The following is a 56,395-nucleotide window of genomic DNA, read 5'->3' as shown; positions in this document are numbered from 1 at the left end:
CTCATGAGACTATAGCTTGAAAAGCCCGCATCTGTCTTGGCTCGAATCACTTTTTCATTGACATCCTAAGCGAGTAGATTGTGGAAGTATTTGGTTGGTTGCTTTTGGCCGCAATTTTGGTTTTATCTCCTTTGAGTTGGATTAAACCTTCTCCTGGGCAAAAAAAGTTGGCTGTGCTGAGGGAGGAAGCTCGTAAGCTGGGCATCAAGGTAACTTTGACACCCTTAAAGCTGAAAGATGGAAGTAAACTTCAGGGAGCTGCTTATCGCTGGTTACGTCCACCTGAGGCGCCAGTAATGCCGGGTTATCTTTGTTTGCTGCGCAAGGATACTGAAGTCGCCCAGCCGCCTGGGGAGCCTTGGGACGAAGACTGGAAGCTGATCCAGGGGCAGAGGTCTTTTTTAACGGAGGCACAGCAGCAGGCGCTCAATGCTTGGTTGGCTGAGTTACCGCATAATGTTTTTGCGCTAGAGTGGGGGTCTGCAACCCTGGCACTTTGGTGGGATGAAAGAAAGGCTGCCGATATTTTGCCTAGCTGGCATCAAACAGCTCAGGCACTCTTGGCCTTACCTTGTAAGAAACCCGGTGAATCGAATTGGAGGTAGTGATGGCTGCTGATGACTTTCCTCTTCCTGAGGTAACTGAACCTGAAGGTCAGGTTGATGAGCAGGGGTATAAATCTCTGGTACTGGCCGGTGGCTGTTTCTGGTGTGTGGAAGCCGTTTTTCAAGCGGTTGAAGGTGTTGAAGAAGTCGTATCCGGCTATGCTGGTGGAAGTGCGGCAACGGCAACTTATGAGCAGGTTTGTTCGGGTGCCACTGGTCATGCTGAGGTGGTTAAGGTGTGTTATAACCCGGCTGTGGTTTCTCGTGGCTTTTTGCTGAAGGTCTTTTTTTCAGTGGCCCATGATCCAACGCAGCTTAACCGTCAAGGTAATGATGTGGGCACTCAATATCGTTCAGCTGTTTTTTATCAGGAAACTGCAGAAAAGAATCAGGTAGAAGGCTATATTAAACAACTGGATACTATAAAAGTGTGGCCGCATCCTTTGGTCACTCAGGTTGAGTTTCTGGATGCCTTTTATCCAGCAGAGGCTTATCACCAGAACTTTGCGCGCCAGAACCCTGCTCAGCCTTATATTCAGGCTGTTTCTCAGCCCAAGGTTGAGAAGTTAAAAAAAGAATTTACCAGTTATTTGAAGCCGTAAACTTGTTTAAGCTCTTTGTTGCAGGTGCTCCTCAATCTAAAGTTGCACCTGATAAGGGTTGGCTCTTATAGCCGTTCAGCCTAAACTCTTGGGTTGAACAATAATAAAGATAATAAAAACTTTAGGGGTAGTTGGATGAAGAATACACTCAAGTTGCTTGGGTGGCTGCTAGTGATGGTTGCCCTGGGGCTCTTTTGGTGGAGTGGGAGTGCGGGCTTATTTGCTGGACTTGCCAGTGCTAGTTTGCTGGTTGCTGCTCTGCTCTTCACCTTGCCTACTACTGGGCAAACGCTTACCAAGCCAACCACTAGTCAGCTACAAAAAATCTATCAGGCTGATGGTCAGGAATTAGCCAGCCTTTCTGCAGAACAAATGCAAGCGGCCGAAGCAGACTATCTGTCCTTGAAAAAAATGGCGAGCCGTTTGGCCAAAAGCGCCAGTCTCACGGCAATTTCTACTGCCGAGGTGTCCTATCATTCCGACACTATGGATAGGCGGTTAAATATACAGGAAGAAAAAGTCTCGGGTATTTCCAGTACCATGGAATCCATCTCTGTAGCTATCGAACAGGTTTCGGTTAATGCCAGTAATGTTTCCGAAATGGCTGCCAGTGCTCGGGACGATAGCTTTCAGAGCCGCGATGCCCTGACCAGTTTGATGACGGATATGCGCGATCTTTCCAGTCGCTCTGAACAGGCGCTGGATTTGATCGAGCTGTTGAATGAGAAAAGCTCAAGTATTCAGCAGGTCACTCAGGTGATTGAAGGAATAGCAGAACAAACCAATCTGCTGGCCTTGAATGCGGCTATAGAAGCAGCCAGGGCAGGTGAACACGGGCGGGGTTTCGCCGTGGTTGCCGATGAGGTAAGAAGTCTGGCTAGCCGGACTTCCGAGTCAACCCGCCAGGTTGAAGAAATTGTTCATGAGATACAGAAAAGCACCCATGAGGTTGTCGATAATATAGGCCACCTGATGAAGCAGGTATCAGGTGGTGCGGCGGCAGTTGAGCAGGTGGGTGGTCGCATGGAATCCATGACCAGCCAGTTTGATGAAGTGGGGCATCAGATTAATTCCATAGCAACCGCAGTTGGCGAAAGTCATGATCATGTTCAACTAATCGCTGATGCCTTGGCAGAGCTGACTGAACAGATTTCGGATGGTAATTCCGATATGCATGATCTGGCCAAACAGGCCCAAAAGCTGATGGATAATGCAGAAACCATCAATGCTGATATTGCCAGCCAGCGGGTTGATTCACGTCACCAGCAAGCCTATGGCTTGGCCCGCAAAGCGGCAGATGAAGTAGAGCGGCTGCTGGAAGAGGCGTTGCAGCAAGGTAAGTTTTCTGAACAAGGGCTCTTTGAGCCTGACTATAAGCCAATACCGAATACTGAGCCTACTAAATATAATACTGCTTTTGATCGTTTTACAGATCAGGTATTGCCCCCTTTGCAAGAGCCTTTGCGTACCTCTTTTCCAGGCGGCTTGTCCTATGCTATAGCCTATGATCGGCATGGCTATGTGCCCACGCATAACGATGCCTATGCACATGACCAAACGGGTGATCCTGAAGTGGATCTGGTTAAAAGTCGAAGTAAACGGATTTTTAAAGATCCAACAGGTAGTCGCTGCGCTAGCAATACCAATAAGTTGCTTGTGCAAACTTATAAAAGGGATACGGGAGAGGTGGTGCATGACCTTTCTGTTCCTATTTATGTGCGCGGTAAGCATTGGGGTGGCTTTCGGGTTGGCTATACGCCGGAATAAATGCTTGAAAGGAACAAAAAAAACCGCCTAATTTTGGGCGGTTTTTTTATGGGTCAGCTTTAGTGATCAATCACGATTGGCTTAGACAGCGCCCTGCTGAATCATGGCATCGGCAACCCTGCGGAAGCCCGCAATATTAGCACCAAGGACTAGGTTGCTGGGTTGATCAAATTCACGAGCTGTTTCATAGCTTTGCTCGAAAATGCCTTTCATGATGCCTTGCAGGCGAGTATCGACATCTTCAAAGCTCCACTGGGTCATGCTGGCATTTTGAGCCATTTCCAGTTGGCTAGTGGCAACACCGCCAGCATTGGCCGCCTTTCCAGGACCATAGGCAATACGGGCATCCAGGAAGAGATCCACGGCATCTGCTGTTGAAGGCATGTTGGCGCCTTCGCTAATGCAGGTCACGCCATTTTTCAGCAGAGCTTTGGCATCGGCTGCAGTCAGTTCATTCTGAGTTGCTGAAGGGAAGGCAGCCTGGGCTTTAAAGCGCCAAACGGCATGACCATCCTTGGGGTAATCCTTGGCAGGGATATACTGAGCTTGCTTGTGGACCTTCAGGTAATCTTCCAGAGATGCACGACGGATTTCTTTCAGGTCTTTGAGTAGTTCCAGATCGATACCCTCAGAATGGTAAAGAGTACCCTGGGAGTCAGAGCAGGTAACCGGTAGGGCACCTAGCTGGTAAAGTTTTTCAATAGTGTAGATGGCAACGTTGCCTGCACCTGAAACTAGGCAGGTTTTACCATCCAGGCTTTCGCTACGGTTATTGAGCATGTTCTCGGCAAAATATACGGCACCATAGCCGGTGGCTTCTTTACGAACCAGGGAGCCACCCCAATTCAAGCTCTTGCCTGTTAAAACACCTTCGTAGCTTCCGGTTAAGCGTTTGTATTGGCCATACATATAGCCTATTTCACGGGCACCGACACCTATGTCACCGGCTGGAACATCAGTGGTGGCGCCAATATGACGATAGAGTTCAGTCATGAATGACTGGCAGAAACGCATAATTTCCGCGTCGGAACGGCCTTTGGGGTTAAAGTCTGAGCCACCTTTACCACCGCCGATAGAAAGACCTGTGAGGGCATTTTTGAAAATTTGCTCGAAACCCAGGAATTTTATAATCCCTGCATTCACGCTGGGGTGAAAGCGAAGACCACCCTTGTAGGGCCCTAAAGCTGAATTGAATTGGACCCGAAAGCCTTTGTTAACCTGAATCTTGCCCTGGTCATCAAGCCAGGTAACACGAAATAAAATTTGTCGTTCAGGTTCAACCAAGCGTTCAATAATGCTTTCTTCGCGGTAGTGTTTGCAGTTGTCCAGCAGAGGGCGAATGGACTCTAATACCTCTTCAGCAGCCTGGTAAAATTCGGTTTGACCAGGACTGCTTTTTTGCAATTTGGCCAGGGTGTCTTGAACGTAGGGCATGGAGCTTCCTTGTGTAAATATCGATCGTTAGATAAATCTTATTCTTGTATTTTTAGGGTGCGTTAATATAGCGCACTGCAAAGCTATGCGTCCAGCGTATGCACTATGCCGGTGCGTAATGAGGCGGGTTTTTCCCTTCCTTGGGTGGGGCTTTATCTTTATTAATTAAAGACTTAGAGTTTCTTTGAGGACGGCTATCAGTTTTTTGTTTTGTTCGGGTGTGCCCAGAGTTATGCGCAAATATTGATCAATTTTGGGCTTTTTGAAGTGGCGTACCAGTAGGGCTTTCTCTCTAAGTGACGAGGCAAGCTGGCCTGCATCCACAGCTTCAGGGGTGCGTGCAAAGACAAAATTGGCTTTGGATTCGGGGACTTTAAAGCCCAGCTTTTCTAGTTGTTCACTCAGCCAGGTGCGCGAATCAATAATTTTCTGACTCAGCTGCTGGTAATAGTCCAGGTCTTCCAGTGCAGCTTGGGCGCCCGCTAGGGCCAGACGGTCCAGAGGGTAGGAGTTGAAGCTGTCTTTAACGCGAGTCAAACCTTCGATCAGTTCCGGGCTGCCCAGCGCAAAGCCAACTCTCAGGCCAGCTAAAGCCCAGGATTTGGAGAAGGTTTGGGTCACCAGTAGGTTAGGGAATTCTTTGACCAAGGGGGCTGCTGATTCAGTGCCAAAGTCCACATAGGCTTCATCAACCAGAACGACAGAGTCGGGGTTTTTGGTTAGCAGCTGGCGTATTGCTTCCAGAGGCAGGGCCTTGCCTGTTGGTGCATTAGGGTTAGGGAAGATGATGCCGCCATTGGGCTGCTGATAATCCTCAAGGTTAAGGTTGAGTTCGGCATCCAGTGGTGGCTGCTGGTAGTCAACTTCATAGAGCTGGCAGTAAACCGGGTAGAAGCTATAGGTGATATCAGGAAATAGCAGTGGCTGAGGCTGTTGACGGAAGAAGGCTTGAAAGGCAAGGGCCAAAACTTCGTCCGATCCATTGCCGACAAAAACATGATCTGTTTGCAGTCCCGAATACTCGGCTAGGGCCTGTTTTAACGCTAGACACTGGGGGTCTGGATAAAGACGCAGGTCATCAGAAGTCGCTTCCCGGATGGCATCCAGCACCCTTGGTGAGGGGCCGTAAGGACTTTCATTGGTGTTGAGTTTGATTAGATCTGCTATTTTAGGCTGCTCACCAGGAACATAGGGGGTCAGCTGGTGGACCAGTTGGCTCCAGAAACGACTCATAGGTTAACCCTTGGGTTGGCGGAAAACGACTTATTGAAGGGGTTACTTTATACCTTATGGCAAAACAAACTCAACGTCTGGACAAGTTTCTAACAGCAACAACCGAGCTGACGCGTAGTCTAGCCAAGAAAGCACTGCACCGGGGTGAAGTTCTGGTCAATGGTGAAGTGGTTAAAGATCCCGGTATGCAAATAGGGGCTGATGATCAGGTGGTTTGGCGTGAGGCTCAGTTGGAAGATGTGGGTTTGAGGTATTTGTTGCTTAACAAACCCTTGGGTTATGAGTGTACCCGGCGTAGCAGTCATCATCCCTTGGTTGTTGATTTGCTTGACCTGCCACGCAAAAACCTAATTCAGCCGGTGGGGCGTCTTGATCTGGATACTTCAGGTTTGCTGCTTCTAACCGATGATGGACAATGGCTGCATAAAATAACCTCACCAAAACATCATAAAGAAAAAGTCTACCTTGCTGAACTGGCGGAGCCTTTGGTTGCCGATGCGGCAGCGCGGCTTGCCGAGGGTCTGATGTTGGATGGTGATGATAAGCCGACACGACCGGCGTTCCTGGAAACCATGTCTGCGACCTGTGTTCGCTTAACCGTCACGGAAGGTCGCTATCATCTGGTGCGACGTCTTTTTGCAGCCTTGGGTAATCACGTTGTCAGCTTGCATCGGGAAGCAGTTGCGGATATTCAGTTGAATATCGAAGAACTGCCAGCAGGCCAGTGGCGTTATTTGACAGAAGAAGAAGTTAGTAGGGCAGTGGCTGATAAGCCGCGGAGTGCTGTTTGACTAGACTTCTTAATTTGAATGGAAGATAGAGAAAAATGAAAAACCGGATGCTGATTGAGCTGGAAAGAATTCGCAAGGAAATTAACCGAGAGGTTATTAACCCTTTGGTGCCTGAATTGGCACTGGCTGATTTGAGCCCTTTGCTAACCATGGTGGCAAATGCGCGAGCGGATTACGTTAAGGCGCTGCTGGATCTTGCTCAGGCCACCGAGGGTGAAGCCCCCAGCATTGACCAAGTGCATCAGTTGCGCGACCGTCGATTGATTTTTGAGGAGCTCGTGACTGCAACCAATGCGCTGGAGACCGTTATTCAGCGTGAATACATGGATGTCAAGGACGGACAGAGACCAAAAGCCGGTTAAAAGTATACAAAAGGCATAGCCTTCTCTGAGGGCTATGCTAGAATGCGCGCCCATAATCGAGCTGAGTATAGGATCAAGGTGACTTTATGGCTTCTACCCTGGCATTTATTTTTCCCGGGCAGGGCTCCCAGCAGGTAGGGATGCTCTCTGAGCTGGCAGAGCGTTATGCGGTTGTCAGATCGACGTTTGAAGAAGCGTCCACCGCACTGGGTTATGATTTGTGGCAGTTGGTGCAGGAAGGACCAGCCGAGCAGCTTAATCAAACCGACAAAACCCAACCTGCACTCTTGGCAGCCAGTGTGGCTGTGTGGCGGGTTTGGAAAGAATTAGAAGGTGCACGCCCTGATTGGGTTGCTGGTCACAGCTTGGGTGAATATTCCGCTCTGGTTTGCAGCGGTGCCCTGGATTTTGCCGACGGTTTGCGTCTTGTGCGTGCTCGTGGTGAATTTATGCAGCAAGCTGTTCCTCAGGGCGAGGGTGCTATGGCAGCGATTCTTGGTTTGGATGCTGAGCAAATTGAAAAAGCCTGTGCTGAAGCAGCTGAAGGTGAAGTGGTTCAGCCAGTCAATTATAATGCCCCCGGCCAAATTGTTATTGCCGGTGGTACTGCAGCTGTAGAGCGAGCAATTGCGGCCTGTCAAGCAGCCGGTGCCCGTAAAGCCATGCCTTTGCCGGTGAGTGTTCCTTCTCATTGTGAGCTAATGCGTCCGGCAGCTGAAAAGCTGGCTGAAGAGTTAAACCGTATTCAACTGAGCAAGCCCCGCGTTCCAGTAGTGCAAAATGTTCACGCTGCCCCTGAAACGGAAGTGGCCAAATTGCGTGATCATCTGGTTGCTCAGCTCTATCGCCCAGTACGCTGGATTGAGAGTATTGAGTTCATGGCGAATCAGGGCGTAGACACCTATATTGAGTGCGGTCCTGGTAAAGTCTTGGTTGGTTTGAATAAGCGAATTGTAAAATCAGCCAAGAGCCTTGCAGTGAATGATCCTGATTCGGTCATGGCTGCTTTGGAGCTGCTGCGCAATCAGCAGGAAGCCAACTGATTTTTATAAGAGGATAAAGCATGTCAGAACAACAAGTCAGTCAGGATCTGCAAGGACGAGTTGCCCTGGTTACTGGTGCCAGTCGCGGTATTGGCCGTGCAACAGCCCTGGAGTTAGGTCGTCGTGGTGCTACTGTTATAGGAACAGCGACCAGTGAGTCGGGTGCCCAGAAAATTACTGAAGGTCTGCAGGCTGCCGGTGTGGCGGGCGAAGGCATGGCCTTGAATGTTACTGATGCTGCTTCTGTTGAAACAGTTCTGAAAGCTATTGCTGAAAAGTATTCAGCACCGCTGATTCTGGTGAATAACGCCGGTATCACTAAAGACAATCTCATGATGCGCATGAAAGAAGAGGAATGGGATGATGTTATGGAAACCAACCTCAAATCTGTGTATCGCATGAGCAAGGCTTGCCTGCGTGCTATGACTAAAGCGCGTTGGGGGCGTATTATCAATATCAGCTCTGTGGTTGCTACCATGGGTAATATGGGGCAAGCTAACTACTGTGCAGCTAAAGCGGGTATGGAAGGTTTCACTCGTTCTTTGGCCCGCGAGCTGGGTTCCAGGAATATTACGGTTAATGCCGTGGCACCCGGTTTCATCGCCACTGACATGACTGAAGTGCTGCCTGAAGAGCAGAAAGAATTTCTGGTCAAACAGGTTCCTCTCGGTCGTCTCGGTCAGCCCGAAGAAATAGCGGCTGCTGTAGGTTTTCTAGCCAGTGAGCCAGCGGCTTACATTACTGGTGAGACCCTGCATGTCAACGGCGGCATGAACATGCGTTAAAACCTTTTCTTCGGAGTGGGCTTTTTTAACCGAAATCAGTGATTTTAGGTTGCAAGAGTCCACTTCGGTTTATAAACTACCGTGCAATTTAGATCAATGCACGGCAAGACTCTAACCAGGAGCAAACAAACGTTATGAGTACCATCGAAGAGCGCGTAAAGAAGATCGTCGCCGAACAACTGGGTGTTAAAGAAGAGGAAATTCAGAACTCCTCCTCCTTCGTCGAGGACCTGGGCGCTGATTCTCTGGACACTGTTGAGCTGGTTATGGCTCTTGAAGAAGAATTCGAGACCGAAATCCCAGACGAAGAAGCTGAGAAAATTACCACTGTCCAAGAAGCTGTCGACTACGTCAACGCTCATCAGTAAGCAAGAGCTTGCTGTCTGGCAGTGTAAGTCAGGCTGTATTTGACTGGCTTCACAGAAAACCGCTTCACCTTCGGGTGCGGCGGTTTTTGTTTTTTTAGGATATAATGCACCGCAATTTATACTGGATCCTGTTAGGGTCTTAGATCTGATGAGTAAGAATTTGGAGGAAGGGGCATGTCACGTAGAAGAGTAGTGGTTACTGGGATGGGGTTGGTAACCCCTCTGGCTAATAATCTGGAAGACTCCTGGAAGGGGATTCTGGCTGGCCAAAGTGGCATGGCTCCTATTGAGAATTTTGACGTAACTGGCTTTTCAACGCATTTTGCGGCCCAGGTTAAGGGCTTCAATGTCGAAGACTATATGTCCAAGAAAGATGCCCGCAAAATGGATACCTTCATCCAGTACGGGATGGCTGCAGCGATTCAGGCGATAGAGAATTCAGGCCTGGAAACAACTGAACAGAATGCTGACCGCATCGGTGCAGCAATTGGCTCGGGTATTGGTGGTCTGCCTATGATTGAGCACAACCATGATGCGCTCAACAAAGGCGGCCCTCGCAAGGTTTCTCCTTTCTTTGTGCCTGGCTCCATTATCAACATGATCTCTGGCAACCTGGCTATTCGCTATGGTTTCAAAGGGCCCAATATTGCCATTACCACGGCCTGCACCACAGGAACTCATAATATCGGCTACTCCGCCAGAACCATTGCCTATGGCGATGCCGATGTAATGATTTGTGGTGGTGCAGAATGTGCCAGTACTCCACTGGGCGTTGCTGGTTTTGGCGCTGCCCGTGCACTCTCAACGCGTAATGATGACCCCAAAGCGGCCAGCCGCCCTTGGGATAAAGACCGGGATGGTTTTGTCTTGGGTGATGGTGCAGGCGTTCTGGTACTGGAAGAATATGAACATGCCAAAGCCAGGGGCGCGACCATTTATGCCGAGCTAACCGGCTTTGGTATGAGTGATGATGCCCACCATATGACCTTGCCCCCGGCTGACGGCAGTGGTGCAGCAGCTTCCATGCGTAATGCCATCAAGGATTCCGGCTTGAACCCTGAGCAGATCAATTACATCAATGCCCATGGTACTTCAACACCTGCAGGTGATGTTGCCGAAAGCAAGGCCGTTGAAGCTATTATGGGTGCTGCTGCTAAGCAGGTTGCGGTCAGTTCGACTAAGTCTATGATTGGCCACCTGTTGGGCGCTGCAGGTGCTGTCGAAGCTGTGTTCTGTGTATTGGCGATTCGTGACCAGGTTGCTCCGCCAACTATCAATCTGGATAACCTGGACGAAAACTGCACCTTGGATTATGTGCCTCACGAAGCACGCCAAATGGAGATCAAGCATACGCTCTCCAACTCCTTTGGCTTTGGTGGCACCAATGGCAGCCTGATTTTCAGTAAGGTTTAACTGGACGCATGTCCTTTCACCAAACACTGACAGATGGTCGTATTCCAGCTCCTGAAGATCTCGACTGGCTTTTAGCCAGTCGAGCATTGGCATTTGGAGAAGGGGTCTTTACAAGTATTCGTGTTTGGCAAGGACAAGCCATTTTTTGGCCGGCGCATTTACAACGCTTGAGAAGCGGCCTGGAGGGTTTGGGTGCCCATTTGGACCAGAGCTTTTGGAGTTGCCTTGAGCAGGAAGTTGAGCAGCTGGCAGCCAGGCTTGAAGAGGGTATGCTCAAAGTCATGTTGTTGGCTGGACCGGGTGGTCGAGGTTATCGGCGTAGCACCAGCAGCCAGCGCTGGCATAGGGTACTCCAGGCACGGCCTTTAAGCTTGATAGCAGAAGCCTATCAGGGGATTCCCCTGTGGTGGATGCCTTCACCTGCTGCTGGCCCCCAAACAGCCAGCAAGCACCTGAATCGCCTTTGCCAGGTCCTGGCGTCTGATGCCTGTCCTGAGGCTTATCCGGAAGCCCTTTTATACAAGGGTGACGACCAAATCATTGAAGGCATCGCCCGTAATGTTTTTTGGTATGCGGAAGGCTGCTGGTGGACACCCTCCTTGGCAACGGGCGCTTTGGCTGGTGTAATGCGTCGTCAGCTTTTGGATTCCTTTCCTGTGCGTGAACTGGAAACAGCCAAGCTCGCACAGCTTCAAAAGGCCGACGAGGTTTTTGTCTGTAACAGTGTTCAAGGGATCTGGCCGGTAGTGTCATTGCAAAGCGAAGCTGGACACCTGGGGCGCTGGCCACTAGGCTCAAAAACACAAGAGCTAATGCAAACCTTCCACCCCAAGATGGGGCTTCCCTTGAGCTAAGGGTCTGATAGATGAAAAAAATTCTGGTCCTCGGACTAACATTGTCTCTGGCAACTCTGGTTGCTCTGGCCTTCTGGTTATACCAACAACTGCATGAGCCCCTGAAGATTGATGAACCCCAGATACTGGAAGTCAGCCAGGGACGTAGCTTTATCAGCTTACTTAATCAGTTTGAGCAGGATGGCTGGATTAACTCCACCCTGCCTATGCGACTTTGGCTGCGTATTTCTCCACCTGAAAAACCCATCCGAGCGGGTGAGTACGAACTGGAGCCAGGTACACATCTGCTTGGTTTGCACCAACAGCTGATGCAGGGCGACGTAATCACCTATCGGTTAACTCTTCTGGAGGGCTGGACTTTCCGGGAAATGCGTCAAGCGCTGGCAAGGGCGGAAAAATTGGAACCACTCACTCAGGACTGGAGTGAAGAAGAAATCATGGAAGCTGTAGGCATGCCTGATCAACCGGCTGAAGGATGGTTTTTTCCGGATACTTATACCTACTTTAAGGGCATGCGTGACCTGGATTTACTGAGGCTGGCCAACCGCAAAATGAAGGGCCTGCTCGATCAAGTTTGGGAAACTCGTCAGGCGGGTTTGCCCTATGACTCACCCTATGAAGCTCTGATTATGGCATCAATTATTGAAAGGGAAACGGGTGCTCCTTTCGAGCGCGAAGATATTGCCGGGGTCTTTGTGCGTCGCCTACAAAAAGGCATGCGCCTGCAAACCGATCCAACAGTGATTTATGGTATGGGTGAGCGTTACCAGGGGCGTATTACCCGTTCTGACTTGCGTGAGCCTACACCCTGGAATACCTATGTGATTTCAGGCTTGCCACCGACACCCATCGCTATGCCCGGTGAGGGCGCTTTGAGAGCCAGCGTTAACCCGGCTGATGGTGATACTCTGTATTTTGTCGCACGTGGGGATGGCACTCACCAATTCTCACGCACCTTGCAAGAGCACAACCAGGCTGTGCGCGAGTTTCAACGTAATCGTCGTGAAGGTTACCGCTCCTGGCCTGCGGCACCTATGGATGTTGAAGCTGAAGAAACCGAGGAAACGGAATGAGTGAGGTGCAAAGAGGTTGCTTTATAACCCTGGAGGGTGGTGAGGGTGTTGGCAAGACGACCAACCTTGCTTACTTAACGCAACAGCTTCAGGCGGCATCCATTCCCTGGATCGCCACCCGCGAACCGGGTGGTACACCTTTGGCTGAGCGCATTCGTGATCTTCTGTTGGCCAATGATGGCGAAAAGCCTCATGAACTGACAGAGCTCTTGCTGATGTTTGCAGCCCGCGCCCAGCATTTGGAAGAAGTGATCAAACCTGCTCTGGCTGCTGGCACCTGGGTGGTTTGTGATCGTTTTACTGATGCAACCTATGCCTACCAGGGGCGGGGCAGAGGCCAGAGTGAAAGTAGAATCCACCAGTTGGAAAAACTGGTTCAGGAAAACCTGGAGCCGGATCTGACTTTTCTATTGGATATGCCAGTTGAAGCCGCTACTGCTCGGGTCGCTGCCAGAGGACAGCAGCCGGATCGTTTCGAGCAGGAACACCAAGCCTTTTTCCAACGTGTTCGAGAAGGCTATTTGAATCAAGCTTTAAAAAACCCACTGCGTTTTCGGGTTATTAATGCGGATCAATCTCTGGAAGCTGTCCAAAAGGATTTAAAAGAAGCACTTATACCCAGTTTGTTGGCCTGGAAAAATCAGCAAGAAAAGGAAGGCCGAGATGCCTAAGCCAGCTTTGCCCTTACCCTGGCATGCTGATATCTGGCGCCAGTGGTTACAGCAGCTGACTGATGATCGCCTGCCGCATGCCATTTTGTTGAGTGGTTTGCCCGGTTTGGGTAAGCGAACGCTGGCAAGGGCACTGGCACACTTCCTTTTGTGTGAACAGCCAGATGTTAATCACCCCTGTGGACGCTGCTCGGCCTGCCAGCTTTTGTATTCTGGTTTTCACCCGGATTGGCATGGCGTGTATCCAGAAGCAGAAGGCAAAGCAATAAAAGTGGACCAGATCAGGGAAATGAATGCGCAGGTTCAACAAAGTGCGCAGCGCGGTGGTTACAAGCTGGTACTGCTTTGGCCTGCTGAAGCCATGAATATCAATGCAGCCAATGCGCTGCTGAAAACCCTGGAAGAACCTGAACCCCGCACCCAGTTTGTTTTGGTCAGTGATCAACCTTCCAACCTTCCCGCAACGATTCGCAGCCGCTGCCAGCAATGGGCTGTAAAAGCACCACCACTCTCTGAAGGCAGTAACTGGTTGGCTTGCCAGCTAACGGATGAGCAGTGTCCAGAAACGCTCTTAAAAGCCGCAGGTGGGCGCCCTTTGCAAGCCTGGAAGCTGGCCAGCCCTGAACTGGAAGAGCCGCGTCAGCTATTGCTGCAAACGATGGAAACCCTGAACAGAGGCGGTGATCCAAGCGAATTGGCTGCTCGTTTGAAAAGCTTTACTCTGGCTGATTTGCTGGACTACCTTCAGGCTTGGTTGGCTGATACCCTAAGATTACAGCTTCAGGGCGAAGCGGGTGTTATGGATTCGCGTCAACTGCCCTTGTATCGCCACTGGGGACAGCTTTTTTCAGCACGTCAGCTGTTGAATTTGGATGCTCATTTAAAGCAAGATCGCTTATTGCTGAATAAGAACCCCAATCATGAACTCTTTATTGAAAAGTTGTTGATCAGGTGGACACAGGAGCTGGGTCATGAGTGAAACCAAAACACTAACACTGAATCTCAAAGACAAGCAGGCTTTGCATGCAGCCTATATGCCTTTTTTAAAGCGCGGCGGCTTGTTTATTCCCACTAGTCGCAGCTTTCTACCGGGGGATCGTATTGAAGTTAATTTGCAGTTACCTGAAGAGCCTGACCCGATCAAGGTTTACGGCACTATGGTTTGGCGTACCCCTGTGGGTGCTCAGGGCCGCAAAACACCTGGAATTGGTGTGCACTTTGCAGAGGATGAAGATTCACCTCGCTACTTTATAGAAGACCTGCTTGCTGGCCTGCTGAATACTGATAAACCCACTCATACCCTCTAGGAGTTTTCACGTTTATGTTTTTGGTTGATTCCCACTGCCATCTGGACATGCTGGATCTGGAAAAGACAACAACCGGTTTAGAGGCCGGGCTTGACGGTGTGTTGGAAGTAGCCAGAAAGCGGGGAGTCGGTCATTTTCTGGCGATTAGCGTTAACCCCTGGAAGCTGGATAGTCTGCGTGAATTGATTGCACCCTATAAGGATGTCAGCCTCAGTGTGGGCTTACATCCTCTGCACCAGCCGGACCGTCCCATTACCCTGGAAGAACTCACAGAACTGGCTTCAGCCGATGACCTGGTTGCTTTGGGCGAAACCGGTTTGGATTATCACTATGATCAGGATAATCACCAGCTTCAGCAGGATTATTTCCAAATGCATTTGGATGCAGCCCTGGCAGTGAATAAACCGGTCATTGTGCATACCCGTGAAGCCAAGGAAGATACCTACCGACTCCTGAAAGCCTATGCCGAACAGGGTGGGCAGGGCGTCATCCATTGCTTTACTGAAGACTTGGAGTTTGCCCGTCAGATGGTGGGTTTGGGCTTTTATATTTCTCTTTCTGGTATCGTTACCTTCAATTCAGCCAAACAGCTCCGCCAGGTTGCCGAAGTCCTGCCACTGGATCGCTTGTTGGTGGAAACGGATAGCCCCTACTTGGCTCCTGTCCCTCATCGCGGTAAACAAAATGAACCTGGCTATGTTCGTGATGTGGCCGAGTTTATTGCTGAATTACGGGGTTTAGACAGTGAATTTCTTGCTCATCAAACAACTGAAAACTTCTTTCGACTCTTTCCTTTAGCGCGTAAACAGACTTCCGGGCTTGTCAGCAACAGCAAAGAGGATTACCTTGTTGACTGAAAAGGCTAATTGGGTCACAAGTCTGAGGAGTAAACCATGGCTGAATCACCGGTAGAAAAACAAGCACGCCGCGTTAGGGAATTTCGCCAGCGTGAAGCCCGTATTCTTGATGCAGCGCTGGAGCTGTTTTTGGAATTGGGTGAAGACAAGGTGACAGTTGAAATGATTGCCGAGAAGGTCAATATCGGCAAAGGAACCATTTATAAGCATTTCAGTACCAAAGCGGAGATCTACCTACGTTTAATGCTGGATTATGAGCGGGAAATGGCAAATCTCTTCCGCTTGCCGGAAATTGCTGAAAACAAAGAAGCGCTTTCCAAAGCCTACTTTGAATTCCGCATGCAAGAACCCGCCAAATACCTGCTCTTTAACCGTCTTGAAGAAAAGCTGGTAAAAGCCAATGTCATTCCAGAAATGATTGAAGAGCTGCATCAGTTTCGGGCCAAAAACCTGGAAAGTCTGTCTGATTTGATTACCTCCCGAGTGGATGAAGGGCACCTGGAAGAGGTGCCACCTTATTTCCACTACTGTGCTTCCTGGGCATTTGTTCATGGCGCGGCCGTACTTTATCAATCCGAATTCTTTCAGGATGTGATTGAAGACAAGGATGAGTTTTTCCGCTTTATGATGGATATCGGTGTGCGCTTGGGGAACCGGGGGCAACGCGGTCGTAAGCACCAGGAAGCGCTGATCAGTAAAACCGTTGAGCGTTGAAGCATGACTGCCACAAGCCTTTCGGGCCTGATTACCCGGATTGAAAAGAATGCAGGTGAAGCCAGCCAATTGCCGGTTGAAAACTGGCAACCTGAACGCCTGGTTGAGGTTGATCTTAAAATCGATGCCAAGGGACACTGGTATCACGAAGGCCAGCCTTTTACCCGCACCTCTTTGGTCCGCCTTTTTTCCACCCTGCTACGCAAAGAAGAGGATGGCAACCACTACCTGGTGACCCCTGTAGAAAAAGTGCGTGTTGAAGTGGAGGATGCGCCTTTTTTGGTGATTCTTGCTGAGCGGGAAGGAGAGGGCGAAACCGCCCGTATTCGCCTGCAAACGAACGTTAGTGATGAATTCTGGCTGGATGCTGAACACCCCCTGGAAATCCGTTTTACGGCTGATGATGAGCCGCGCCCTTATGTGCGGGTCAGAGGGCGCTTGGAAGCCCGGCTTTTGCCCCAGGTTTATTATCAACTGGTGGGCTGGGCTGAAGCTCGGGAAGAGGCCACTGGTGAAACCTGTATGCTGGTGACCAGCTGTGGCCAAGAGTTTTCTCTGGGTTGTTACTCTTGAGCTGGACCGCTTTAACTGAAGAGCAGTTGGCTGTTGTTAAGCATCAAGAAGGCCATGCTCGGGTTCGCGCTGTAGCCGGTTCAGGCAAAACGACCACTCTGGTTGAACGGGTTATTCATCTACTCAACCAAGGCGTGCCCGCACGCAGACTTCTGGTGGTGATGTATAACCGCTCAGCCCGTGAAGACTTTACCCGTAAATTACAAATACGCGCAGGCCAAGCAGGGCTGAGAGTCAGCCTGCCTGATGTGCGCACCTTTCATTCCCTGGGGCATCGTTTGACCGCCAGCCTGGTTCGCTGGGGTTATCTGGAGACCAGACGCCTACAGCAGGAAGAATGGGTAGAAGACAGCTTTAGCCGCCAAGCGATCAAAAAATTAGCTGAAACTCAAGGTGAAGACGCCCAGCCCTGGCTGGAAGAAGATATGCTGGAAGCTTTCAAAAGCTTCTGCACCCTGGTCAAAAGTGGTTTGCAGCCCGCGATAGAGGTTGCTGAAAACCTGGAGCTAGCGGCCAGCCAAAAACACTTTGCGGCTGCCTTTGACGAACGTGAAAAACTGCTTGCTGAACAGCAGGTGATGTTTTTTGATGATCTGCTTTGGCGTCCTCTACAGGTACTGGATCAGCACCCGGAGATCCGATCTAAAATCAGTGGCTTCCTGGATTATCTGGTGGTTGATGAATACCAGGATATTAATGAAGTTCAACAGGCGCTGTTGGTTGCTTTGGCTGGTCAAGCTCAGGTCATGGTTGTCGGTGATGTGGATCAGTGTATTTATGAATGGCGGGGCGCTCGTCCTGATTACATGCTGCACCGCTTTCAACAGGACTTTCCTGGAGTCAGGGAATACCCCCTTTCAAGAAGCTTTCGCTTTGGACACAGTTTGGCGTTGGCAGCCAACCAAGTGATTCAACACAATAGTGAAAGGCCTCCACAATTAACGCTTGCCGTTGAACCCCAGAGCACTCAACTGGCGCAGGGGCAGGGTGCTGGCTGGCTCTTAAAACAGCTTCAGGCCTGGCAGCTTAAGCACCCGGAAGGCAAGGCCAGTGTCCTGGTGCGTAGCTGGTCACAAAGCCTGGCGGTACAACTTGCCTTTTTAAAAGCTCATCAGCCCTTTCAATTGGCCCGTCAGGAACATTTTCTTTTTAATCGACCGCAGATCAAAGGGTTGTTGGCTTATGCACGTCTGGCCTTGAATGGGGCTCCTGGTCGGCGCATCAATTTTCAACACCCGGCAGCCCAGGCTGACTTTTATCAGCTACTTAGTTTTCCAACCCTTTATTTAACGGAGCCTGAGCGCCAGGCCCTGGTGCAGGCAAGAGTTAGAGGCAAGGCTACCCTGGATGCCAGTTTGGATCAGTTGCCGCCAGGAAAGCGCCAACGTCTGCAAAAACGCCTGCAGCTGTTAAATAAATTGGCCGCCAAGGCTGGCAAAATGAAACCCCTGACTTTTCTGGATTGGGTGTTGAATGCAACCGATGCTCTGGAACAGTTAAAAAAAACAGCAGCCAGCAAGGAAAGTGGTGATGAGGCCCTGCGTCTGATTGAAGGTTTAAGGCGTTATGCTGGCCAGAGTCAGGCCACTTTGGGTCGTTGGATTGAGGAATTGGAGATCGCCCAGCAGGAGGGCGCTGCCAGCCTAGCGAACCAACAAGCCTCTCAGGTTAGCATTCAAACCATTCATGCCGCCAAGGGCTTGGAATGGGATTGGGTGGGCGTTTATGGATTAAATGAAGGAGATTTTCCTTACACCTCAGGTTTTAGTCGTCTGACTGCAGCTCAAGAAGAGGCTGAGCGGCGGCTCTTTTATGTGGCTATTACCCGTGCCCGTCAAGAATTGGTGCTGGCAGAAGGGGAAACTGCTGGGCCAGCCAGTCGTTTTCTTCAGGAAGCCAGTATTCGAGATGCTCTCTATTGGGCCGAGGCCTTGGCTGACCCTGTTGCCGCAACTGAAAGCCAGCAGGTGGCCTACCCTGATTTATTGGCCCAGTATTGGCAGGCGGTCACTGATCGTCCTCAGCCTGAAATCAAGGCGAGGGTACAAGCACCCAAAGCACGCCAGCCTTTGAAAGTTGAAGAAGGAGAACTAAAAGTTGGTGACAGGGTTGTTCACCAGCAATTTGGTGAAGGGCTGCTGCTACGGGTGGAAGGAGACTTTCCCCACCGGCTTTTGGATATCAGCTTTGACCAGCAGGGCCTGAAGCGCATGAAAGAAGAAATTGCCCAAATCAGGCCTTTGCAAGGCGCTTGAGATTGTCACAGATAATTGCCGTAGCCACGCCCACATTAAGGGACTCAGCCTGACCAAAGGCGGGTATAGTGATTTTGCGCGTGATTAGAGCCGCTACTCCTGGACTGATTCCCTGAGCTTCACTTCCCATAACCAGTACGCCTCCCTGGTCTGGATCAGCCAATTGCAACTGATGAATGGATTCGCCTTCCAGAAAAGCACCCAGCACTGGATTTTTCCCAGGCAAAGTCTGTAAAAAAGGCTCCAGGTGTTGGTAGCTGACCTGAACCCGTAAAAAAGAACCCTTGCTGGCGGCGATTACCTTGGGGTTATAAAGGTCGGCTGTGGCTGGTGAGCAAATGACCTTGCTGATACCGTACCAGTCGGCAATTCGTAAAATGGTTCCCAGATTGCCGGGGTCATTGATTTGATCCAGAGCCAGCAGCCATTCACCGGATGCAGGGATCAGTGGCTTTTCTTCGGGTATTTTAGCAATGGCCAAAGCGCTTTGATTACTGGCCAGAGTGCCCGCCTGAGTAAGCTCATTGGCTGTTGCCTGGGTGATTTTTTCAGGAAAGCCAGCCACAAGGGAAGCATATTTCTGTAGAAAGTCTTCACTGGCAAACAACTGAACCAGCGGCCAGCCGGAAGCCAAGAGCTCCAGAACGCTTTTTTCACCTTCCACCAAAAACTGGCGGTATTCACGGCGGTATTTTTTGCGTTGCAGGGCGCGCAGAAGCTTGCTCTGATTTTTACTGATCATCCGGCATCCTGTCAGCGGGGCGGGCTAGAATAAAAAACTGGGCTAAGTATAACTTAAAGAAGTCAATTAAGTGACCTGAGAGATTTCCAGGCGTTGTATGACGCTATAGAATCAGCACTCTTTTTTGATCAACCCGCTGGAGTGGAAGCGATGCTGAAGGTTAATGAGTATTTTGATGGCCAGGTGAAGTCCCTTGCTTTGAATAATGCTGAAGGTCAATTGACTGTTGGCGTCATGGAAGCGGGTAACTATGAGTTTGGTACCAGCCAACAAGAAGAAATGACGGTGGTTACTGGTGCTTTGGAGATTCAGCTACCGGGTGAAACTGCTTTTACCACTTACACCAAAGGGGAAAGCTTTAAGCTGCCTGCAGGGATTAAATTTCAGGCTCGGGTGAATGAACAGAGTGCTTATCTGTGTCGCTACTTTGATTGATTAGCTGCGAAATTGAAATAAAAAGGAGGCCTTGAAGGCCTCCTTTTTTAATGCGCTGGGCGTCTTACATATTGGGGTAGGTAGGACCGCCACCTCCCTCAGGAGTCACCCAGGTGATGTTTTGTGCAGGGTCCTTGATGTCACAGGTTTTGCAATGTACACAGTTTGAGAAATTAATCTGAAACTTAGGCTTGCCTGCATCATCATTAACCACTTCATAGACACCCGCAGGGCAATAACGCTGCGCGGGTTCATCGAACTGTGGCAGGTTGTCCCTAATGGGTAGCTCAGGATCTTTCAGGCGTAGGTGGCAAGGCTGGTCTTCTTCGTGGACTGCATTGGACAGGAAGACAGACGATAGCTTGTCAAAGCTCAGTTTGCCATCCGGTTTGGGATAGTCAATTTTCTCGCATTCGCTGGCTGGCTTGAGCGCTTCATGATCTTTCTTGGTGTCATGCAGAGTGAAAGGCAGGTTGCCACCAAAGATATTTTGATCAATAAAGTTGAAAGCGCCGCCCAGGAAGGTGCCATATTTGTGCATGGCCGGTCCGAAGTTGCGTGCTTTTTTCAACTCTTCATTGGCCCAGCTGCTTTCCCATTTTTCAGTAAAGGCGGTCAGCTCAGAACCGCCTTCATCACCTGCCTGAATGGCTTCAAACACGGTTTCAGCAGCCAGCATGCCTGATTTCATGGCGGTGTGAACGCCTTTAATCTTGGAGAAGTTCAAGGTGCCAGCATCACAGCCAATCAAGAGACCACCGGGGAAGGTCATTTTAGGAAGGCAGTTGTAGCCCCCTTTGGTAATCGCACGAGCGCCATAGCTAACGCGCTTGCCACCTTCCAGGTATTGTTTGATGACTGGGTGGTGCTTCATGCGTTGGAATTCATCAAAAGGTGACAAATGTGGGTTGGAATAGGAAAGATCGACAATCAAGCCAACTTCAACCTGGTTGTTTTCATCATGGTAAAGGAAGAAGCCACCGCCAGTATCGCTGGGTAGTGGCCAACCAGAGCCGTGTACAACCAGACCCGGCTCATGTTTGTCTGGGTCGATATCCCAGAGTTCTTTGATGCCGATACCATAGTGTTGAGGGTCTTTGCCTTCTTCCAGGTTGAACTTGGCGCTTAGCTCTTTGCCCAGGTGACCACGACAGCCTTCGCTGAAGAGGGTGTATTTGGCGCGTAGCTCCATGCCGGGTTCAAAGCTGTCTTTGGGTTCGCCATCAGCACCTATGCCCATGTCGCCAGTGATGACGCCCTGGACTTCGCCTTGGTCACCATAAATGATGCTTGCTGCAGGGAAGCCGGGAAAGACGTTGACTTCCAACTCTTCGGCCTGCTCACCAAGCCAGCGCACGACATTACCCAGGCTGACAATGTAGTTGCCATCATTGTGCATGGTTTTGGGGACTGCAAAGTTGGGCAGTTTGCTGGCGGCATTTTCATTTTTCAGCAAATAGACATCATCTTTGGTGACCTTGGTGTTCAGTGGTGCACCCTTTTCTTTCCAGTCAGGGATGAGTTCATCCAGGGCGCGAGGCTCAATGACGGCACCCGAAAGAATATGTGCACCCACTTCGGAGCCTTTTTCAACAACACAAACTTCCAGCTCCTTGCCGGCTTCGTTGGCTTGTTGTTTTAGACGGATGGCAGCGGAAAGGCCTGCGGGGCCAGCGCCGACGATGAGTACATCAAACTCCATAGATTCGCGTTCCACGGCAACTCTCCTCAAAATTGGGTTGTTTTCGTTATCAGAAATGCTAGAGTGTATTTAAAACGGTCGTTTGGTTTAGGTCAAGAGCTGGCCGGTAATGAGGCAGCAAAAGGCCTAAAAAGGCTTAGGTCAGGAGATTATAAGCTTTAAAATGTGACTCGTCAGTTTAAGTCAACGTTTGACTGAAAGCTGACTTGGAGTCATCATTCGTACAGCAAGTGTTACAGGAACGCAAAAATTTTTTATGTTGCAGGTTGACCTTGTTAAAGCGGCCTGCTGTTTCAACCACTGAGAAAACGGAGAATCTATGAAGGTTCTTGTCCCTGTTAAGCGCGTTGTTGATTACAACGTCAAGGTTCGCGTTAAAGCGGATCAGTCAGATGTTGATCTGGCGAATGTTAAAATGTCCATGAACCCCTTCTGTGAAATCGCGGTTGAAGAAGCGGTACGCCTGAAAGAAAAGGGCACAGCGACTGAAATCATTGCGGTCACTATTGGTTCTAAAACAGCCCAGGAGCAGCTACGTACTGCTATGGCTCTGGGCGCTGATCGCAGTATTCTCATTGAAACCGATGAAGCCGTGGATTCGCTGACTGCAGCAAAGTTGTTTGCCAAGGTTGTTGAAGAAGAGCAACCCCAAATCGTGATGATGGGTAAACAGTCCATCGATACCGACAACAACCAGACCCCTCAAATGCTGGCGGGTTTGACCGGCATGTCTCAGGGCATGTTTGCGTCCAAGATTGAAGTGGAAGGCGACAAGGCGAAGGTGACGCGCGAAATTGATGGTGGTCTGCAAACCATCGAGGTCAAGCTGCCCGCTGTACTGAGTGCCGATCTGCGCTTGAACGAGCCTCGTTATGCCAAGCTTCCCAACATTATGAAAGCCAAGAAAAAGCCGCTGGATACTAAGACGCCTGCGGACTATGGCGTGGAAGTGGCTTCCAAGCTGAAGACCCTGAAAGTTGAGCCACCTGCTGAGCGTTCTGCAGGCATCAAAGTGGGCAGCGTGGATGAGCTGGTCGATAAACTGAAAAATGAAGCGAAGGTGGTCTAATGAGCATTCTCGTTGTAGCTGATCATCATGATAATGAACTGGCACCTGTGACAGCCAATGTAGTTGCCGCTGCCAAAGCGATTGGTGGCGATATCCAGGTTTTGGTTGCTGGTGAAAACTGCCAGGCTGCGGCTGAAGCGGCGTCTAAACTGGACGGTGTGAGTAAGGTTCTGGTTGCCGATAATGCCGTTTATGGTCACCAACTGGCTGAAAATGTGGCAGCGCTTTTGGCTGAGATTGGCAAGGACTTTTCTCACCTGCTGACAGCCGCTACCGGTGTAGGCAAAAACGTCTTCCCTCGTGTCGCTGCGCTGCTGGATGTGAATCAGATTTCTGAAATCATTGCTGTAGAAAGCGCGGATACCTTTAAGCGTCCGATTTATGCCGGTAATGCCATTGCTACCGTACAAAGCGAAGATGCCGTGAAGGTGATTACTGTTCGTGGTACTTCCTTTGATCCGGTTGCTGATACCGGCTCTGCTGAGATTACCGCTTTGGATCAAGCCACGGATGCTGGTTTGTCCAGCTTTGTGGGTGAAGAGCTGGTTGCTTCTGACCGTCCTGAACTGACCGCTGCCGGTATTGTGGTATCCGGTGGCCGGGGTGTGGGTAGTGCCGAAGGTTTTGACATTATCTACAAGCTGGCTGACAAACTGGGTGGTGCTGTCGGTGCCTCCCGTGCTGCGGTTGATGCAGGCTACGTACCTAATGATATGCAGGTCGGTCAAACCGGTAAGATCGTTGCGCCTCAGCTGTACATTGCTGCCGGTATCTCCGGTGCCATTCAGCACCTGGCGGGTATGAAGGATTCCAAGGTGATCGTTGCGATCAACAAGGATGAAGAAGCGCCCATCTTCCAGGTTGCTGACTATGGTCTGGTGGCGGATCTGTTCGAAGCCGTACCTGAGCTGGAAGGCAAGCTGTAATCTTTTTACAGTCCTTTTAGTCATCAGCAAAAGGCCAGCCTCTAGGGCTGGCCTTTTTTTATGATATTTTTACGGGTTTTAGGAACTAGACTCCAGGAGCCGGATCAATGAGCGAGCAAGCCACCCCTTTTGAGTAGGCTATCCATGTTTGGAAGAAGCAGGGGTTTGAGGTGGTGGCTAGACTGCCGAAGGGTTTCAGGCATTCCTGTAAAGGCTTGGTTGACGCTCTGGTTATGTACAAAACCCTGCGATGGAATAAAAAAAGCCCCTCACCGGGAGGGGCCAAGAGATGAAGTGTGTGTTAGTAATCCTGGCCGTCAATACGCATGGCCTTAAGGCGTCGTCCAGCCGCAGATTCATTAACATTTAGAATATGATCGCCAATCCTTTCCAGTCGATTAAGCATATCAATAAAGGTGACTCCGGCTCGGGTCGGATACTCACCTGCTTCCAGGCGGGCATAGTGGTTATCACGACACTCATCACGAACCCTGTCAATCTGTTGCTCCAGTTCGAGTGATTCATCGAGATTGACGTCTTCAGGCGTCTGGCCGACATGCTTTTTCATGGATTGAATCGCACGGCCAACGCTGCCCATCATGCGTGCCATTTCTTGAAGTGCTGTTTCAGGCCAGCCACTTCCGGTGCCATCAAAACGCTCAGTTAATTTGGCAATTTGGTAGTAGATGTCAGCAATACGCTCCAGATCATTGATCATGGTTTGCAGGAAGCGAATGCGTTCAGTGAGATCATGTTCCATGTTGGTATGTTCACTAATACGTACCAGATAGTCGGAAATTTCTATTTCCAGCTGGTCGGTAGCCTCTTCATATTTTTTGATCTTACCAAGCAGAGTTTTGGTATCGGCTTTGGGATCAAACAAGAGTTCGTTGGTGATCTGGTGCATTTCCTCAACGATGCTTGAGAAATGCTGGATTTCTTTGTTGGCCTGCTCAATGGAAAGCCCTGGTGAAGTCATCAGGCCAGTGCTGATGTAGCGTAAGTGAAAATCACCCGTGCTGCCGCGAACGGGCTGAATATATTCAACAAAGCGAACCAGTAGGGGTACGAAGGCAAAAAGAATCAGTACATTCAGAATATTGAAGGAGGTGTGGAAGAGCGATAATGCAAGAGTGGCATTGGCTCTAGATTCTACTTCTCCGCCCATGACGGATAGAGAGTTTTCAGCAAAATGCTGCACAATAAAATCAATAAGATGCAGGAAAGGCAATATGATCAGAAGCATCCAGATGACACCGATCACATTAAAGAAAAAGTGAAAGCGTGCGGCCTGTTTGGCATAAACATTCCCCGCCATGGCGGCTATATTGGCGGTGACAGTGGTGCCAATGTTTTCACCTAGAATCATAGCTGCGGCGATGGGGAAAGAAACCCAGCCCTCAAAGAGCATGACCAGAGTAATGGTAGTTGCTGCCGAGGAAGATTGGGTCAATAGGGTCAGAACTGCACCAACCACAACGAAGAGTACTAATGAGAGGTAGCCGTAATTGGAATAGCTATCCAAAAAGGAAAAAATTTCAGGGTTGGTGTTGATATCGGGTACTGCGCCCTTGATGAACTCCAGGCCGATAAAGAGGATACCAAAACCGACCATAGCCTCCGCAATATTTCTCAAGCGGCTATTGCCGGAGAAAAGAAATGCGAAAAAGATGCCAATGACCGCTAAGGCAATAGGGGTTATCTGAAACTTGAAACCAAACAGGGCAACCATCCAGGCGGTTATGGTAGTGCCTATGTTGGCCCCCATGATGACGCCGGTTGATTGAACAAAAGTGAGCAGGCCTGCATTCACGAAACTCACCGTCATAACGGTGGTTGTGGTGGAGGACTGAGTGATGGCCGTGGTTCCAAAGCCAGTTACTACACCGGCTGCACGATTGCGGGTCATGCCAGCGAGAATGCCTTTCAGCCGAGAGCCAGCGATCTTCTGCAGCCCTTCACTGAATACTTTCATCCCGAAGATGAAAATCCCAAGAGCACCGATCAACTGCAGAAAATCAAAAAAAGAATAGGACATAAGCACCTTGTTCGTAGCCAGTCTTCATTGTATTGGCTTGTGGCCAAGCAATAAAATCAACAGCAGAGTTTTTTTTGCTGGTTCGTAACATTGAAAACGCGCGCATTATAGCCCCCACAGAAAAGACGCGAAACATTTATGTCATCTTTTTGAAATCTTGGTGAGGCTCCTTATTGCCAGATAAGGCTTTTTTTGTAACATCTGTGGTAGGATTTAAGCTGTTTAAGTCCAATTACTGGTAGGTGATCTTTTGCTGGATCCAAAGGCTTGTGTAACCAGTAGGAACATTTATGTAGGCTTCTGTATGCAAAAGGGGTGGCTGCTCCTGCTTTTGGTTATAGCCGCTGCTGCCTTGTTGCACTGGTATTTGCCCTATGGGATGGTGCTGGCCATCAATAACCTGTTTATTAGCCTGCTCAGCGCCTCTGCTGTTTTTATGGCTTGCCTGCTAAGACCTGATTTGTACCAGAGAAAGGCCTGGTTACTGGTTTCTCTGGCAGGTTTTTTTAGCTTTGCAGGGCATCTTCTCTGGCACTTTTCGGAGTTAAAAATCTGGGTGGCTTCACCACTGCCGATTTACCTGCTGTATTTGTCGACTTATCTGTTGCTTGTTCTAGCCATCTGGCATTTTGGGCGCTCAGTTGAAACGACTGAAGGGGCTTTAATTGATTCCTTGATGGTCGTAGTTGCGGCTACTGTGTTGTTTTGGGCAGCAATGATCCAGCCTTTCCTGGGCGAGGTGGAGCCTCTACATCTGCTGATGGCTTCTGCCTATCCGGTTGCTGACCTCCTGCTCTTGATGTTTACTTTGAAGTTGTTTTTTCTGGGCGTCAGGCGCTCTCTAGCCCTGATCATGCTTTTGGGTGCTATCACTTTGCTGCTTATGGCTGACCTTCTGCATGCCTATGGTGTCAGTACTGGCTGGTATGAACGAGGCGGCGTACTGGACTTACTTTGGTATGGTGTCTATGGCTTGATGGCCGCTGCGGCTTGGCATCCTTCTGCCAAAGATCCCTTAACAGACCGGCCTTTAAGCAATCAACTGGCTTTTTTACGTTTACTGGTTATAGGGATCATTGCGATTGCGGTACCTGCATCCATCCTGCTGATAACCCCATCAAATGGCGGACTGGTACACATAGCGGCTTCGGCCTCTATCATTTTATTTATTTTGATGCTCTTTCGTATGACCTTTCTGTTGCGCCGTAATCAGCAACAGGCTGCAGAACTAGAGCATCTGATTCGCACTGACCCTTTGACGGGCGCAGCCAATCGGCGCTGGTTGGAAGAATACCTGACAGTGGAAATATCCAGGTCTTTGCGGCAGGGAGTACCACTGGCTTTGGCCTTTATGGATTTGGATTTTTTCAAAAAATACAATGATAGCTACGGGCATTCTGCCGGTGATCAACTTTTAATTGCCTTGGTTGCTAATTGGAAAACGGCTTTGCGAACAACGGACTTACTTGCCCGTACGGGTGGTGAGGAGTTTGTACTGGTTTGCCCTGATACGGACTTAGAGTCTGTAAAGCCTTTACTGGAGAGATTGCAGCAACTGGTTCCTGATCAGCAAACCTGCTCTGTCGGTGTGACCCTTTTTCAGGAAAAAGATACTCTGGATAGCCTGCTGCACCGTGCAGATGAGGCGCTGTATCGAGCTAAAGCAGAGGGGCGTAACTGTATTAGGGAAGAGCTGATCTAACTTGGTTACGGCTAGCGTCTTTGTAAATTCTTCTCCTTCATGACTGAAAGCTTTGCTTGTTGCATTGCGGTGGTCATCAGGATTTCAGGCTTTTTCATTTCATCTTGGCGTGCTTTCTGATCCACTTAATCGCTCAAAATACCCCTGAATCCAGTCCCGCAGCCATTGCCTGACCTATCTCTTGAGCCTGATCAATAAATTCATCCTGCCATTCGCCCTTGAAGATGATCGGTTCCTGCACCCAGTTCCAGCGCAGTCCAGTGACGATGCTTTCCACCGCTCGACGCGTACCTGTTCCATCCAGTCCGGCTCGAATATACAGACAGCAGGGAAGCCCCTGTTTTTCTTCAAGAACTGGGTAATAGCAGCGGTCGAAAAAGTCTTTCAGGGCGCCACTCATGTAACCGAGGTTTTCAGTAGTTCCAAGGATGATGGCATCTGCCTTTAATATATCATCGGGTTGTGTTTCGAGAGGCGGCAGCCAACGGGTTTCCACCTCTTCTATGTCATCATGCTTGGCACCAGCCAGAACGGCATCGACTAGCTTACGGGTATTGGGTGAGGGCGCATGAGCAACGATCAGTAGCTGTTTTTTACTCATAGTTGGGAGTCATGTTGACGTTGTCTAGGTTCAGGGCGAGCGGTTTTGAAGCCGACTTTCAGGTGTAATCTAAGCTCTTCACCTTCCAGCCAATAGGCAATTTCAGCTTCCTGGCTCGGTGGTGTTTGGCGCATTAACTCCAGGAATTCCATGGGCGTATGTGGCGGTTTTCCATTAACCGCCATGATTAATGCGCCTGCCTGGAGTCCTTTGTCAGTGGCTGAGCCTTGAGTTTCTGTAACCAGAACGCCGGGCTGGTCAGGTAAGTCCAAAGCAGCACGCAAATCCTGGGTGGCTTCACTAACACTGATACCAGCAGCCTTGACCAATTGATTTTCCAGAGCCTCATGATCAAGCAGTGCTGCTGAGGCCAGGACATCCGGACCAACATAGATGCCTGCACCGGCTCTTAAACCCAGAGCCAAGGCATCGCTGGGCCGGGAATCTATCAATAGTGGATCATCTTTTCCGGGAAGCTCCACTTCCAGAAAGCCCAAAAAAGCACCATCACTAAGGTCGTCAATTAATACCCGTTTAAGACGTGCATCCAGATTGATCAAAACCTGGTTAACCAGATCATGGGTCATGGGGCGCCTGGGCAGAGTGTCCTGAAGGGCATCTGAAATGGCCCGAGCTTCATTGGGGCCTATGAAGATGGCTATCATTTCACTGCTGCCTGGTTCACGCAAAAGTACCACCGGAGTGCCGCCTTGAGTGAGCAGCAGAGTGGCGACCTCAACTTTAACCAGCTGCTCGTCGCTAACTTGCAGGTCTCTAGCCAGCGCAGAAAAGCTTAAACACCAGGCAATTAGTGTAATCAGCAGGCCTTTGAGTAGTAGGGCGGTTTTGCCTAGAAAAATATGCATGGCCACTTCTTCTCCTGGCAGGGTTCTTTTATTGAGACTAGCGTTTACCCAGGTAATTCACCAGTTCAGTTATTGTTGGCCTTTTTCTTACGCCATTTCACGCTGAACAAATCGGTTCGCCTGTCTTTCAGGTTGGTGACTGAGCCTTCACTACGTACCAGCTTCAGACGTGTGAAGTCCAGGTCCGAAAAGAAAATCATTTCGGTATTGGGTGTAGTTTCATTCAGCACCGCATCATGCGGGAAGGCAAAATCTGAAGGTGAGAAGACCGCTGACTGGGCATATTGAATATCCAGGCTTTCAATCGAAGGCAGGTTGCCTACACTGCCGCAGATGACCACATAGCATTCGTTTTCCACGGCGCGGGCCTGGGCGGTATGGCGTACCCGCAGATAGCCGTTTTTGGTGTCTGTCCAGAAGGGCACGAAGAGAATATCCATATCATCATCAGCCAGCAGGCGACCCAGCTCTGGAAACTCTACGTCATAGCAGATTAGCATCCCGATGCGCCCGGCATCGGTTTCAAACACTGAAAGCTCATGGCCGCCTTCAATCACCCAGTCGCGCCTTTCCTGGGGGGTGATATGCAGCTTGGGCTGGCGTTCCAGGGTGCCATCGCGGCGGAACAGGTAGGCGACATTGTAGAGGAGTTCATCCTCACCTTCTTCGACCATAGAACCAGCAATAATATTGATGTTGTAGCTGACTGCCATGCGCATGAGTTCGGTTTTGAACTGCTCAGTGAAGGTGGCCAAAAAGCGCACAGCCTGCATGGTGTCAGATTGATCGGTGAGGCCCATAAGTGGGGCGTTGAACAGCTCCGGGAAGACGGCAAAGTCACTGCCATAGTCGGAGAGGGCATCGACAAAGTATTCCACCTGCTGCAGTACTGAATCTACAGAGTCAAATTCACGCATCTGCCACTGTACAGCACCCACTCGCGCCTCGGTGCTAACGCTATCCAGAATCAGGTCCGCTGGCTCATAAAGGATATTGTTCCATTCCAGCAGGGTGGCATAGCCATGTGAGCGGTCATCTTCGGGAAGATATCCACGCATCAGACGTTTGACCATAAAGTCATTGGCCAGCTGGAAGGAGAGAATGGGGTCGTGAATTTCTTTGCGAGCCACTTCCTCCAGGTATTCGGTCGGTTTTAAGTCCTTGGCGTACTCATGGTAGTTGGGGATACGTCCGCCTGCGATAATGGCGCGCAGGTTCATGGAGCGGCACATTTCCTTGCGGGTGTCATATAAACGACGACCCAAGCGATGGCCCCGGTAGTCAGGGTCGATCAGTACATCCAGGCCGTAGAGGGCATCGCCATTGGGGTTGTTGCGCACCAGCTCGTTGTTATCAGTCAGATCACTGTATTTATGGGGTTCGGAGAAGGTGGCATAGTCGACAAGTACACTTAATGCAACCCCGACTAGCCGATCATCATCAACAATACCTATCTGCCCGTCGGGAAAATCCTTGATTAACTTGTTGATGGTTCTTTCCGGCCAGGCTCCGCCAATATCGTCGTAAACCTTGTCCATCAGCCTTTTTAGCTGGGGGTAGTCTTTCTTTTTCAGGTTGCGAAGATTGAGATGCGGATCTTCCAGAGTCATGGTTGGGCTTCCTAGTAGCAGATAAGAAATAATCAATATGGAGTCAGCTTAAGCCCTAATTATCTGAAAATAAAGGCTGCACTTTCTAATGCGCCTAGTGTGGCAGGTAATTGCTGGATAAATTCTTTATAATAGCGTTTTTCCTTTAGGAAGCCTTTTTACATGGCACAGAAAGCCAGAGTTATACGCGTTCAGCTGCAAATTGCCGATATGCAGCGCCACTATTACCAAGATCACAGTTTAACCCTAGCCCAGCACCCTTCAGAAACGGATGCGCGCCTCCTGGTTCGGGTTTTGGCTTTTGCCCTCAATGCTTCGGAGGATTTGGTGTTTGCCAAGGATTTAAGCGATGAAGGTGAGCCCGAGCTGGCGGAATATAATCTGCACGGTGATATTGAGCTCTGGATTGCCTTCGGGCAGCTGGATGAAAAGTGGCTGCGCAAGGCCAGTCAGAAGGCCAAGCGGGTCAAGGTTTATGCCTATGGCGGGCGTAGCGTACCCATTTGGTGGCAGCAGAACCAGAGTGGGTTGCAGCGTTTTAAAAACCTGCAGGTTTGGGAAATTCCTGAAGCCAGCGTCAAGGAAATGGCTGGATTGATGGAAAGAGGTATGCAGCTCCAGTGCAATATCAGTGAAGATCAGATTTTCATTTCCAACGACACTAGCAGCGTGACTCTGGAGCCAGTGCTGCTTAAAGACTTCTCTTGAAAGCTCAGTGGGCTGCGTAGGGCTTTAGGTGCGCCAGGGGAACCACGTTGAGCGTATTTTCATGCGTGCTTTCCAAAACCACTGCAGGTGCTACGCCTGCTTCGCGTGCTTCAGCCCAGCGTAGCGCACACAGGCACCACTGATCACCTTCTTTAAGACCGGGAAAACCCCATTCGGGGCGAGGTGTGCTTAGATCGTTACCTTGCTGTTTACTGAAGGCCAGAAACTCTTCCGTGACTAGGGCGCAAACAGTATGCATACCTATATCTTCCATGCAGGTGTGGCAGTAGCCATCCCGGAAAAAGCCGGTTTGGGTATCAAAGCTACAGGGCTGCAAGAGGCCGCCGAGTACATTTTTGGTCAGTTCTGATTTCATAAAAAAACCTCTATTGAATTGCTTCCAGCCTAGGTGGTTTTTGGCTGGGAGGCCAGTCAGTTTTGTTTAAACTGGTCTGCAAAGCGTCGGCTAACAGCCAGAGGTTTCTTGATACCCTCTACTTGAACTTCTAATTGGCCAGTAAAACTACGGCTGACCCGAGCAATTTGGCTGACTTGTACCAGAGTGCTGCGATGGATGCGCCAGAAGAGATCCGGGGCCAACTCTTGTTCCAGCTGTTTAAGTGAGGTGCGGATCAAAAAGTTACCTTCTGAGGTGATCAGGGTGGTGTACTTGTCTTCGGCCTGAAAAGCTAAAATCTGTTCAACATCCAGGACATGAATACTGTCACCCTGGAGGGCCTTGATCCATTTCAGATAGCGGGGTGCGGCTGTTTTTGCCAGCTGGTTTTGGGTGTTTAAAAGCTCTTCCAGGCGCTGCAAGCTGGCCAATTGCGGCTGACGCTCTGCCAGGTTGCGCCTCAGTCGATCCAGGGTTTTTTCCAGGCGCTTTTCATCCAGGGGTTTGAGAAGATAATCCAGGGCCTCTCGATCAAAGGCTTCCAGAGCATGCTGGTCATAGGCGGTCAGGAAAACCACCTGGCAGTTTTCGGTCAGGCCGGATGTCTGCATTCTGTGAGCCACTTCCAGGCCACTGGCTCCTGGCATTTTGATATCCAGAAAGACCACTTGGGGTTGGCTTTCCTGAATCAGATCCCAGGCTTCATCACCGTTGGCAGCGGTAATAATCGAATCCAGTTCAGGCCAGAGTTCTTCCAGCTGGCGCTGTAAATGAAAACGTAAGATAGGCTCGTCATCAGCCAAGAGGCAGGTGATGGGCATTTTCGGGTGCTCCTGGAATGTCCAAGGGAAAACTGAGTTGAATTTGGGTTCCGCCTGCTTTTGGTTGAGTAATGGTTAATTTTGCCTGATCCGCATAGAAGAGTTCCAGGCGTTGGCGAAGATTACTTAACCCCAGACCTTCACCCTGGGTAGTTGGGTGATCAGTAAAGCCCCGGCCGCTATCTCTAACAAGAAGTTGGATGAGATTTTGTTCAGTGGTTATTTCCAGGCTGACTTCACCGCCCTCGGGCAAGGGCTCCAGACCATGTTTAATGGCATTTTCAACCAGGGGTTGCAGGAGTAACGGGGGAATTGCCACTGAATGCAGGGATTCCGGGCACTGGATGCTCCACTTCAGCCTTGGCCCCATGCGTAATTGTTGGATTTCCAGATAGGCTCTTACCAGGCCAAGTTCCTGGTCCAAAGAGGTAGTATCTGATCGAACCTGGGACAAATTAGCTCTCAGCAGCGCAGTCAGCGCCTGAATCATCTGCTTGGCTTTATCGGGCTGGGTATCCACTAATCCCTGAATATTGCCCAGGGTATTAAACAGAAAATGAGGTTCTATCTGGCTTTGCAAAAGCCTGAGTTGGCTGAGCGCCAGGCTTTTTTCTTTTTCAGCCTGTTCAGCCTGAAGCTTTTGGGTGCGGTAGTGAATATAGAAGAAGTAGCAGACCGTGAAACTGAAAATCAGGCCAATGAGTAGATTGCCTAAAACCTGCAGGGGCTGTTCAGTAAAAGCCCTGGTAAACGAGCCATGAATTTCCAGTATCATGACACTGGTACCCAGTAATAAGCCTAAAAGTACCCCACTGCCTGCGGTTATCCAAACCGGATAACTGGGCCACCAGACCAGAAAAAGGTTAAGTAGCAGGGTCATGCTGATGCCATAACTGAAAGCGATTTTCAGGGAGGCAAGTGTTGACAGGGGGCTCAAGAGGCTCATCAAAACCGCAATCACCAAGCAGGCCAGGCTGGTGAAGAAAAGGTTTTGAGCCAGCTCCTTTAACAGCGGCTTGGTGGCTGTGATGGAATTTGCTGAGTGCATTGTTTTGGCTTCTAGTTGAACTGGCCTGAGGTGGTATAAGTCAGGCGCAGATTGATTTCCTGATCCAGCTCGGTCGCACCGGGTCGCCCATCCGGATGATAGCTGAAATAGTTCAACTCCATTAGTACTTCGCTGCTGAGCTGATAGTGAAGTCCCAACTCAGAGATGAGTAAAGGGTCTTCCAGATCCTGATAGTTGATACCCGCGATCCAGGTCCAATCATCAGGGCTCCAGCTCAAGCGCAACAGGGCCGCATCGGTGCTGCCCCAGAAGTATTCACTGCGCACTTCCAGGCCTTGGGCATTGGCCCAGCTGATACCAACCAGAGCCTCCAGCGATTCTTCCTCTTGTTCCTTCCAGCTTGCCGAGGCATAGCCAGCTACTGCCGGTGTCAGGGTCCAGGCCAGTCCCAAACCGGCCAGCCAGTCCTGCTGATAGCCAGCCAGCAGTTGCCATTCGCCCTTGCCTATAAAACCCTGGCTGCGTAGCAAGCAAAGTTCTTCACGCTGTTCGCTTGTCTCATCTGCCTCAACCCAGGCACAGGCCCCTTGATAGACGGTCATTCCCTGATAACTTTCAGCCAGAAGCATAGGGTCAGCCTGGTGCCGGGTGTTGCTTCGGTCATTTTCAGGCCCGAGCCAGTTCAAGGGCAATGCCAAGAAGCCATAATCCCAGTGCAGGCTTTTGGCGCCCAGGGTTATTTCCAAGGCTGACATGGAACCTTCCAGAGTGAAATCATAATAAAGCTCATCAATCTCAGGGTGCCAGCTTTTATCTTCTTCTTCCGGGTCGGTGTTCTGAGCCAACCAGAGATCAGCAAACCAGCCGGATTGTTTCAGACTAGTGCGCAGATACCCGGATTCCTGACGGCTGGCAGGCTGCTGATCTTCGGGTAGCAGGCTGGCACCCCATTGATAGTAGTGACCGCTGAATTGACTTTCCAGTCGCCACTGTAAAGCCTGATCCGCTGCTTTCAGTTCGGAAGAGACAAAAGCGGAAGTGAGCACTAATAGCAGAAGTTTCCAACGCATGGGGCCACCTCTCAAAATAACCAGCTATGCAGTAAGCGCCCAGGCATCAATGCAAAACTGCCTGCAATGATGATCCCACCGATATAAAGAGCCAGCATATTCAGAGCGTGCTCCTTCACGTCACCTCGCTGAGCGGCAAAATAAGCAACGGGTCCCGAGTAAAGAACCAGCAGACTTAAAAGATGCAGCCACCCAAAGTGCCCAAGAAGGGTCGGGCCAACCTGGGCTGGCATTAATAGGGTAATCAGCGCAGTGATTAGCATTAATACCAGATAGAAGCGTCCGAGTAGCTTGTGCAGCCAGGTTCCTTTGCGGGCAAGCAGAAGCCAGGTGCCCAAAACAAAAGCAGGCAGGACACTGGCCAGGTGGAGGTAAACCAAAAGTAAATAATTCATTAGCTGTCCCCTTGAATCAAAAAGCTTGGGGTCAGGCTAAATCCGGAAGCTCTTGGCTGCTGGCTAATGCGATAAAAGGTTCTATCAGCAGATAAGTGGTTACCGTTTATCGTCAAATAAAACCACTGGTCACTTGCTTCTGACAGCTCACCAGGCAGCTTTTATCTTGCAACTGCACTTAATTGAATGAAGGAGGTTAAGCCATGAGTTTAATCACCCTGCAGCAGTTGCATAAAAGCTATCGTATTGGAAAACAACCGCAAGCGGTATTAACCGGAATTGATCTGCAGCTCCATCAGGGCGAAATGACCGGCCTGATCGGCCCTTCCGGGAGTGGTAAGAGTACGCTTTTGAACATTTGCGGCCTGATCGACCGGCCTGATAGCGGCGAGATGTTGTGGGAAGGCCAGCCAGTGGATTTTTCTGCAAAGGCGAAGCTAACTCAATTGCGGCGTCGCAGCATTGGATTTGTTTTTCAGAGCTTTAATCTGATTCCCGTGATGAGTGCCGCAGACAATGTAGCTTACCCCCTCTGGTTAAGGGGTGACTCCCGATCCGAGATTAAAAAAGCGGTGCAGACGGTGCTGGAGGAAGTGGAGGTGGCAGAGTTTGCCAATCAGCTGCCGGATGCCCTGTCTGGCGGGCAGCGTCAGCGCGTGGCCATTGCCAGGGCTCTGGTTAAAAAGCCGCAACTTTTGGTAGCCGATGAGCCCACGGCCAGCCTGGATGAGGAAACAGCTCTGGTGGTAGCGGATTTAATGAAAAAGTTGGGCCGCGAATATGGCTGTGCACTGGTGATTGCCACCCATGATGATCGTTTGAAGCCCTGGTGTGATTCCATTTATCAACTGCAGCAGGGTGTTCTGCAGGGAGGTGTGCAATGAAATGGTTGTTTCTGGCCTGGAAAAACCTGGGGCGTAACCGGCGGCGTACCCTGGCCACTTTGTTGCTAATTGCGGTTGCCGTGTTTGGCCTGATGGCTTTAAGTGGCTTTGCACTTTATACCTATGAATCCCTGAAAGAAGCCAGCATGCGTGAAGAAGGGCAGGTGATTCTCAGTCATCCCGAGTATTTTCAACGCGAAGAAAACCGCCCCCTGGAATTGGGCCTGTCTGGCGTGAAAGATTTACAGCAACAGCTCCAGGCAGATTCGGGGGTTCGCCGAGTTCTGGCCAGAATCAATTTTGAGGGACTGGTCAGTAATGGTGAAAAATCAACCATCTTCATGGGGCGGGGAGTCGAGCCGGAGCGCTTTCAGATTCAGGGGCAGGGCGTTCAACTCAAGCAGGGCCGCTGGTTGAGCCCTCAGCTCGATCCGACCGCCTTTCCTGAAGTGCTTCTGGGTAAGCGTCTGGCTCAATCCCTGCAAGTTGAACCCGGTGATGGTTTGACGCTTCTGGGTACTACAACCGAAGGGGTTCTCAATGCCCTGGATGTGGATGTTCGAGGCATCGTGAGTACCGGAATTCCTGAGATGGATGCCAGGCTGCTAATGGTACACCTGGATTCTGCTCAGGAGCTGCTGGTCAGCGACCAGGTGAGTCAGTTGGGTGTCTACCTTTATTCCTCACAGCAGGATGTGGCCTATTATCAACAGCTGAGTGAAGAATATCCTGAACTGGGTGTGACAGCCTGGCATGAAAGAGCCACCTTTTATCACAGTGTGAGGGATCTCTATAACCGTATTTTTGGGGTAATGGGTGTGATTCTGTTGGTGATGGTGGGCTTTGCCATCTTCAATACCGCATCCATGAGTGTGATGGAGCGAACCCGGGAGCTGGGCACCCTGGCTGCACTGGGAACTCGTCGCCGGGAGATTCTGGGGCTTTTTGTTCAGGAAGCTTTGCTGATTGCCTTGTTGGGAAGTTTGCTGGGCCTGTTGCTGGCCGCCGGCCTGAGTGGGGCGCTGTATTTTTCGGATGTACAGATGCCACCGCCGCCTGGGCAAACCGAGGGTTACCCTTTGTATATCTACTGGTCACCACTTATGGCTGGGTTAAGCAGTTTGGCTGTGGTGGTTTTTGCCGCCCTGGCTGCGGGCCTGGCTACGCTCAAGGGCATCAATAAACCCATTGTCGAGGCACTCAATCATGTTTAGGTTTCTGCTATCCCTAATGTTTCTTTTGCTATTCAGTTCCGGGCTGCAAGCGCATCCGGTGTTGGCAAAAATGGATCAGCTGCGTCTGGGCTCCAGTGATCAGGCAGTCAAAGTCATCACAGAAATTCGCCTTTACAAAAAGGGGGAGCTGGATTCGCAGCGCGATTATGAGGTCTATGTAGGCTCTGAGCGGCGCTCTCTGGTGCTGTTTCGCAGCCCGTCCGAGGCGGGTCAGAAGATGTTGATGCTGGATGATCAGTATTGGCTGTTTATGCCTTCCAGTCGGCGCCCCTTGCGTATCACCCCAATGCAAAAGCTGCTGGGTGAAGCCTCCAGTGGTGATCTGTCTTCCTTGCGCTGGAAGGATGATTATACCGTTATCTCAGAAGACCGGAAAGGCGAACAACTGCAGCTACAACTGGAGGCAGCGCGTTCTGGAGTAACCTACGCAAAAGTTGAGCTACTTGTGGATGCAGCAAATCTGCACCCACAGGAGGCGGCTTTTTATCTTCAGTCGGGCCGCTTGGCGCGTGAAGCTGAGTTCTTGCTGGAGGAAAGGCAGGGGCAAACAGTGATCTCGGGTATGGAATTGCAGGATCGCATTCAACAGGATGAACGCACGGTGATTCTTTACCACTCATCTGAGCCGGTTGAAATTCCGGAGCGCTGGTTCAACCCGGCTTTTCTGTCACGGGAAACGCTTTGATAGGAATAGCGGTTTCATTTTTGATTTCTCTCAGGGCAAAGTTGGAATTGACCTGGGAGATGCCCTGCAGGGTAAAGATCTTTTCATTGAGAAAACGGTCGTAGGCGGCCATATCTTCGATCACCACACGCAGAACAAAGTCTGAGTTGCCTGTTGTTGAGTAGCATTGCAGTACTTCTGGATAGCGCAGAATCTTCTCTTCAAACTCCAGAGTGTTGTCGATGGAGTGTCTTAACAGAGTGATCATCACCAGCACACACAGGGGCTGGCCGACTTTCTGGGGATCGACCAGGGCGGTGAAGTTCTTTATAACACCAGCTTCTTCAAGGGTTTTGACGCGTCGCCAACAGGCAGCAGGGGAGAGGCCGATACATTCAGCCAGTTCTTGGTTTTTCAAGCGGCCATCTTGTTGGAGTTCGGCAAGGATGCGCTGATCAAATTTGTCGAGTTGGTCTTCGGTCATTTTTGTTCTCATTGTGTGCTTAGCGGGTGTTTGGGAATTTCTTTTCTTAAAATTAATTTTAATGAAACAGAATTGCAAACATTTCCTTGATTTGGGTCAATTTAGCAAGCACTTTTAGCCGGGCGATGACTAAACTTAACAGCAAGACAACTACAACAAACTTGCTTAGATGAGGTTTCGCTATGGCTACTCAAGCCCCCGCACGTTTGGACGAATATCAATTGGATGATAGGTACTCCCGTTCTCAGGGACGAGTTTTTGTTACGGGTACTCAGGCACTGGTGCGTATTGCTCTGCGCCAGGCTGAACTGGATCAAAAACTGGGTTATAACACGGCAGGTCTGGTAACCGGCTATCGGGGCTCCCCGGTGGGTGGTGTGGATCAGGCCATGTGGCAAGCCAAAAAAGCTTTGGATAGCCATAAGATCAGTTTCGTTCCTGCTATTAACGAAGACCTGGCAGCAACTATGTTGCTGGGCACTCAGCAGGTAGAAACGGATGCTGACAAGGAAGTGGAAGGTGTTTTTGGGCTTTGGTATGGCAAGGGTCCTGGTGTGGATCGCTCAGGTGATGCATTAAAACATGGTAATGCCTATGGAAGCTCACCTCATGGCGGTGTCCTGGTAGTAGCCGGGGATGATCATGGCTGTGTCTCTTCTTCGATGCCGCACCAGTCGGATGTGGCTTTTATGTCCTGGTTTATGCCTGTAATCAATCCGGCTAACCTAGCTGAGTATGAAGAGTTTGGTCTCTGGGGTTATGCCCTGTCACGCTTTTCGGGTTGCTGGGTTGGCTTTAAAGCTGTTTCCGAAACCGTGGAAAGTGCGGCTTCCCTGGAAGTAAAACCTCTCCCTGAATATAAAACCCCCGAAGACTTCACGCCGCCCGAAGGGGGGCTGCATTATCGCTGGCCTGATCTGCCCGGGCCCCAGTTGGAAACCCGTATTGAGCATAAGTTGGCTGCGGTTCAGGCTTTTGCCCGCGCCAACCCCATCGACAAACTCTTTTATGCCAACCCTGAGGCTCGCTTTGGTCTTGTGACCACCGGCAAAGGCCATCTGGATTTGCTGGAAGCCCTGCGTCTCCTGGGTCTGGATGAAAAGCGCTTGCGTGAACTGGGTGTCGAGATCTACAAGGTAGGGATGGTCTGGCCGCTGAATCGCAAGGGCATCCTGGATTTCGTGCATGGAAAGCAGGAAATTCTGGTGATTGAAGAAAAGCGCGGCATTATCGAAAGCCAGATCAAGGAATACATGTCGGAACCTGATCATCCAGGTGAGGTTTTGGTGACCGGTAAACAGGATGAAGTGGGCCAACCGTTGATTCCTTATGTCGGAGAGCTAAGCCCCAAACTATTGGCCGGTTACCTAGTGGCTCGTTTGAAGCGCTTTTTTAATCTTGACCTCACTCAAGAACTGGCTGCAATTTCTTGTCAGGCAGCAGGCTTGCAAGATCCTGGCGGTGTTCGTCGCTTGCCATACTTCTGTTCAGGTTGTCCTCACAACTCGTCCACCAAGGTGCCAGAAGGCAGTAAGGCACTGGCCGGTATTGGTTGCCACTTTATGGCTTCCTGGATGGGCCGCAGTACCGAATCCTTGATTCAAATGGGTGGCGAAGGGGTGAACTGGGTGGGTAAAAGCCGTTATATCGGCAACCAGCATGTTTTCCAGAATCTGGGTGAAGGCACCTGGTTCCATTCGGGCTCCATGGCGGTGCGTCAGGCCGTGGCAGCGGGTGTCAATATTACCTACAAAATCCTCTTCAATGATGCGGTAGCCATGACGGGTGGTCAGCCGGTTGACGGCCAGATTACTGTACCCATGATTGCTCGTCAGTCGCATGATGAGGGTGTTAAGAAGGTTGTGGTGCTCAGCGACGAGCCAGAAAAATACCGGGGTCATGAAAGTGAGTTTCCGCGGGGTGTCACTTTTTATCATCGTGATGAACTGGATAAGGTGCAGCGTGAACTCCGCGAAATTCCTGGCTGTACAGTCCTGATTTACGATCAAACCTGTGCGGCTGAGAAGCGTCGCCGTCGCAAGCGTGGCACCTTCCCTGATCCGGCCAAGAGGGTATTTATCAATCATCACGTTTGCGAAGGCTGTGGTGATTGTTCTGTGCAATCCAACTGTCTTTCAGTGGTGCCCAAGGAAACTGAACTGGGTCGCAAACGCAAAATCGACCAGTCTTCTTGTAACAAGGACTTCTCTTGTGTCAGCGGCTTTTGCCCTAGTTTCGTCACTATTGAAGGCGGCGAGCTACGCAAACCCAAGGGTATAGAAGCGGGTACTGCCTTCTGGCAGCGAGTAGAAAAACTGGCTGAACCTCAGTTTCCGGAAATCGATGGCACCTACGATCTATTGGTCGGTGGTGTAGGTGGTACTGGTGTAATTACTGTTGGTCAGATGATTACCATGGCTGCCCACTTGGAGTCTAAAGGTGCCAGCGTGTTGGACTTTATGGGCTTTGCTCAAAAAGGCGGCACTGTACTGAGTTATGTTCGCTTGGCTGGAGCGCCCGAAGCACTTAATCAAGTGCGTATTGAGGAAGGTCAGGCTGATGCGGTGATTGCCTGTGATCTGGTGGTTGCCAGTTCGCAAAAAGCTTTGAATGTGCTGCATAAGGGGCATACCCGAATTGTTGCTAACCAGGCTGAGCTACCAACTGCTGACTATGTGCTCTATCGGGATGCCGATATGACGGCGGCCAAGCGCCTACAACTGTTGAAAGATGCAGTGGGTGAAGCGAATTTTTCAGAATTCAACGCCAACCTGATGGCTGAGCAATTGTTGGGTGATAGCGTCTTTTCCAATGTCATGATTCTAGGCTTTGCTTGGCAAAAAGGTCTCTTGCCTTTGTCCAAAGCAGCCTTGATGAAGGCCCTGGAATTGAATGGTGTCGCCGTGGATAAGAACAAGCAGGCCTTTGCCTGGGGTCGTATGGCAGCCGTTGAACCTGAGTATGTTCAGCAACAACTGGATCAGCGTCCTCTCCCAGACACAGCTTCCCTGGATGAGGTCTTGGGGCGTCATGCGCGCTATCTTGAGCAGTATCAGAATAAGGATTGGGCTGAGCGCTACCTATTGAAAGTAGCGGAAGTGCGTAAGGCTGAAGCGCAATTGAGCAGTGACAGCACCTTGAGTGAGGCGGTTGCGCAGCAGTTGTTTCGCTTGATGGCTTACAAGGATGAGTATGAAGTGGCCCGTCTGTTTACGGAAACCGATTTCCTTAAACAGGTTGAAGAAACCTTTAGCGGTGACTTCAAGCTTAACTTTAATCTGGCACCACCTTTGTTAAATGGCAAGAAAGATCGCAGTGGCCGGCCCAAGAAAAAACAGTTCGGCCCCTGGATGCTAAAAGCCATGAAACTTCTGGCCAAAATGCGCGGCCTGCGTAATACAGCCTTCGACCCTTTCCGTTTCAGTGAAGATCGTAAATTGGACCGTCAGCTCTTGGCTGACTATGAAACTCTGATTGATCAGCTGTTGGCCGATCTTAAAGCAGAAAACCTGCAAACAGCGGTTGCTCTTGCCCGTTTGCCAGAAGAAGTGCGCGGTTTTGGTCCAGTGCGAGAAGAAGCCGCAGAGAAGGCCGAAAAACGTAAACAGCAGTTGTTGGAAGAGTTTAAGTCCGGCAAGCCCAAAACTCTGGCGGTCGCTGCCTAAAGGAGATAAGCATGTTTGAACACTTAAAAGCCAAGCCCGCTGATCCCATTCTGCGTTTGATGCAGGAGTTCAGGGAAGACAGCCATCCTCAAAAAGTTGATCTGGGTGTTGGTGTTTATAAGGATGAGCAGGGGCATACGCCCCTGATGCAGGCAGTCGATCGGGCACAACGTATTCTGGTTGAATCTGAGCTGACCAAAAGCTATATTGGTCCTCCAGGATCGCCGCTTTTTAATGACCAAATCACTCAGTTGGTTCTGGGAAATGGCCTGGCAACCAAGCTTAAAGAGCGTTTGGCTGTTGCTCAAACACCAGGGGGCTGCGGTGCCTTGCGTATGGCTGCGGAATTTATCAAAAGCTGTCAGCCAACGGCTCGGGTTTGGGTTTCTGATCCTACCTGGGCTAACCATGTGCCCTTGCTTGGTGGTGCTGGACTGCCTTTGGAAACCTACCCCTATTATGATCAACAGACGGGTGGCGTGCGTTTTGATGCCATGATGGAAACCCTGAAGAAATCAGCTAGGGCAGGTGACCTGGTCTTATTGCATGGTTGCTGTCATAACCCCAGTGGGGCTGATTTAAACAGCAAACAATGGCAGGAAATCACCGAGTTCTGTCTGGATAAAGGCGTTGTGCCTTTTGTCGACATGGCTTACCAGGGTTTGGGTCAGGGTTTGAATGAAGATGCCCTGGGTGTTCGCTATCTGTTCAATGCCGTACCTGAAGCCCTGCTGGCAACCTCTTGTTCCAAGAACTTTGGGCTGTATCGTGAGCGCACCGGGGCTTTGATGCTGCTTTCAGCAAAAGCTGAACAGACACCGGCGACCGCCAGTGAGCTTTTCACCCGAATCCGTTCTCACTATTCCATGCCTCCCGCCCACGGCGCTTCAGTTGTCGAAACTATTCTGATGAATAGTCAGCTGGCCGAGCTTTGGCAAAGTGAGTTGAATGCGATGCGTAAACGGATTCAAACCCTGCGTTTGCAGCTTAATCAAGGGCTGAAGGCGCGAGGTGTGGATAGGGACTTTAGCTTTATTGAACGTCAGCAGGGAATGTTTTCCTTCCTGGGTATTAGCCCAGAGCAAGTGAATCAGCTACGCAAGGATTTCAGCATTTATATGGTGGAGTCTTCGCGTATCAATCTTGCGGGCTTGTCTGCTCATAATCTGGATTATGTCTGTGATGGCATTGCCAGCATTTTGAAAGGTTGAAGGATCGCCACTGATAAGTTTTCCGCTTTTTCATAAACCCTTTCTTCAGCTTCTCTACGGGGAAGCTGCAAGACCCTTTTATAAAAATAAAACTCGGGAGTCTAATGATGAGTAGTAGCAGTAACGCCCATCCGCTATGGTCATCGCGTTTTGCCTTCATTCTTGCCGCCACAGGTTCCGCTGTGGGTCTGGGTAATATTTGGAAGTTTCCCTATATTACCGGTGAAAATGGTGGAGGCGCTTTTGTATTGGTCTATTTGGCCTGTATTCTGTTGATTGGTATCCCTGTACTGATTGCTGAAACGATGCTGGGTCGCCGTGGCCGTCAAAGCCCTGTAGGCACCATGCAAAAACTGACAGCCAGTGAGGGAGCTTCCTCCTGGTGGCGGTTAATCGGCTGGAATGGTGTGATCGCTTCCTTTCTGGTGCTTTCCTTTTATGCGGTTATCGGTGGCTGGTCACTGGTTTATGTAGGCCATGCGGCGAGCGGTGAATTCCTCGGTGCTGATACGGATGCCATAGGTGCCCTCTTTGGTGGTCTTCTGTCCAGCCCAGGTGCCATGCTTTTCTGGCACAGTCTGTTTATGGTCTTGGTGGTTTTCATCGTGGCCCGGGGTGTGCGTGAAGGTTTGGAAAAGGCCATTACCTGGTTAATGCCTTTGTTGTTTGTGCTTTTGCTGGTGCTGGTTGGCTATGCCATGACAACAGGTGAATTTGGCCGTGGTGTTGCCTTCCTTTTCATGCCTGATTTTTCCAGTTTAACCGCTGAAGGTGTACTGGTTGCCCTGGGACATGCTGCCTTTACCCTGAGTATTGGTATTGGTGTCATGATGGCCTATGGTTCTTACCTGCCAGATGGCGTCAACATTCCTAAAACCGCCTTAACCATTGCCCTTTTGGATGTGGTCGTTGCCCTTTTGGCTGGTTTGGCGATCTTTCCGGTGGTCTTTGCAGAAGGCTTGCAAGCGGGTGAAGGTCCAGGCTTGATCTTCCAGACACTGCCCTTGGCCTTTGGTCAAATGGCGGGTGGTGGCTTCTTTGGCACCCTCTTCTTTATTCTCTTGGCCATGGCCGCAGTTACTTCAGCCATTTCCATGCTGGAACCTGTGGTTGAGTGGCTGGAAGAGCGTAAAGGCATCAGTCGTTTAAAAGGTGCTTTACTGGGTGGTGTAACCATTTGGTTTGTAGGTATCGGCACGGTGTTGTCGTTCAACATCTGGGCAGACGTTCATCCACTGGCCTTTATTCCAGGCTTTGATGGCCGCAATATCTTTGGCATCTTTGACTTTATGGTTTCCAATTTGATGATGCCTTTGGGTGGCCTAGCGATTGCACTCTTTGCTGGCTGGGCACTGCGCCGTGAAACCCTGGATCAGGAATTGGCCTTGCAAGGAAGTACACGCGACCTCTTCTTGTTTGTGCTGAGATATGTGACTCCCTTGGGTATTGCTGGTGTCTTCTTGTACAACCTGCTTGCCTAAGCTGAGCCTATGAAAAATTAGGGCTGCACCTGTACTTAGAGGTATGCCCTGATCCAAAGAGCTTTTATTGATAAAGGCCCACTGACTCCAGTGGGCCTTTATCTTGTAAGACTGTGCAATGTGCTTTAGCTAGACTTGCTCTAGTCTTGGGATCATATCGGTCACCCATCTACCAACCCCTCTAGTAAGTATATTTTGCATACATTCAGCTAGTGTATTCAGGCAGCAATGGGGTTTTAGTTTGCGCTCAAATTCTTAAGAGCACTTAGTAAAAATTCGGAGGGCTGCTAAGCTCTTTCTAAAACTATATAAAAGGTGAACTTGATGAAAGGCCTCACTATCCAGGTAAGAGTTTTGCTGCTCACTTTAGTACCTTTGCTCTTAATGACTTTGGTATTAACCAGTTATAACCTTTTTCAAGCACGAGCAATAGGCGAAGAAGCGGTTGCTGAGTTTGCTGAGGAAATGGAAAGGGAAAAGCGTGCTGAATTGAGAAATTATCTGGAGTTGGCCAGAACTGCCATTCAGCATCTTTACGAACAGCCGGGTTCCGCTACGAATACTACCTTGCGCGAAGAGGCCTATGAGATTCTCAGACAACTGCGTTTTGATGATGCGGGTAGCGAAGGCTACTTCTTTGTTTATGACACCCAGGGCGTTAATGAAATGCACGGTGTTAATCAATCGCTTGAAGGCCGCAACCTCTTGGATTTTCGTGATCCTGAAGGTAGCTACCTGATTCGTGAATTAATTGAGGCTGCTCAGTCCGGTGGTGATTTTGTTGCCTACAGCTGGGAAAACCTGGATACGGATACTATTGAACCCAAACTGGGTTATGCAGAAATGTTGGATTCCTGGGGGGTTATCCTAGGTACGGGCTTTTGGATTGATGGCCTGGAAAACAAAATTGAAGCGATGGATGCCCAGGTGGCTGCTTCTCTGCAGGAGGCTATTTTGGGTTCTCTGGTGACTTCTATTGTGGTTTTGGCTGGGATTACCTTCCTTTCATTACTGGTTGTGAAAAGTATTATTCGTCCCCTGAAATCAGCAGTTGCAGCCATGAATGGTATTGCCAGTGGTGATGGAGATCTCACCAAACGACTTGAAGTCAGTGGTAAAGACGAACTAAGTCAACTTGCCAGGGCTTTTAATACCTTTGCCGATCAGGTGCGCGACCTGGTAGAGCAGGTGCATGGTTCTACATCAACGCTTAATCAATCTGTTATTCAACTGGATAAGATTATGCAGGAAGCTGAAACGGGTGTTGCTCGCCAGCAGGAAGAAAGTGACCAGGTAGCTACTGCTATGAATGAAATGACAGCCGCTGCCCAGGAAGTCGCGGGCAGTGCCAGTGAAGCTTCGGATGCAGCTAACCAGGCTGAAGGCCAGGTTACTGATGCTCAGGGTGTTCTCAAACAGGCCATTCAGGTCATTGGTGGCCTTTCAGAGCAGGTAGGCCAGGGTGTTAGTGTTATTGAAGAGCTGGGCAAGGACTCTGAAAATATTGGAGGCGTTTTGGATGTTATTCGAGGAATTGCCGAACAGACCAATTTGCTGGCCTTGAATGCAGCTATAGAGGCTGCGCGAGCAGGAGATGCGGGACGCGGTTTTGCAGTGGTTGCTGATGAAGTTCGAACCCTGGCTAGTCGCACCCAAGAAAGCACTGAAGAAATACAGAGAATGATCGAAAGCCTGCAGCAGAGAGCCCAAAAAGCAGTCACAGTAATTGGCTCGATTAGTGAGCGAAGCAAAGCAACCACTGAAGAAGCTCGCTTGGTTAACGAGGCTTTAGTCAGTATTGGGCAGGCTGTAAATACCATCAACAATATGAATGCGCAGATTGCTAGTGCCGCTGAAGAGCAAACCAGTGTTTCAGAAACGATTAACCAAAACGTTCACCAGATAGTGGCCATTACTGAACAGACGGCTCAAGGAACGCGTCAGGCCAGTAGCACAACACAAAAGCTGACTGGGCTTGCCAACCAGTTGGATGAGCTGGTTAGGCGTTACAAGTTTTAGTGATCCAAATAGTCGAGCAGTTGTCGCCAGCTGCTAAGTTTTTCAGTAAAGCCTTGTCTGGCGTGGGCGGGGCTGGTTGAAGGAAGCTGAATAACTGGTAGCTGGCGGTGAGCTGTCGGCAAATCAGGCTGCACATATTTGCGATAACTTTGCCAGGCTTTGCCGCCATTGCAGAAAATAGCCTGGGTTTCTGGATGGCGCTGAAACCAACCAATAAAATCATTGGCCTCGATTGAGGCTTCCAAAATATCTGCATCCAGGCTGGAAGAGCGCACACAGCTGTGCATCACATCCCAAAGGCCTATTCCCTGGTCTGTTAAAGCCTTCAAGCGTGCCTTGTAATCCAGGCTTGGACAAAATTCCAGAAGCTCCGCCATGATCGGCCAAAAAGTATTACGTGGATGAGCGTAGTAGCGGGTTGCCTGCAAGGAGGCCTTGCCAGGCATGGAACCCAGAATCAAGACTTGGCAGTGGCTGGGCTCAACGGGAGGAAAGCTGTTGATTGGCTGCATCTGAGTTAAACTTCCCCTTTCTCAATAATAGTTTGGAATGATAAATGAAAATTTGGGTTGATGCAGACGCCTGCCCGGTTGTAATTCGGGAAATTCTTTTTAAAGCTGCGGAAAGGGTGAAGCTGCCAGTGATCTTGGTGGCGAATCAACCCATGAAAGTGCCGAAATCTGAGTGGATATCAGCAATTCAGGTTCTTTCAGGGTTTGATGTTGCTGATGATGAAATCGTAAAGCGGGTAGAAGCGGGTGACTTGGTGATTACCAGTGATATTCCTCTGGCATCGGAGGTGATTGATAAAGGGGGGTTGGCTTTGAACGCACGGGGGGAGCTCTACACTCTGGATACCATCAAGGCACGTCTGAATATGCGTGATTTCATGGATACTATGCGCTCCAGTGGTGTGCATACTGGTGGACCCGCGGCTTTGAGTCAGGCTGACCGACGTGAATTTTCTAACCAGTTGGATCGACTCTTAACCCGCTACCAGCGTCAAAATAGAGCAAGCAAATGATGTGTTGAGCTATTTTTGTGCATTTATCATCTGTTTTTATGGGTTTACATAGAAATAAATAAGGTATACTTCTTACATTTAAGATGATATCGCTGCTTTCAAAAGAGGTGGCGGTTGTTAACTCTGCTGTTTACCACAAGTAACTGAGCAGGAAGTAGATTGCTATGAAAACCACACATCGTTGGCTTTCCATTGTGGAAGGCTGTTTATTGGTCGCTCTGGGCATTCACCTGCTGCAGGCTTCGCATTTGCTTATCAGTGGCACTGCAGGCCTGGGCTTGGTGCTCATTCAGGTAACCAATCTCAGTTTTGGTCAGCTTTTCTTTTTACTGAACTTGCCTTTTTACCTTCTGGCTTGGTGGACCCTGGGGCCAGGTTTCACCCTGCGCACCTTCTTTGCTATTGCGCTCTTGTCACTGCTTTCAGAATTGATGAGTCGCTTTATGGTGTTGACCATTCATCCTTTGTTGGCATCGGCACTGGGCGGCTTGTTGGTTGGCTTTGGTCTGATTTTACTGTTTAGGCACCAGGCATCCCTGGGTGGTCTCAATATTCTTGCTGTTTACCTGGAAAGACGTTTTAACTGGCATGCCAGCATTACCTTACTGATCGGTGACCTGGGTATTTTGATTTTGGCTCTCGCGCTTTTAACGCCTTCTCAGGTCTTGGCATCCCTGTTGGCCTTTATGGCTTTAACCTCGGTGGTGAAGCGTTACCATCGCCCACCAGCCTGGGCGGTTCCCAAACCGGCAGGGGCGGGGTGAAGCTTTTGAAAGATAATGAAATAAATAGCTTGACTCTTGTTCAGAAAAGGCGCATTCTTCGTTTCGTAGGTAGCAAGTCAGCGTTTAGACAGTTCTGTAATCGAGTCCTATCGGTAAGATCAGTCCTTTGTTAGACCTAGCTTGATTCCCGCATTATTGAGCTTGGGAATTCATTTCTAAAAGTTCTGATTATTAAATTATTGAAAGGTATTATCGATATGGAAACTGGTACAGTTAAGTGGTTCAACGACACTAAAGGCTTTGGCTTCATCACTCCTGAGAACGGTGGCGACGATCTGTTTGCTCACTTCTCCGAGATTCAATCTGATGGCTTCAAGTCACTGGCTGAAAACCAGCGTGTGTCTTTTGAAGTGACTACTGGCCCTAAAGGCAAGCAAGCTGCTAAGATTCAAGTTATCTAATAACTTGTAATCCAGCTTGACGAAAAACCCACCTTCTGGTGGGTTTTTTTATATCTAAAATTCATAGAATCCCACGCTTTATTTTTTTATCCTGTTAAGAAGTACAAGCAATTGGGATGAAAATGAGCTCTCTTGTTAAAACAAAAAGTATACCTTTAACCACAGTACTGCTCTTAGTCCTACTGGCTTCAAGTGGCTGTACGGGAAAAATTAGCCAACCCGATTCCCTGGAAAATCCTGTCTTTATTTTGTTATTGGATTTTGGTACTCACAGCAGTCTGCTCTTGCCGCGTGCAACTCCAGGCGGCTATGTCCGTTACAGTTATGGTGACTGGAGCTGGTATGTTGAAGGACGCGATCAGGGGTATAGAGCCCTTCCAGTGCTTTTCTGGCCAACGGCTTCTGGCCTTGGTAGGGTGGAAGTTTGAGCAGGTCTCTTCTTTGAAAGCCCTGAGTTATTTAGCGTCTGATGTTTATCGTCTGGAAGCGGAAGCCACTAAGGTACAAGCCCTTCAAGAGCGCTTGGATGCTTATTTTGATGAAGAAGAAGTTGAAATAACCTTCAGTGAACTGCGCCAAATGGATTTTGTGCCCTACCCAAAAAGGTATTGGTTACTGCATCAGTCCAATCTGAAAACAGCTGAATGGCTGCGAGAAATGGGGCTGGACGTCAGCGGCTACCCCCTATGGTCTACCTGGGTGGTTGTTGAGCGTTAAACGCCACCACGTGTCAGTTTTTCTGGATCAAGTAGCCGCTCCAGCTCTTCACGGGAAATATCGGTTTGTTCCTCAGCTACATCCAGAATCGGGCGTCCTTCCTGGTAGGCTTTTTTGGCAATCTCTGCGGCGCGGGCATAGCCTATTATCGGGTTCAGGGCAGTAACCAGGATGGGGTTGCGGTTCAAGGCTTCCTGAATACGCTCTTCGCGAACGCTAAAGCTGGTTATGGCCTTGTCAGCCAGCAGGTAACTAGCCGAGGTTAGCAGTTGCAGACTGTCGAGCAGGTTGCTGGCAACCAGCGGCAGCATCACATTCAATTCAAAATTGCCAGACTGGCCGGCGATGGTAATGGTCGTATCCTTGCCCATTACCTGGGCTGCCACCATGGCTACGGCTTCGGGAATCACCGGGTTGACCTTGCCTGGCATGATCGATGAGCCAGGCTGCAGGGCTTCCAGTTCGATTTCACCCAGGCCTGCCAGGGGGCCGGAGTTCATCCAGCGTAAATCATTGGCGATTTTCATCAGGCTGACGGCGGTGGTCTTTAACTGACCGGAAAGGCTGACCGCAGTATCCTGAGTGCTGATCAGGGCAAAAAGGTTGTCGCCTGGCACAAAATTGATGCCTGTTTGCTCACTGAGATGGCGGCTAAAAATTTTAGCGAAGTCAGCTGGCGCGTTAACACCGGTGCCTACTGCAGTGCCACCTTGTGCAACCTCCTGGATTTGGGCTTGCAGGCTGACCAGGCGCTGGATATTGGCCCGAATTTGCGCGGCCCAGCCTTCCAGGGTTTGTTTAAAAGTAACCGGCATGGCATCCATTAGGTGGGTACGCCCGGTTTTTACCTGATCCGCCAGGCTGGCGGCCTTGTCCATGCAGACCTTTTCCAGATGGAAGAGGGCAGGCAGAAGTTCTTCTTGTAGGCTGATGGCCGCACTGACGTGAATGGCCGTGGGAATAACATCATTGCTGCTCTGGCTGGCATTCACCTGATCATTGGCGCTGATGCTTTCGCCCAGAGTGTTGCTGGCCAGGTGAGCCAGAACTTCATTGGCGTTCATATTGCTGCTGGTGCCTGAACCCGTCTGAAACACGTCCACCGGGAAGTGGCGCATCAGGTCTTCCGCACCCAGAAGCTCATCAGCCGCGATTTCGATAGCTTCGGCCTGTTCACGGGTGAGGATGCCCAGCTCGGCATTGGTTTTTGCCGCTGCAATCTTGATCAGTAACAGAGCCCGTATGAAGGTTTCCGGCAGGGGTTGGCCGCTGATCGGAAAGTTGTTGATGGCACGCTGGGTCTGAGCGCCCCAAAGGGCTTCAGCGGGAACTTCCAGTTCACCCAGGCTATCTTTTTCAATACGGACTCTGCTCATGCTTACACCACTCTCATGCCAGGTTGGGCGCCGGAATGCGGTTCCAGTAGGTAGATGCCATCATCATCACCGGCAGCCAGTACCATGCCTTCCGACAGGCCAAATTTCATTTTGCGCGGCGCCAGGTTGGCGACCATGACGGTCAGCTTGCCTTCCAGGTCTTCGGGCTGATAGGCCTTTTTGATGCCAGAGAACACAGTACGGGTTTCGCCGCCCAGATCTAAAGTTAATTTTAGCAGCTTGTTGGCTTTTTCAACGTGTTCGCACTTAATGATACGAGCAACCCGCAGGTCGACCTTAATGAAGTCATCAAAAGTGATTTCGTCCGCCAGCGGCTCCGCCTGCAAGGGGCTGTTGGCATCAGCAGCAGGTTCACCGCCTGGGTTGCTGCTGACGCTGGCTTCTTTCAGCGCCATTTCTTTTTTGGCATCTTCGCGGCTGGCGTCCAACAAGGCTTCAATCTTGTCGTTATCAACGCGATTGATCATGGGTTTGAACTTGGCAATTTCATGATTGACCAGTGGCTGGCTGCGCGCTTCCCAATCCAGGTTGTCAATTTTCAGGAAGTCCAGGGTTTTACCGGCCATTTCGGGGAGAACCGGTGCTAAATAAGTCATCAGTACACGGAAGAGGTTGATGCCGGTTGAGCAGATGGCCTGAACTTCGGCCTCCTTGCCCTCTTCCTTGGCCAGAACCCAGGGGGCCTGATCGTTGATCCAGGTATTGGCCTCATCGGCCAGATCCATAATTTGACGCACGGCGCGGCCATATTCACGGCGCTCATAATCAGCAGCGATGGCATCACCGGCCTCAACAAAGCGCTGGTAAAGCTCAGGTTCTTTCATCTCGCTCAGGGTGCCACCGGCTTTTTTAACGAAACCGGCACAACGGCTGGCAATATTGACCAGTTTGCCGACCAGATCGGAATTCACCCGGAACACAAAGTCTTCCAGATTCAAGTCCAGATCATCGACACGGCTGGTCAGCTTGGCGGCAAAGTAGTAGCGCAGGTATTCGGGATTCAGATGATCCAGATAGGTGCTGGCCTTGATAAAGGTGCCGCGTGACTTGGACATCTTGGCACCATTGACGGTCAGAAAGCCGTGGCAATAAACGCTATTCGGGGTGCGGAAATCTGCCCCGGAGAGCATGGCCGGCCAGAAGAGGGCGTGGAAGTTGACGATATCCTTACCGATAAAGTGGTAGACCTCGTTTTCCGAGCCTGGCTTCCAGTAGTCATCAAAGTTCAGATCATCACGCTGGTCGCAGAGGTTCTTGAAGCTGGCCAGATAGCCAATGGGAGCGTCCAGCCAGACATAAAAATACTTGCCGGGGGCGTCAGGGATTTCAAAGCCGAAATAGGGGGCATCACGGGAAATGTCCCATTCCTGTAGACCAGCTTCCAGCCATTCCTTGAGCTTGTTGGCAATTTGTTCCTGAAGACGACCGGTTTGCGTCCAATTCTGCAGGAAGTCAGCAAAATCCTGTAGTTTGAAGAAGTAGTGCTCCGAGGTTTTCATCACCGGCGTGGCCCCGGAAATGGCCGAGCGGGGATCAATTAACTCGGCGGGGGTATAGGTGGCACCACACTTTTCACAGTTATCGCCGTACTGGTCTTCCGCCTTGCACTTGGGGCAGGTGCCCTTGATAAAGCGGTCGGCCAGAAAAAGGCCCTTTTCAGGGTCATACATCTGCTCGATTTCGCGGGTGGCAATATGGCCTTTATCACGTAAACGCGTGTAGATCAGCTCTGAAAAGTAGCGATTTTCGTCAGAATGCGTGGAATAGTAGTTATCAAAATGAACATGAAAACCCTGGAAGTCCTGATGGTGCTCGGTACGCACCCGGTCGATCAACTGCTGGGAGGTAATGCCTTCCTGTTCGGCACGCAACATGATGGCGGTGCCGTGGGCATCATCAGCACAGACATAGGTGCACTGATTGCCACGGCTGTTCTGAAAGCGGGTCCAGATATCGGTTTGAATGTATTCCAGCAGATGGCCGAGGTGGATGGGGCCATTGGCATAAGGAAGGGCGCTGGTCACCAGAATTTTGCGTTGTGTGGGCATGGGTTGGTCTAGTCTTTTGATCAAAGTTGAAAAAATAAAATCGCAATCCCGCTATCTTAGCGATTTTCTTAGCATCCTGCATCCAGACAAGAAGTTGCCAGCCAAGGAAATTTACTGCTAATCTCAAATACGCAGTAAGCATTACAGGTGTCTGGCTGGGATGATCTTCCAGGCAGTGCAACTCGCCCGGCGACCACAAGTTGCCAGAGGCTGAACAACAACAAAATTAAGGAAACCTGCTTATGAGTGATCTGCGTAGTTTTGACGTGGAGCTGATTCACCAGCCTGCGTATCTGGACCCGCAAACCTCGGTTTTACCTACCTTTGCCCTCTTACGACAGGATGGCAAACTTTATTCCGGTGCCAAAGCACCGCCCCTGTCCAAAGAGTTGGCCCTGAAAATTCACGATACCTTCTTGTTTATCCGTGCATTGGATGAACGTATGCTTGCTTCTCAGCGGCAGGGCCGAATTAGTTTTTATATGACGGAAACGGGTGAAGAAGCCTCGGATATCTGCAGTACTGCTGCCCTGGATCCCGATGATTTGATTATGGCCCAGTACCGTGAACAGGGAGCCTTGGCTTTTCGTGGTTTTACGGTCGATCAGTTCATGAACCAGATTTTTTCCAATGAAAAGGATCTGGGGAAGGGCCGCCAGATGCCTATTCACTATGGCAGTCACGAACTTAATTACCTGACTATTTCCTCTCCACTGGCCACCCAGATTCCCCAGGCAACTGGCTATGCCTATGGCTTTAAGCAACAGGGCAAGAAAAACTGTGTGATCTGCTATTTCGGTGAAGGGGCTGCTTCGGAAGGTGATTTTCACGCCGCCTTGAACATGGCCGGTGTGCTGCGGGTGCCGGTGATTTTTTTCTGTCGGAATAATGGCTATGCCATTTCCACCCCTGTGCACGAACAATTGGCCGGTGATGGTGTGGCCGGACGCGGCCCAGGCTATGGCCTGAAAACCCTGCGCGTGGATGGCAATGATGCTTTAGCGGTTTATGAAGCCACGCGCCTGGCGCGCAAGATGGCGGTTGAAGATAACCAACCGGTATTGATTGAATCTATGACCTATCGCCTGGGCGCGCACTCCAGCTCGGATGATCCTAGTGGTTACCGCAGTCGCAACGAGGAAGACAAGTGGCGTAAAAAAGATCCTGTTGCACGTTTTCGGCAATGGTTGATTCATCAGGGCTGGTGGACGGAAGAGGAGGATGAAGCACGTCAGGCTGAGCATCGTCAAGCCGTTGTCGAAGCCATGAAGCGTGCCGAAAAAATACCCAAGTCTCCGCTGGAAGATATGTTTACTGATGTTTACAAGGAGCTGCCCTGGCACCTGGAGGAGCAGTTGGAGGAAGCCAAGGTTCATATTAGGAAGTATGCAGATATTTATCCCACCACAGCAGGGAGGTTGAAATCATGAGTGATAAAAACCTATTGCAAGCGGTGAATGAAGCGCTGGATATGGCCATGCAGGCCGATGAACGGGTGCTCTGCTTTGGTGAGGATGTGGGTGCTTTTGGCGGGGTGTTTCGTGCCACCAGTCATTTGCAGGAAAAATACGGAAAAAGCCGTTGCTTTAATACACCCTTGACGGAACAGGGCATTATTGGCTTTGCCAATGGCCTGGCGGTGCAGGGGCAGGTGCCGGTTGCCGAGATTCAATTTGCCGATTATATCTTTCCGGCGTTTGATCAAATTGTGAACGAAACGGCCAAGTATCGTTATCGCTCGGGTAATGAATTTAATGTTGGCAGCCTGACCATCCGCGCGCCCTATGGTGGCGGCATTCATGGCGGGCTTTATCATTCCCAATCACCGGAAGCCTACTTTACTCATACGCCAGGTCTTAAGGTGGTCATTCCCCGTAACCCGGAACAAGCTAAGGGGCTTTTACTGGCTTCGATTCGTGATCCCGACCCCGTGCTCTTTTTCGAGCCGAAAAAACTCTATCGCGCTTCTACTGGCCCTGTGCCTGAGGAAGACTATGAGTTGCCACTGGGCCAGGCCGAAATTCTGCGTGAAGGCACGGATATTACCCTGGTAGCCTGGGGTGCCCAGATGCAAGCCATTGAAAAAGCGGCTGATCTGGCGGCTGAAGAAGGTATTTCCTGTGAAGTGATTGACCTGCGCTGTCTGCTGCCCTGGGATAGAGACACCCTGGCGGCCTCGGTTAAAAAAACCGGACGCTTGATCATCAATCATGAAGCTCCCAAGACCAGCGGTTTTGGAGCTGAAATCGCGGCCAGTCTGCAGGAAGTCTGCTTCCTTTATCTGGAATCTCCCATTATGCGCGTTACGGGGTGGGATACACCCTTTCCCCTGGCGCTGCAAAATGAATACCTGCCCAATGAATGGCGCACGCTGGATGCCATTCATGCCAGCATGAATTATTAAGGGAGAAGACCATGAAAATTGATTTTATTTTGCCGGATATCGGGGAAGGCATCGTTGAGTGTGAGCTGGTTGAATGGCATATCCAGGAAGGTGAAAGTGTTCAGGAAGATCAGCCAGTCGCTGATGTGATGACCGACAAGGCGCTGGTTGAAATTACCGCCATGCACACTGGCAAGGTGACGCGCCACTATTGGAAAAAAGGGGAAATTGCCAAGGTTGGCCAGCCACTGTTTGAAATTGATGTGGATCAGGACACGGCAGAAGCTGAACAACAACAGTCAGAAGAGCCCCAAAAGGCACCAGCTCAGGCCGCTCAACCTGAAGTCAGCAAGCAAGCCACGGCTGACTCGACTAAAGCAGCCAGTCCCCGGACAAGCGACAAGGCTTTGGCAACACCCGCTGTACGTCGTATGGCCCGTGAGCTGGACCTGGATTTAAGCCAGGTACAGGGCAGTGGTAAAGAAGGGCGGGTCCTCAAAGAAGATCTGCTGCCCTATCAGCAGGGTCAGCAAACGCTTGCCAGTCAACAGCCAGCGGCCAGCGGCCAGGATCGCAGTGAGCCCATCAAGGGTGTTAAAGCGGCCATGGCACGCCAGATGCAGGATGCCTATTCCACGATTCCTCACTTCACTTATGCCGAAGAAGTGGATGTCACCGAATTGGAAGCTCTGCGCAAACAACTTAAACCCGACTTTGAACGGGAGGGACTGCGCCTAAGCCTGATGCCCTTTATGATGAAAGCCATTGCTCTGGCCGTCCAGGAATACCCGGTTTTGAACAGTCGCGTTAATGCTGACTGTACGGAAATCACCTATCTGGCGGATGTGAATGTCGGCATGGCTGCCGATACACCCCTGGGACTTCTGGTGCCGAACGTTAAGCAGGTGCAGAATAAAAGCCTGAAAGAAATTACGGCTGAGATTAACCAACTCACCGATGCCGCCCGCCAGGGCAAACTGCCTCCAGACAGCATGAAAGGCGGCAGTATCAGTATTTCTAACATTGGTGTGATTGGGGGCACAGTAGCAACCCCGATCATCAACAAGCCGGAAGTCGCTATCGTCGCTTTAGGGCGGATCCAGGAACTGCCGCGCTTCAATGCCCAGGGTGAAGTGGTTGCCCGTCAACTGATGAACATCAGCTGGTCAGGTGATCACCGGGTGATTGATGGCGCGACC

Annotated in this window: 55 protein-coding genes (1 of these 55 running past the window's edge); 38 read left to right on the top strand and 17 right to left on the bottom strand. The window is 50.3% G+C overall.

Annotated features, from left to right (window positions below):
• Positions 1 to 167 precede the first annotated feature (167 nt).
• The 3 genes from BM185_RS04325 (at position 168) to BM185_RS04315 (ending at position 2,974) form a co-directional block, all read left to right on the top strand.
• A complete protein-coding gene (locus BM185_RS04325) occupies positions 168 to 605 on the top strand; it encodes a hypothetical protein (protein WP_177203467.1) in 438 nt (145 codons plus the stop codon).
• A gap of 2 nt (positions 606 to 607) precedes the next feature.
• Positions 608 to 1,207 (top strand): peptide-methionine (S)-S-oxide reductase MsrA, encoded by a 600-nt coding sequence (gene msrA, locus BM185_RS04320; RefSeq protein WP_091959735.1) that lies wholly within the window; start codon positions 608 to 610, stop codon positions 1,205 to 1,207.
• 135 nt (positions 1,208 to 1,342) lie between these two features.
• Positions 1,343 to 2,974, top strand: coding sequence for a methyl-accepting chemotaxis protein (locus tag BM185_RS04315; RefSeq protein WP_091959731.1), 1,632 nt, complete (start codon positions 1,343 to 1,345; stop codon positions 2,972 to 2,974).
• A gap of 81 nt (positions 2,975 to 3,055) precedes the next feature.
• On the opposite strand, the gene gdhA is transcribed toward BM185_RS04315, so the two are convergent.
• Together gdhA and hisC are read right to left on the bottom strand one after the other, a co-directional pair.
• A complete protein-coding gene (gene gdhA / locus BM185_RS04310; RefSeq protein ID WP_091959728.1) occupies positions 3,056 to 4,408 on the bottom strand; it encodes an NADP-specific glutamate dehydrogenase in 1,353 nt (450 codons plus the stop codon).
• Positions 4,409 to 4,573: 165 nt separating this feature from the next.
• The gene (gene hisC / locus BM185_RS04305) at positions 4,574 to 5,641 is read right to left on the bottom strand and encodes a histidinol-phosphate transaminase (protein ID WP_091959725.1); all 1,068 of its coding nucleotides are present in this window, start codon (positions 5,639 to 5,641) and stop codon (positions 4,574 to 4,576) included.
• 56 nt (positions 5,642 to 5,697) lie between these two features.
• Here hisC and BM185_RS04300 point away from each other — a divergent pair, with 56 nt between their 5' ends.
• From BM185_RS04300 to BM185_RS04230, 15 genes are all read left to right on the top strand, one after another.
• Positions 5,698 to 6,432 (top strand): pseudouridine synthase, encoded by a 735-nt coding sequence (locus BM185_RS04300; protein WP_091959722.1) that lies wholly within the window; start codon positions 5,698 to 5,700, stop codon positions 6,430 to 6,432.
• Between the two features lie 35 nt (positions 6,433 to 6,467).
• Positions 6,468 to 6,794 carry a hypothetical protein gene (locus BM185_RS04295; protein ID WP_091959719.1) on the top strand — a complete coding sequence of 109 codons (327 nt, stop codon included), beginning with the start codon at positions 6,468 to 6,470 and terminating at the stop codon, positions 6,792 to 6,794.
• 86 nt (positions 6,795 to 6,880) lie between these two features.
• Positions 6,881 to 7,837 (top strand): ACP S-malonyltransferase, encoded by a 957-nt coding sequence (fabD, locus tag BM185_RS04290; protein WP_091959717.1) that lies wholly within the window; start codon positions 6,881 to 6,883, stop codon positions 7,835 to 7,837.
• Between the two features lie 20 nt (positions 7,838 to 7,857).
• Positions 7,858 to 8,622, top strand: coding sequence for a 3-oxoacyl-ACP reductase FabG (gene fabG, locus BM185_RS04285; protein ID WP_091959715.1), 765 nt, complete (start codon positions 7,858 to 7,860; stop codon positions 8,620 to 8,622).
• A 134-nt stretch (positions 8,623 to 8,756) separates the two neighbouring features.
• Positions 8,757 to 8,990, top strand: coding sequence for an acyl carrier protein (gene acpP, locus BM185_RS04280; RefSeq protein WP_091959712.1), 234 nt, complete (start codon positions 8,757 to 8,759; stop codon positions 8,988 to 8,990).
• Positions 8,991 to 9,164: 174 nt separating this feature from the next.
• A complete protein-coding gene (fabF, locus tag BM185_RS04275; protein ID WP_091959709.1) occupies positions 9,165 to 10,403 on the top strand; it encodes a beta-ketoacyl-ACP synthase II in 1,239 nt (412 codons plus the stop codon).
• Positions 10,404 to 10,411: 8 nt separating this feature from the next.
• A complete protein-coding gene (locus BM185_RS04270) occupies positions 10,412 to 11,257 on the top strand; it encodes an aminotransferase class IV (protein ID WP_091959706.1) in 846 nt (281 codons plus the stop codon).
• A gap of 11 nt (positions 11,258 to 11,268) precedes the next feature.
• A complete protein-coding gene (gene mltG, locus BM185_RS04265) occupies positions 11,269 to 12,330 on the top strand; it encodes an endolytic transglycosylase MltG (RefSeq protein WP_091959703.1) in 1,062 nt (353 codons plus the stop codon).
• On the top strand, positions 12,327 to 13,001 hold the full coding sequence (gene tmk, locus BM185_RS04260; protein WP_091959700.1) for a dTMP kinase: 675 nt from the start codon (positions 12,327 to 12,329) through the stop codon (positions 12,999 to 13,001). Before mltG ends, tmk begins: the two co-directional genes overlap by 4 nt.
• On the top strand, positions 12,994 to 13,980 hold the full coding sequence (locus BM185_RS04255; RefSeq protein WP_091959697.1) for a DNA polymerase III subunit delta': 987 nt from the start codon (positions 12,994 to 12,996) through the stop codon (positions 13,978 to 13,980). The genes tmk and BM185_RS04255 overlap by 8 nt, the downstream gene beginning before the upstream one ends.
• Complete coding sequence (locus BM185_RS04250; RefSeq protein ID WP_091959694.1) at positions 13,973 to 14,308, top strand: PilZ domain-containing protein; 336 nt, start codon at positions 13,973 to 13,975, stop codon at positions 14,306 to 14,308. Before BM185_RS04255 ends, BM185_RS04250 begins: the two co-directional genes overlap by 8 nt.
• 14 nt (positions 14,309 to 14,322) lie before the next feature.
• Positions 14,323 to 15,165, top strand: a complete 843-nt coding sequence (locus BM185_RS04245; protein WP_091959690.1) for a TatD family hydrolase — start codon at positions 14,323 to 14,325, stop codon at positions 15,163 to 15,165.
• A 36-nt stretch (positions 15,166 to 15,201) separates the two neighbouring features.
• Positions 15,202 to 15,879 carry a TetR/AcrR family transcriptional regulator gene (locus tag BM185_RS04240; protein WP_091959687.1) on the top strand — a complete coding sequence of 226 codons (678 nt, stop codon included), beginning with the start codon at positions 15,202 to 15,204 and terminating at the stop codon, positions 15,877 to 15,879.
• A gap of 3 nt (positions 15,880 to 15,882) precedes the next feature.
• Positions 15,883 to 16,452 carry a DUF1285 domain-containing protein gene (locus BM185_RS04235; RefSeq protein ID WP_091959683.1) on the top strand — a complete coding sequence of 190 codons (570 nt, stop codon included), beginning with the start codon at positions 15,883 to 15,885 and terminating at the stop codon, positions 16,450 to 16,452.
• The gene (locus BM185_RS04230; RefSeq protein ID WP_143089479.1) at positions 16,449 to 18,707 is read left to right on the top strand and encodes an ATP-dependent helicase; all 2,259 of its coding nucleotides are present in this window, start codon (positions 16,449 to 16,451) and stop codon (positions 18,705 to 18,707) included. Before BM185_RS04235 ends, BM185_RS04230 begins: the two co-directional genes overlap by 4 nt.
• On the opposite strand, the gene BM185_RS04225 is transcribed toward BM185_RS04230, so the two are convergent.
• Positions 18,685 to 19,449 carry a TrmH family RNA methyltransferase gene (locus BM185_RS04225; RefSeq protein WP_091959676.1) on the bottom strand — a complete coding sequence of 255 codons (765 nt, stop codon included), beginning with the start codon at positions 19,447 to 19,449 and terminating at the stop codon, positions 18,685 to 18,687. The genes BM185_RS04230 and BM185_RS04225 overlap by 23 nt on opposite strands.
• A gap of 150 nt (positions 19,450 to 19,599) precedes the next feature.
• Here BM185_RS04225 and ppnP point away from each other — a divergent pair, with 150 nt between their 5' ends.
• A complete protein-coding gene (gene ppnP, locus BM185_RS04220; protein WP_091959673.1) occupies positions 19,600 to 19,884 on the top strand; it encodes a pyrimidine/purine nucleoside phosphorylase in 285 nt (94 codons plus the stop codon).
• Positions 19,885 to 19,948: 64 nt separating this feature from the next.
• Here ppnP and BM185_RS04215 read toward each other — a convergent pair whose 3' ends face one another.
• A complete protein-coding gene (locus BM185_RS04215; RefSeq protein WP_091959943.1) occupies positions 19,949 to 21,586 on the bottom strand; it encodes an electron transfer flavoprotein-ubiquinone oxidoreductase in 1,638 nt (545 codons plus the stop codon).
• A gap of 319 nt (positions 21,587 to 21,905) precedes the next feature.
• On the opposite strand from BM185_RS04215, the gene BM185_RS04210 reads away from it, so the two are divergent.
• Both BM185_RS04210 and BM185_RS04205 read left to right on the top strand, forming a co-directional pair.
• On the top strand, positions 21,906 to 22,655 hold the full coding sequence (locus BM185_RS04210) for an electron transfer flavoprotein subunit beta/FixA family protein (RefSeq protein WP_091959670.1): 750 nt from the start codon (positions 21,906 to 21,908) through the stop codon (positions 22,653 to 22,655).
• Positions 22,655 to 23,581, top strand: coding sequence for an electron transfer flavoprotein subunit alpha/FixB family protein (locus tag BM185_RS04205; protein ID WP_091959666.1), 927 nt, complete (start codon positions 22,655 to 22,657; stop codon positions 23,579 to 23,581). Before BM185_RS04210 ends, BM185_RS04205 begins: the two co-directional genes overlap by 1 nt.
• 301 nt (positions 23,582 to 23,882) lie before the next feature.
• Here BM185_RS04205 and BM185_RS04200 read toward each other — a convergent pair whose 3' ends face one another.
• Complete coding sequence (locus BM185_RS04200; protein ID WP_091959663.1) at positions 23,883 to 25,619, bottom strand: Na/Pi cotransporter family protein; 1,737 nt, start codon at positions 25,617 to 25,619, stop codon at positions 23,883 to 23,885.
• Positions 25,620 to 25,923: 304 nt separating this feature from the next.
• On the opposite strand from BM185_RS04200, the gene BM185_RS04195 reads away from it, so the two are divergent.
• Positions 25,924 to 27,321, top strand: a complete 1,398-nt coding sequence (locus BM185_RS04195; protein ID WP_091959660.1) for a GGDEF domain-containing protein — start codon at positions 25,924 to 25,926, stop codon at positions 27,319 to 27,321.
• Between the two features lie 133 nt (positions 27,322 to 27,454).
• Here the strand turns inward: BM185_RS04195 and BM185_RS04190 are convergent, their stop codons facing one another.
• From BM185_RS04190 to BM185_RS04180, 3 genes are all read right to left on the bottom strand, one after another.
• Positions 27,455 to 27,922 (bottom strand): flavodoxin family protein, encoded by a 468-nt coding sequence (locus BM185_RS04190; RefSeq protein WP_091959657.1) that lies wholly within the window; start codon positions 27,920 to 27,922, stop codon positions 27,455 to 27,457.
• A complete protein-coding gene (locus tag BM185_RS04185) occupies positions 27,919 to 28,788 on the bottom strand; it encodes a bifunctional nuclease domain-containing protein (RefSeq protein ID WP_091959655.1) in 870 nt (289 codons plus the stop codon). Before BM185_RS04185 ends, BM185_RS04190 begins: the two co-directional genes overlap by 4 nt.
• A gap of 65 nt (positions 28,789 to 28,853) precedes the next feature.
• Entirely contained in the window at positions 28,854 to 30,398 is a 1,545-nt protein-coding gene (locus tag BM185_RS04180) for a bifunctional GNAT family N-acetyltransferase/carbon-nitrogen hydrolase family protein (protein ID WP_091959652.1), read from the bottom strand.
• A gap of 162 nt (positions 30,399 to 30,560) precedes the next feature.
• Between BM185_RS04180 and BM185_RS04175 the strand changes: the two genes are divergently transcribed.
• Entirely contained in the window at positions 30,561 to 31,106 is a 546-nt protein-coding gene (locus BM185_RS04175; protein ID WP_091959648.1) for a YaeQ family protein, read from the top strand.
• 4 nt (positions 31,107 to 31,110) lie between these two features.
• Here the strand turns inward: BM185_RS04175 and BM185_RS04170 are convergent, their stop codons facing one another.
• From BM185_RS04170 to BM185_RS04150, 5 genes are read right to left on the bottom strand one after another with little or no spacing between them, the layout of a single operon-like run.
• A complete protein-coding gene (locus BM185_RS04170) occupies positions 31,111 to 31,482 on the bottom strand; it encodes a DUF2237 family protein (protein ID WP_091959645.1) in 372 nt (123 codons plus the stop codon).
• 56 nt (positions 31,483 to 31,538) lie between these two features.
• A complete protein-coding gene (locus tag BM185_RS04165) occupies positions 31,539 to 32,324 on the bottom strand; it encodes a LytR/AlgR family response regulator transcription factor (protein WP_245751677.1) in 786 nt (261 codons plus the stop codon).
• Positions 32,299 to 33,372 carry a sensor histidine kinase gene (locus BM185_RS04160; protein WP_091959642.1) on the bottom strand — a complete coding sequence of 358 codons (1,074 nt, stop codon included), beginning with the start codon at positions 33,370 to 33,372 and terminating at the stop codon, positions 32,299 to 32,301. Before BM185_RS04160 ends, BM185_RS04165 begins: the two co-directional genes overlap by 26 nt.
• An 11-nt stretch (positions 33,373 to 33,383) precedes the next feature.
• On the bottom strand, positions 33,384 to 34,403 hold the full coding sequence (locus tag BM185_RS04155) for a hypothetical protein (RefSeq protein ID WP_091959639.1): 1,020 nt from the start codon (positions 34,401 to 34,403) through the stop codon (positions 33,384 to 33,386).
• An 11-nt stretch (positions 34,404 to 34,414) separates the two neighbouring features.
• Entirely contained in the window at positions 34,415 to 34,798 is a 384-nt protein-coding gene (locus tag BM185_RS04150; RefSeq protein ID WP_091959637.1) for a DUF2306 domain-containing protein, read from the bottom strand.
• Positions 34,799 to 35,001: 203 nt separating this feature from the next.
• On the opposite strand from BM185_RS04150, the gene BM185_RS04145 reads away from it, so the two are divergent.
• From BM185_RS04145 to BM185_RS04135, 3 genes are read left to right on the top strand one after another with little or no spacing between them, the layout of a single operon-like run.
• On the top strand, positions 35,002 to 35,682 hold the full coding sequence (locus BM185_RS04145; RefSeq protein WP_091959634.1) for an ABC transporter ATP-binding protein: 681 nt from the start codon (positions 35,002 to 35,004) through the stop codon (positions 35,680 to 35,682).
• Positions 35,679 to 36,896, top strand: a complete 1,218-nt coding sequence (locus BM185_RS04140) for an ABC transporter permease (protein ID WP_091959631.1) — start codon at positions 35,679 to 35,681, stop codon at positions 36,894 to 36,896. Before BM185_RS04145 ends, BM185_RS04140 begins: the two co-directional genes overlap by 4 nt.
• Positions 36,889 to 37,602, top strand: a complete 714-nt coding sequence (locus BM185_RS04135; RefSeq protein WP_091959628.1) for an outer membrane lipoprotein-sorting protein — start codon at positions 36,889 to 36,891, stop codon at positions 37,600 to 37,602. Before BM185_RS04140 ends, BM185_RS04135 begins: the two co-directional genes overlap by 8 nt.
• Here BM185_RS04135 and BM185_RS04130 read toward each other — a convergent pair.
• Entirely contained in the window at positions 37,568 to 38,065 is a 498-nt protein-coding gene (locus tag BM185_RS04130) for an Lrp/AsnC family transcriptional regulator (RefSeq protein ID WP_091959625.1), read from the bottom strand. The genes BM185_RS04135 and BM185_RS04130 overlap by 35 nt on opposite strands.
• A 182-nt stretch (positions 38,066 to 38,247) precedes the next feature.
• Between BM185_RS04130 and BM185_RS04125 the strand changes: the two genes are divergently transcribed.
• The 4 genes from BM185_RS04125 (at position 38,248) to BM185_RS04110 (ending at position 46,441) form a co-directional block, all read left to right on the top strand.
• Positions 38,248 to 41,730 (top strand): indolepyruvate ferredoxin oxidoreductase family protein, encoded by a 3,483-nt coding sequence (locus tag BM185_RS04125; RefSeq protein WP_091959622.1) that lies wholly within the window; start codon positions 38,248 to 38,250, stop codon positions 41,728 to 41,730.
• An 11-nt stretch (positions 41,731 to 41,741) separates the two neighbouring features.
• On the top strand, positions 41,742 to 42,941 hold the full coding sequence (locus tag BM185_RS04120; protein ID WP_091959619.1) for an amino acid aminotransferase: 1,200 nt from the start codon (positions 41,742 to 41,744) through the stop codon (positions 42,939 to 42,941).
• Positions 42,942 to 43,045: 104 nt separating this feature from the next.
• On the top strand, positions 43,046 to 44,422 hold the full coding sequence (locus BM185_RS04115; RefSeq protein ID WP_091959616.1) for a sodium-dependent transporter: 1,377 nt from the start codon (positions 43,046 to 43,048) through the stop codon (positions 44,420 to 44,422).
• A gap of 324 nt (positions 44,423 to 44,746) precedes the next feature.
• The gene (locus BM185_RS04110; protein ID WP_091959613.1) at positions 44,747 to 46,441 is read left to right on the top strand and encodes a methyl-accepting chemotaxis protein; all 1,695 of its coding nucleotides are present in this window, start codon (positions 44,747 to 44,749) and stop codon (positions 46,439 to 46,441) included.
• On the opposite strand, the gene BM185_RS04105 is transcribed toward BM185_RS04110, so the two are convergent.
• On the bottom strand, positions 46,438 to 46,953 hold the full coding sequence (locus BM185_RS04105) for a DNA-deoxyinosine glycosylase (protein ID WP_091959611.1): 516 nt from the start codon (positions 46,951 to 46,953) through the stop codon (positions 46,438 to 46,440). The two genes, BM185_RS04110 and BM185_RS04105, sit on opposite strands and share 4 nt — an antisense overlap.
• A gap of 44 nt (positions 46,954 to 46,997) precedes the next feature.
• On the opposite strand from BM185_RS04105, the gene BM185_RS04100 reads away from it, so the two are divergent.
• The 5 genes from BM185_RS04100 to BM185_RS04085 all read left to right on the top strand — a co-directional run bounded on the left by BM185_RS04100 (position 46,998) and on the right by BM185_RS04085 (position 49,368).
• The gene (locus BM185_RS04100; RefSeq protein WP_091959609.1) at positions 46,998 to 47,465 is read left to right on the top strand and encodes a YaiI/YqxD family protein; all 468 of its coding nucleotides are present in this window, start codon (positions 46,998 to 47,000) and stop codon (positions 47,463 to 47,465) included.
• A gap of 164 nt (positions 47,466 to 47,629) precedes the next feature.
• A complete protein-coding gene (locus tag BM185_RS04095; RefSeq protein ID WP_091959606.1) occupies positions 47,630 to 48,229 on the top strand; it encodes a DUF6198 family protein in 600 nt (199 codons plus the stop codon).
• Between the two features lie 218 nt (positions 48,230 to 48,447).
• Complete coding sequence (locus BM185_RS04090) at positions 48,448 to 48,651, top strand: cold-shock protein (protein ID WP_091959603.1); 204 nt, start codon at positions 48,448 to 48,450, stop codon at positions 48,649 to 48,651.
• Positions 48,652 to 48,773: 122 nt separating this feature from the next.
• Positions 48,774 to 49,079, top strand: a complete 306-nt coding sequence (locus BM185_RS14590; RefSeq protein WP_143089478.1) for a hypothetical protein — start codon at positions 48,774 to 48,776, stop codon at positions 49,077 to 49,079.
• A gap of 13 nt (positions 49,080 to 49,092) precedes the next feature.
• The gene (locus BM185_RS04085; protein WP_143089477.1) at positions 49,093 to 49,368 is read left to right on the top strand and encodes a hypothetical protein; all 276 of its coding nucleotides are present in this window, start codon (positions 49,093 to 49,095) and stop codon (positions 49,366 to 49,368) included.
• Here the strand turns inward: BM185_RS04085 and BM185_RS04080 are convergent.
• Together BM185_RS04080 and metG are read right to left on the bottom strand one after the other, a co-directional pair.
• Positions 49,365 to 50,744, bottom strand: a complete 1,380-nt coding sequence (locus tag BM185_RS04080) for a class II fumarate hydratase (protein ID WP_091959598.1) — start codon at positions 50,742 to 50,744, stop codon at positions 49,365 to 49,367. The genes BM185_RS04085 and BM185_RS04080 overlap by 4 nt on opposite strands.
• A 2-nt stretch (positions 50,745 to 50,746) precedes the next feature.
• A complete protein-coding gene (gene metG / locus BM185_RS04075) occupies positions 50,747 to 52,813 on the bottom strand; it encodes a methionine--tRNA ligase (RefSeq protein ID WP_091959595.1) in 2,067 nt (688 codons plus the stop codon).
• A 242-nt stretch (positions 52,814 to 53,055) separates the two neighbouring features.
• Here metG and BM185_RS04070 point away from each other — a divergent pair, with 242 nt between their 5' ends.
• The 3 genes in view from BM185_RS04070 to BM185_RS04060 are tightly spaced (at most 11 nt apart) and all read left to right on the top strand, a layout consistent with a single transcriptional unit that may run on beyond the window.
• Entirely contained in the window at positions 53,056 to 54,243 is a 1,188-nt protein-coding gene (locus BM185_RS04070) for a thiamine pyrophosphate-dependent dehydrogenase E1 component subunit alpha (protein WP_091959593.1), read from the top strand.
• Positions 54,240 to 55,217 carry an alpha-ketoacid dehydrogenase subunit beta gene (locus BM185_RS04065; protein WP_091959590.1) on the top strand — a complete coding sequence of 326 codons (978 nt, stop codon included), beginning with the start codon at positions 54,240 to 54,242 and terminating at the stop codon, positions 55,215 to 55,217. Before BM185_RS04070 ends, BM185_RS04065 begins: the two co-directional genes overlap by 4 nt.
• Positions 55,218 to 55,228: 11 nt before the next feature.
• Positions 55,229 to 56,395, top strand: partial view of a 2-oxo acid dehydrogenase subunit E2 gene (locus BM185_RS04060; RefSeq protein ID WP_091959588.1) — the 5' portion only. The gene runs 72 nt beyond the window's last position; only the first 1,167 of its 1,239 coding nucleotides appear in the window; the start codon lies at positions 55,229 to 55,231; its stop codon lies beyond the right edge, outside the window.

This window comes from Marinospirillum celere (genome assembly GCF_900112235.1).
Taxonomy (GTDB): Bacteria; Pseudomonadota; Gammaproteobacteria; order Pseudomonadales; family Halomonadaceae; genus Marinospirillum; species Marinospirillum celere.
Note: the sequence above shows the minus strand (reverse complement) of the source record. Positions and strands in the feature narration are given on the sequence as shown.

Coding starts and splice junctions, on each gene's coding strand:
- fabD (WP_091959717.1), top strand. CDS start 6,881: ATGGCTTCTACCCTGGCATTTATTTTTCCCGGGCAGGGCTCCCAGCAG.
- BM185_RS04090 (WP_091959603.1), top strand. CDS start 48,448: ATGGAAACTGGTACAGTTAAGTGGTTCAACGACACTAAAGGCTTTGGC.
- mltG (WP_091959703.1), top strand. CDS start 11,269: ATGAAAAAAATTCTGGTCCTCGGACTAACATTGTCTCTGGCAACTCTG.
- BM185_RS04300 (WP_091959722.1), top strand. CDS start 5,698: ATGGCAAAACAAACTCAACGTCTGGACAAGTTTCTAACAGCAACAACC.
- BM185_RS04170 (WP_091959645.1), bottom strand. CDS start 31,482: ATGAAATCAGAACTGACCAAAAATGTACTCGGCGGCCTCTTGCAGCCC.
- BM185_RS04235 (WP_091959683.1), top strand. CDS start 15,883: ATGACTGCCACAAGCCTTTCGGGCCTGATTACCCGGATTGAAAAGAAT.
- BM185_RS04190 (WP_091959657.1), bottom strand. CDS start 27,922: ATGAGTAAAAAACAGCTACTGATCGTTGCTCATGCGCCCTCACCCAAT.
- metG (WP_091959595.1), bottom strand. CDS start 52,813: ATGCCCACACAACGCAAAATTCTGGTGACCAGCGCCCTTCCTTATGCC.
- BM185_RS04070 (WP_091959593.1), top strand. CDS start 53,056: ATGAGTGATCTGCGTAGTTTTGACGTGGAGCTGATTCACCAGCCTGCG.
- BM185_RS04175 (WP_091959648.1), top strand. CDS start 30,561: ATGGCACAGAAAGCCAGAGTTATACGCGTTCAGCTGCAAATTGCCGAT.
- BM185_RS04315 (WP_091959731.1), top strand. CDS start 1,343: ATGAAGAATACACTCAAGTTGCTTGGGTGGCTGCTAGTGATGGTTGCC.
- BM185_RS04135 (WP_091959628.1), top strand. CDS start 36,889: ATGTTTAGGTTTCTGCTATCCCTAATGTTTCTTTTGCTATTCAGTTCC.
- BM185_RS04080 (WP_091959598.1), bottom strand. CDS start 50,744: ATGAGCAGAGTCCGTATTGAAAAAGATAGCCTGGGTGAACTGGAAGTT.
- BM185_RS04215 (WP_091959943.1), bottom strand. CDS start 21,586: ATGGAGTTTGATGTACTCATCGTCGGCGCTGGCCCCGCAGGCCTTTCC.
- BM185_RS14590 (WP_143089478.1), top strand. CDS start 48,774: ATGAGCTCTCTTGTTAAAACAAAAAGTATACCTTTAACCACAGTACTG.
- BM185_RS04185 (WP_091959655.1), bottom strand. CDS start 28,788: ATGCATATTTTTCTAGGCAAAACCGCCCTACTACTCAAAGGCCTGCTG.
- BM185_RS04165 (WP_245751677.1), bottom strand. CDS start 32,324: ATGCCCATCACCTGCCTCTTGGCTGATGACGAGCCTATCTTACGTTTT.
- BM185_RS04105 (WP_091959611.1), bottom strand. CDS start 46,953: ATGCAGCCAATCAACAGCTTTCCTCCCGTTGAGCCCAGCCACTGCCAA.
- fabG (WP_091959715.1), top strand. CDS start 7,858: ATGTCAGAACAACAAGTCAGTCAGGATCTGCAAGGACGAGTTGCCCTG.
- BM185_RS04180 (WP_091959652.1), bottom strand. CDS start 30,398: ATGACTCTGGAAGATCCGCATCTCAATCTTCGCAACCTGAAAAAGAAA.
- BM185_RS04100 (WP_091959609.1), top strand. CDS start 46,998: ATGAAAATTTGGGTTGATGCAGACGCCTGCCCGGTTGTAATTCGGGAA.
- BM185_RS04150 (WP_091959637.1), bottom strand. CDS start 34,798: ATGAATTATTTACTTTTGGTTTACCTCCACCTGGCCAGTGTCCTGCCT.
- msrA (WP_091959735.1), top strand. CDS start 608: ATGGCTGCTGATGACTTTCCTCTTCCTGAGGTAACTGAACCTGAAGGT.
- BM185_RS04065 (WP_091959590.1), top strand. CDS start 54,240: ATGAGTGATAAAAACCTATTGCAAGCGGTGAATGAAGCGCTGGATATG.
- BM185_RS04195 (WP_091959660.1), top strand. CDS start 25,924: ATGCAAAAGGGGTGGCTGCTCCTGCTTTTGGTTATAGCCGCTGCTGCC.
- BM185_RS04120 (WP_091959619.1), top strand. CDS start 41,742: ATGTTTGAACACTTAAAAGCCAAGCCCGCTGATCCCATTCTGCGTTTG.
- hisC (WP_091959725.1), bottom strand. CDS start 5,641: ATGAGTCGTTTCTGGAGCCAACTGGTCCACCAGCTGACCCCCTATGTT.
- BM185_RS04155 (WP_091959639.1), bottom strand. CDS start 34,403: ATGCGTTGGAAACTTCTGCTATTAGTGCTCACTTCCGCTTTTGTCTCT.
- BM185_RS04160 (WP_091959642.1), bottom strand. CDS start 33,372: ATGCACTCAGCAAATTCCATCACAGCCACCAAGCCGCTGTTAAAGGAG.
- BM185_RS04245 (WP_091959690.1), top strand. CDS start 14,323: ATGTTTTTGGTTGATTCCCACTGCCATCTGGACATGCTGGATCTGGAA.
- BM185_RS04125 (WP_091959622.1), top strand. CDS start 38,248: ATGGCTACTCAAGCCCCCGCACGTTTGGACGAATATCAATTGGATGAT.
- fabF (WP_091959709.1), top strand. CDS start 9,165: ATGTCACGTAGAAGAGTAGTGGTTACTGGGATGGGGTTGGTAACCCCT.
- BM185_RS04110 (WP_091959613.1), top strand. CDS start 44,747: ATGAAAGGCCTCACTATCCAGGTAAGAGTTTTGCTGCTCACTTTAGTA.
- BM185_RS04145 (WP_091959634.1), top strand. CDS start 35,002: ATGAGTTTAATCACCCTGCAGCAGTTGCATAAAAGCTATCGTATTGGA.
- BM185_RS04140 (WP_091959631.1), top strand. CDS start 35,679: ATGAAATGGTTGTTTCTGGCCTGGAAAAACCTGGGGCGTAACCGGCGG.
- BM185_RS04255 (WP_091959697.1), top strand. CDS start 12,994: ATGCCTAAGCCAGCTTTGCCCTTACCCTGGCATGCTGATATCTGGCGC.
- BM185_RS04225 (WP_091959676.1), bottom strand. CDS start 19,449: ATGATCAGTAAAAATCAGAGCAAGCTTCTGCGCGCCCTGCAACGCAAA.
- BM185_RS04095 (WP_091959606.1), top strand. CDS start 47,630: ATGAAAACCACACATCGTTGGCTTTCCATTGTGGAAGGCTGTTTATTG.
- BM185_RS04210 (WP_091959670.1), top strand. CDS start 21,906: ATGAAGGTTCTTGTCCCTGTTAAGCGCGTTGTTGATTACAACGTCAAG.
- acpP (WP_091959712.1), top strand. CDS start 8,757: ATGAGTACCATCGAAGAGCGCGTAAAGAAGATCGTCGCCGAACAACTG.
- gdhA (WP_091959728.1), bottom strand. CDS start 4,408: ATGCCCTACGTTCAAGACACCCTGGCCAAATTGCAAAAAAGCAGTCCT.
- BM185_RS04295 (WP_091959719.1), top strand. CDS start 6,468: ATGAAAAACCGGATGCTGATTGAGCTGGAAAGAATTCGCAAGGAAATT.
- BM185_RS04130 (WP_091959625.1), bottom strand. CDS start 38,065: ATGACCGAAGACCAACTCGACAAATTTGATCAGCGCATCCTTGCCGAA.
- tmk (WP_091959700.1), top strand. CDS start 12,327: ATGAGTGAGGTGCAAAGAGGTTGCTTTATAACCCTGGAGGGTGGTGAG.
- BM185_RS04115 (WP_091959616.1), top strand. CDS start 43,046: ATGATGAGTAGTAGCAGTAACGCCCATCCGCTATGGTCATCGCGTTTT.
- ppnP (WP_091959673.1), top strand. CDS start 19,600: ATGCTGAAGGTTAATGAGTATTTTGATGGCCAGGTGAAGTCCCTTGCT.
- BM185_RS04270 (WP_091959706.1), top strand. CDS start 10,412: ATGTCCTTTCACCAAACACTGACAGATGGTCGTATTCCAGCTCCTGAA.
- BM185_RS04240 (WP_091959687.1), top strand. CDS start 15,202: ATGGCTGAATCACCGGTAGAAAAACAAGCACGCCGCGTTAGGGAATTT.
- BM185_RS04205 (WP_091959666.1), top strand. CDS start 22,655: ATGAGCATTCTCGTTGTAGCTGATCATCATGATAATGAACTGGCACCT.
- BM185_RS04250 (WP_091959694.1), top strand. CDS start 13,973: ATGAGTGAAACCAAAACACTAACACTGAATCTCAAAGACAAGCAGGCT.
- BM185_RS04200 (WP_091959663.1), bottom strand. CDS start 25,619: ATGTCCTATTCTTTTTTTGATTTTCTGCAGTTGATCGGTGCTCTTGGG.